Here is a 57,671-nt window from a genome sequence, read left to right on the forward strand (position 1 = left end):
ATTATTTAAAAAAATAAAATTAAAATAAAATAATCTAGTTTCTAGTGTAACTAGTGTATATAAAAACATATATATAAATATACACTACTTTCATAGGGGGAATAGATTTGAGAAGAAGATATGAAAGAATGCAAATTATATGCAAAGATTTATCAGAAGAAGCTTTTAAATCTTATACTGGTAAAAAAGACTATAAAAGAGCTATCCACTGCTATACCGTATTAGCTACGAGCATGGGTGTTCCAGCAGATATTGCTAGTTTTGCAAAGAACATGCTAGCTAGATTGAATAAAAAAATAGAAGAAAATATTTAAAAAAGAATTGCTTGATAAAATCAAGCAATCTTTTTTAGTTGTTTTTTTTAGTAAAAGTGTTGACCTAAATAAGATAAAGTGTTATATATATAAGTGAGAAAAGTTAAAAAGGTTACACTAAATAAACAAATAAAACATACTATAAATTAATATAAAAAAACTGGGAGGACTTTATTATGAAGGCAAGAGTTGCAATAAATGGATTTGGAAGAATTGGAAGAATGGTTTTAAGAATAGTTGAGGAAAACGGTTTGGATGGGTTTGAAATAGTAGCTATAAATGCAAGAAGTGATGCTAAAACGTTAGCACATTTATTTACTTATGACTCTTCTTACGGAATATTTAGAGGTAAAGTAGAAACAGATGAAAAGAAAATATAATTATAAATGGAAGAAAAATAAAAGTATTAAAAGAAAATGATCCTGAAAACTTACCATGGAAAGAATTAGGAGTAGATATAGTTATAGAGTCAACTGGGAAATTTACTAAAAAAGAGGATGCACAAAAGCATATAAATGCAGGAGCTAAAAAAGTAATAATTACTGCTCCAGGAAAAATGAAGACAAGACTATAGTAATAGGTGTAAATGAAAATGAGTATGACAATAGCATACATCATATAATATCTAATGCTTCTTGTACTACAAACTGTATAGCCCCAGTAGTAAAAGTTTTAGATGCTGAGTTTGGAATAAATAAAGGACTAATGACTACTATTCATGCATACACTAATGACCAACAAATATTAGATAAGACACATAAAGATCTTAGAAGAGCAAGAAGTGCTGGTGTTTCTATGATACCAACGACAACAGGAGCAGCTAAGGCTGTGGCAAAAGTATTACCAGATTTAGAAGGAAAATTAAATGGATTTGCAGTAAGAGTTCCAAGCCCTAGTGTTTCTATGGTAGATTTAGTTTGTGAATTTAGCAGAGATGTAACAGTTGAAGAAGTAAATAGAGCTTTAGAAAATGCAGCTAAGAAGGAGTTAAGTGGAGTATTAGGTTATTCAGATTTACCACTTGTATCTGTAGATTATAAACAAACTTCAGAGTCATCAATAGTAGATGGATTATCAACTATGGTGAATGATGGAAATCTAGTTAAAGTAGTAGCTTGGTACGATAATGAATGGGGATATTCATGCAGAACTGTAGATTTAGTAGCATATGTTTCAAAAGAACTTTTAGTAGCTAGCAAAGTTAGCGCGTAGTTAAAAAAAGCTTACAGAGGTTTTCTGTAAGCTTTTTTATATAATATATGAAGTTATTCAGTTAAAGTGAATTTTTATCCTTCAGAATTTTACTTAATCTAAATTTATGAATAAATGAAATTTATATCCTAAATAATAGCATAAAATATCTGTAAATAGTTTTAAAAATGTACATTATAGTATATAATTTTAATAAGAAATATCATATTAGAGGGCTACTTAATAAAGTAGTCTTTTAATTTAGTAAGGAAGTGGATTAATGAATTTTTGGAGGGAGAAAAAATAAATTTTATTTTTGTAGCGTATTTATTATAGCTATACTTATAGGCCAGTATTTTCTTTTCAAATATGGAATAGTAAGTCCACTAGTAAAAGGTGTAGAACTGCGGATAACTAAAGGTGAATATATTCAAAATATAGATGAATATGTAATAAAATTAGGCGATTCTATAAAGGTAAATAGTGGCGAATATATTGTTATACCACCGTATTCATCAAAGCCTAACATCGGGTATAAAGCGTCTGACTCCGATATTTTATCAATAAAAGGTGATACAATAACTGGTATAAAAGAAGGATACTCGGCAATTATGATTATGAAAGATAGTAGAGCTATAAGAAGAGCTACTATAAGGGTGGTAAACCCAAAAGTAGAAAATTTAGACGTATCTATAAATCAGTTAAAGTATGTAGGAGATACTTCTCCTATAGATGTAAATGTAGATGTTGACTTTAAATTTAATGATAAAGAAAAATATACATATGAAATATCTGATGAAAAAGTTTTGAAAGTTGAAAATAATCAAGTTAAAGCTATTGGAGTTGGAAGTTCTACATTGAAAATAAAAGCTGGAGATAAAACTAAAGAATATAAATTTAACATACAAGCTAAAGTTTCTAATTTATATAGTAACAATAATATAAATGTTCATATAAATGAAGAAAAAAGCTTAGGGGTAAAAGTAGAAACATACCCTAAAAATTTACAACATCCTAAGGTGAATTATGAAATTGTTGGATTTAAGTTACCAATATCAACTGCAATTGAGGTTTCAAGTGATGGAGTTGTAACAGGTCTTAGAGAAGGTAGTGAGAAGGTAAAAGTTACTTGTGGTGGTAAAAGTAAAATAATAACTGTAAATGTATTAAAAGAAAATACAGAATCTAAGAAAATTAAAAACTTAGAAGCTAGCTCTATAATAAATGGAGATAATTTGGAAATAAATCTTTCTTGGGATTACTTAGATGATATTCCAGAGTATGAAATATATCTTAAAAATAATTCTAAAGGAGAAAAAGATTTCAGTTTAATTAAATCAATAAGAGTAGAAAAAGATGAATTAGATAAAGATAAAAAGGTAAAAGCTTCTATTATTGTAGACTTAAAAGGCATAGATAAACCAGATATAGATTTATATGTTGTAGGTAAATCTGATGGAGTATATACTCAACGAAGTGATACAATAAATATTAAAAAAGAACATCAAAGTTCAGAAAATATTCAAGATTACAAAGTTGAAAATATAGAAGGAACTATTTCTGATGATGGGAATATAAATCTTTCATGGGATAAGTTAGAAAACTTTGATTGCACATATAGTATATATGTACGAAATAATATAACTTCACCAAATGGAGGGTTTGAGTTATACCAACATGGAGTAAGTGAGAATAAGATAACTATTCCAGTTAATTTATTAGAAGATATAAACATGGATGTATATGTTGTAGCAAATTCATCTCAAGGATCTAGTAAAAGCAGTGATATTTTAAATTTAGAAAAAAAGAAAACTGAAATTGAAGTTGAAAAGCCAATTTTACAAATAAAAAATCCTGAGAGTACATTTTAAAATGTACTCTCAGGATTTTTATTATTTTATTTTTCTAAGTATCCACTTGGATGGAAGTAGTAGATACTAGATGTGTTTTTATCTACAAAATATCCTAAATCAGTATCTGCATTAGGTAAAAATACATATCCAGAAAGACCTTTATCTTTTAAAACAGTGAATGTATTTTCATCACCTTGGTAAGCATAAACTAAATTTGGATTCATATCTAATAGTAAGTTTAAAGCGTCATCTTTGCTTAAAGCTTTTGATATATCAGTGTTTTCATCTTTGTTAGCTTCAGCAGATTTATTATTATCAACATCTTTATTAGAATTATCAGGTTTAACAGCATCTTGATCTTTATTAACATTTTCATCTTTAGAAACATTTTGCTTATTATTAGTTTCAGTATTACTAGAATCATTATTTTTTACAATATCATCTTTTTTGTTAGTTTCATTAGGTTTAGAAACTTCTTTCTTACTTGAATCAACTGCATTAGAAACTTCTTTTTTAGATTCTAAATCAGAGTTTTTGTTGTTAGTAGAAGTACTAACTTCTTTAGCTGTGATATCTTTATTAGAATCACTATTATCTATATCAGATACAGTATTAGTTTCTAATGTTTTATTACTTTTATTTTCTTCGACGACTGAGCGTTCAACCTTTGTGGCTTCGTTACTAGGTTTTGAATCATTATTTGCGAATGAAGATTTTAAAATTGGGTTAGTAACAAATAATACACTACAGAAAACAAATAAAACAATAACTAATTTTTTCATATCATTACCTCTTTTCAAATATATATGTTATCTTCTATACATAAATATTACCATAAATTAATTGTATTATAACAGTTACATACTTGTTACTTGAGGTTACTAAATTGTAATTAAAAAAATGTTTAAAAAGTATAATTATTTACTATAATGTAGAATTATATTTATGGTTTATAAAGTTAACTAAATAGATCTTAAAAACACCCATTAAAGGAGCTGAAAGAATCATACCTGGTATACCAAAAACCCCCCGCCAACTGTAACAGCCAAAATTGTGAAAAACGGACTAAGACCTAGTTGGCCACCTACTATTTTAGGTTCTATAAATGCAATCTCAACTTGTTGAACTAGAATTAAGTATACTAATGAAAATAATGCAACACTAGGATTGTAAAATAAATTGATTAAAACAACAGGGGTCATACCTATTACAGGACCAAAATATGGAATCATATTCATAAAACCTATTAAAGTTCCAAATAATAGAGCGTATGGAGACCCGATAAGATAAAGCCCAACTCCAGATATAACTCCCACTATAAATGAATCTAAAATTTTACCAGCGAAGTACTTTCCTATATTTTCGTTTAAGCTGTTTCCTACTTCTAAAATAAACGATGTTCTTTTTTCGCCTATTAGTACATACATCGTTTTTTTTGAAAATGAAATAAATCTCTCTTTTTCTAAAATTATATAGAAACAAATTATAAAAGCTAATATAAACTGAACTATAAACTTAGAAATAGAAAAAGTTGTTGTAAATATATCACCTAAATATCCAATAAGTAGGTTACTTATTTGAGGCATAGCTGAAAATATTTTATCCGCAACTTCTTTTAAAGTTTTAGGATCAATATTTTTTAACTGATCTCCAATTTCTATAAAGAAAGATTGTGTTTGTTTTGCATACACTGGAAATTGACTAATAATATCAGCTAAACTATTTATTATAATAGGCGCTGTAAAAAATACAAACGAAATTATAATAAAAATTAAAAGTCCATAGGTTATAAGTAAAGAATAAATTCTTTTTAGTTTTAAGTTACGCTCTAAAAAATTTACAATTGGTGAAAATATGTAAGCTAAAATAAACGCTATAATAAAAGGTGTTAGTAAAGACAATAATAGCTTTACTATATTGAAAAAGTACTTATAGTTGTCTATGAACTTGATAAATACATATGTTAGTATAAGTGTTAAAACTAAATTAACATTAATTTTGATACCTTTCAACTAAAATCATCCTTTCAATTAATTTTAAAAATGAAAAATAAAGTAATATATCTATTATACAATAAAAGTAATATGAATATATATAGTAATGGAAATAAATTCTAAGGTATAGAATGGAGGCCATCTTTTTATAGAGGAGGTGTTTTTTATAAATTATGAAGTAATTGTTAAGTATAACGGAGATATACTTGAAATAGAAAAAGATTTAGGAGTATCAGTTGAAATATTAGGTTACAATTATGCAATTATAAGTACTGAAAGTCCTGAAAAAATTGACTTACTTTTAAATTATCCACAAATTGAGTATTTAGAAAAACCATTTATATTGACAACTCAAGATATACAAAGTTTTCAAGAACTGGAATTACGAGATTTAAAAATACAAATAGATTAACTGGAAAAGGGACTATTATAGGAATTATAGATTCAGGGATAGATTACAATATAGATTTATTCAAGGATTCAAATGGTAATTCTAAAATACTTTATTATTGGGATCAATCAATACAAGGGAAACCACCAGAAGGATTTCAGTATGGAACTTTATACACAAATGAAGATATAAACAAGGCAATTAAAAGAGAATTAACTATACCTATATCTCCGACAAGTACACATGGTACACATGTAGCTGGAATAGCCTGTCAAATAGCTGATGAAGCTAATTTAATTGTTGTAAGAGTTGGAAGCGTATTAACAGATGTCTTTTCTAAAAGTACTGAATTCATGAGAGCAATTAAATTTATCTTAGATAAAGCATTAGAGTTAAAAATGCCAGTAGCTATAAACATAAGTTACGGGAGCAATGAAGGCTCACATAGAGGTTTATCTTTATTTGAACAATACATTGATGATATGTCTGCATTTTGGAAAAACAATATAGTTGTAGCAGCAGGAAATAATGGAGATAAAGATGGTCATAAAAGTATAAAGCTGGATAAAGAGACAACAGAAGTTGAATTTGTAGTTGGAGAAAATGAGAAGATTTTAAATATAAATATATGGCCTCAATTTATTGATGATTTTAGTGTTTATATAGTTAATCCATCAAATATAAAGAGTCAGGAAATATCTTTAACTTCAGGAGAAATAAAAAATGTATTAGGGGGAACTAGAGTAAAAGGATATTTTTACCCAATAGCTCCGTATTCTTTATCTCGAAGAATATCGGTACAGCTTACTTCATCTGCATCTATAAATCCAGGTATATGGAAGTTGGTTTTTACACCTATAAATGTAGTTATGGGAGATATAAGTATATACTTACCTACATCAGAAGGTATTAGTAAAGATACACGCTTTTTAGAAGCTAATAAAAATTTAACAGTAACAGTTCCAGGAACTGCTAATAAAGTTATAACAGTCGGGAGCTTCAACTCAACTACAGATACTGTATCTATTTTCTCAGGAGAAGGAGATATTGATCAGAATATTTACAAACCAGATTTATTAGCACCAGGAGAAAACATTTTGTCAGTACTTCCAGGTGGTAGTATAGGAGCTTTAACTGGAACTAGCATGGCAACTCCACACGTTACTGGGGTAGTATCGTTATTAATGCAGTGGGGAATCGTTGACAAAAATGATCTATTTCTGTACTCACAAAAAATAAAGGCATTTTTATTAAAAGAATCAAAAAGGAGTTCTATAGATACATATCCAAATAATTCTATGGGGTTTGGATTTTTAGATTTAACAGATGTTAGATTAGATAATATATCTAATTTAAATAAAGAATATGATTTACTTTATAGAAAAAAGAAAAAAAAAAGTTAAAGAGCTAAGTAGATTAGACCTTCCACTTGATTTAGCTTTTAGATATCATGTAGAACATGGACCTAATTTTGAAGAAGAACTTAAAGCAATTGGATTAGATTATACTTACTATGAAATAAGTGATACAGAGGGGGTATTAACACTACCGATTAAAGATCCTAAAAGATATAATAAATTATTAAAAATAGAAGGTTTTAAATTCATAGATTCAAGTCTTGTTATGAATCAGCTAGGTACAATAAGCAGAGATACTAGTAATGGAGTGGTTGCTAAAGAAGAGATAGGAGCTAATTTTTGCAAAATAACTTGAATATACCCATAACTGGAAGTGGGGTATTAGTTGCAGTTTTAGATTCAGGTATAGATTACTTGCATGAAGATTTTATATATCCTGATAAAACATCTAAAATAGCATATATATGGGACCAAACTGAAGATGGAAATCCTCCAAAAGGGTACAAAATAGGAACTGAGTATTCAAGGGAAGATATAAACAAGGCTATACAAGCTAACGATAACAATTTAACTAAAGATGAAACCGGTCATGGAACTATGATCAGTGGAATATGTTCAGGCCTTGGCAATTTAAATAAGCAATATTCAGGGGTTGCACCAGATTCAGAACTTATAATAGTAAAGTTAAAAAAAATTGAGGGAAATTATGATAGTACATTTTTAAAAGCTGGAGTTATGTATGCATATGAAAAATCCATAGAGTTGAATAAACCAATAGTTATTAATTTATCTTTAGGAAGTAATAACTTAATAGGAGCAAAAGAGAATACATTAAGAAAAGAACCTCACTTTGCAAGGGGTGTATGTATAGTATCTGCAGTAGGAAATGAAGGAAATACTCAAACTCATTCAATGGGTAAAGTAAACTTTGTGGGACAACAAAAAGATATAGAAATTGAGATTTTTGAAGATGAAAGTCTTTTAGAAATAAATATATGGGTAAATAAGCCGGATAAAATAAGTGCAGCAGTTATAGCTCCTAGTGGAGAACAAAGTAAATTTATAACAGTATCTAGTTATAACGAGGTTTCAGGGCTATTCGATCTTGAATCTACATGGTATGTAATAACGTATGTATATCCCACTGAATATTCTGGGCAAGAACAAATAACAGTACTTCTTAAAAATGCAACTAAAGGAATATGGAAGATACGATTAAGAGGTGAGTATATAACAAATGGGATTTACAATGCTTATTTACCAAATCGAGCAATAATAAATCCTGGAACCAAGTTTAGAGACTCTACATCAGCATATACTATTAACTATCCAGCTACATATAGGGATGTAATTTCAGCAGGTGCATATAATTTAGTTGAAAATAGTATATGGCCACCATCATCTAGAGGGCCTACAATAAACGGGTTGTTAAGACCTGATATAGTAGCTCCAGGAGTAAATATAATTTCAACATATCCTGGAAATAAATATGCAACATTAACAGGTACATCTGCATCAGGAGCTTATTTATCAGGAGCGATTGCTCTGTATTTACAATATACAGTAGTCGACAAATATTATCCATCTAAAGGATTTACAAATATTATAAGAACCTATATACGTGCTGGAGCTAAAAGAAACTCAGAAATAGTTTATCCAAATGATATTTATGGATATGGTATTTTGGATATTAGAGGGGCTTTTGACCAACTCAAATAAAAAGGAGGAAGTTTTATTTTGGAAAAATCCTACCTTATAATTTATACAGGTGATATAGCATCTGATTTAAAAAAAGCTGGAATAGAAAAATATATGATTTTAAATCCTAGCCTTACTGTGATATATGTTCCGCAAAATTTCAGAGAAGAAACTTTAAATAGAATTCCTAGTATTACTTGGTGGCAAAGTTCTATTCCAATGAGTTCTTTAATTGAAATAACTAATAATTTAGATGAAGGAGTAAGTGTATCAGATGCAGCTTCAACAGATTATATATATAAAAACCCATATATACAATCAACAGGAAGAAATGTTTTAATTGCAATAATAGATTCAGGGATAGATTATTTACATCCAGATTTTATGGAAAACAATAAAACAAAAATAATATCTATATGGGATCAAGAAAGTGAAAAAAAATCCTCCAGATGGATTAATATTTGGAAGTGAATTTACAAGCGAGGATATAAATAAAGCTATAGAAGAAAACGATAAAACATTAAGTGAAGATAGTATAGGAACAGGAACTACAGCAGCAGGCATAGCAGCAGGTAGGGGGAATCTAAATTCTCAATATAAAGGTGTTGCAATTGACAGTAAATTGGTTGTTGTTAAGCTTAGAGAATATAAAGACACATATAAAAAAGGAAAGATAAACTACCAAGGATCAGATTTTTTAGCATCTATAAGGTATGTATTAGATGTGGCAAAAAAAGAAAATAAAAATATGATAATAAATTTAACTGTAGGACTGATTTCTAAATCTATAGTTGAGTCGACTATGTTATCTACGTTTAATGAACTATCACAACCTGGAAATATAGTAGTAAGTGGAGCTGGAAATGAAGGAAATACAGATATTCATTATAGAGGTAATATAAAAAATAAAGAAACAGTAGATGATATAATCATACAAGTAGGAGAGCAAACAAACTTAGATATAAAATTAGTTGTAAATGGTCCTGATAAAATTGGTGCCATGATAATATCTCCAGCAGGTGAAATGAGCTATAAAATTATGTATTCACCTGATTATTATGTGTATAAAGGAAAATTTAATTTAGAAAGCACTCCTTATGAAATGAGACTTTCTTATCCTTGGTTAGAATCAGGTAATGAGGAGTTAACAATAAGTTTGTATGATATAAAGCCTGGTATATGGACCCTTAGATTGATTCCTGAATTTATAATAGAAGGAAACTATGATGTTTATTTACCAAATAAGAATATAATTTCTGAAGAAACAAGATTTTCAGATCCAGCATCAGAAGCTACTATAAGTATGTATGCAGCATCTGAAAATGTAATAACTATAGGAGCCTATAACGATAAAACAGATAGTATTTGGATAGGATCTTCAAAGGGACCTGTAAATTTAGACCTTATTAAACCAGATATAGTAGCTCCAGGAGTAGACATAATATCAACTTATATAAATAGTTCATACAATACATCTATTGGAACTGGAGTTAGTTCTTCAATAGTAAGTGGAGTATTAGCAATTATACTTGAGTATATAACTTCAGAGTATGAATTTGCTGAAGAATTACTGTCAGTTCAACCATTAAAAACATATTTAATGCTAGGTGCTACTAAAAAGATATATATATATATCCGAATATTACGCAAGGGTATGGAATATTAAATTTAAAAATACTATAGTAGAAATTGCAAAGAACTTTGAATAATATGAATTTTATAGACTATAATGTAAAAACTAATTACAAAATAAAAAAAGAGGTGATTAGTATGACAAATGAAAAAAGCAAGCCACTAAATGGAGAAGGAAACAAAAGATTAAAAGCTCATAGACCTGTGAACAATGAATATACAGCAGCATGGGCAGGAACTAAAGAGTTAAAAGACGATAGTAAGGTATCGATACCATCGTTAAATAATGTTGAAGAAGCTAAAGATTGGGTAGATAATGGAAGTAAATTATAAGCAAAAACGCTACTTAATTTAATTAAGTAGCGTTTTTATTAACTCCGTATTTTTATTCACTAGGGACTAGTATATATTCACCTGATTTTATATTATAATCACTAGAAATAATATCTATATTTTCTTTGTAAATAACCTTTCTAAAATCATCAATGTCTTCAATATTGGTATTGTAAGATTTTATTATATCGTCTATAGTTTCTCCTGAGTTAACTAAATGCTTTACCAAGTGACGCCCATCCATAACCTTCGTATAAGCTTTATTATAAGAAAGTTCAGTTAAATCATTAAAAGCAGGTACGTTTTCAGATAAATAATTTACAGAAGTATCTAAACAAGTTATATAATTATAGATAGCTTCTTTGAAAACCTGAGACAAAGAAGAGCAATCATCAACTACAGGGCCTATGAAGAGCAATACAACTATAATTAATAATACATATTTCATATAAAATACCCTCCTACATAGAAGTATTATAAAATTTGTGAAAATATACAAATTTTATGAAAAATAAAACATTGACTAGGAAAATATAAGTTGGTATAATCTTAGTAATAATTGAAATAATATAAAAATAAAGACAGTGAAGAGAAGAGTAGGTATAAAATGTAGTTATAGCGATTTGAGGACGGTGAAAGCTCAATACGAAGTTTATATTGAAGAACATCTCGGAGTCTCTAACCGAAATTTAATAGAGTAGGCTTAGACGGAAGGTCCCGTTATAGACCATAAGCAATGCTTAGCTAAGAGGCCATTTTTATGGCAATTAGGGTGGTACCGCGATAGTAATAGTCTTTCGTCCCTTTATTTGGGATGAAGGGCTTTTTTTAATATTTAAATTTAAATTTTAGGAGGACATAAAATGCAAAGAGATTTTATAGAAATTAAAGATCTTTACAGAAACAAAGAAGAATACATCGGGAAAAGGGTAAAAGTAGCTGGATGGATAAGAACATCTAGAGCATCTAAAAATTTCGGATTTATAGAATTAAATGACGGAAGTTTCTTTAAAAATATGCAAGTAGTAATATCAGATGAAAAATTAGGAAACTTTAAAGAAATAACTAAGCTTCCAATAAGTTCATCAATCCTAGTTGAAGGTGAACTAGTATCAACAGAAGGAGCAAAACAACCTGTAGAAATACATGCAACTAATATTGAACTAGAAGGAGAATCAGATAGTTCATACCCATTACAAAAGAAAAGACATACTTTAGAATATTTAAGAACTATAGCTCATTTAAGACCTAGAAGTAACACTTTTTCAGCAGTGTTTAGAGTAAGAAGTTTAGCAGCTTATGCTATACACAAGTTCTTCCAAGATAGAAACTTCGTATATGCACATTCACCAATTATAACAGGAAGTGACTGTGAAGGTGCTGGAGAAATGTTTAGAATAACAACTATGGATTTAAATAGTATACCTAAAACTGAAGAAGGTGCAATAGATTACTCTAACGACTTCTTTGGAAAAGAAGCTAACCTAACAGTTAGTGGACAATTAAATGCTGAAATAATGGCACTTGCATTTAGAAATGTTTATACATTTGGACCAACATTTAGAGCAGAAAATTCATTTACACAAAGACATGCATCAGAGTTTTGGATGATAGAGCCTGAAATAGCATTTGCTGACTTAGAAGATAACATGGAACTTGCAGAAGATATGATAAAATACGTTATAAGTTATGTTATGGAACATGCTCCAGAAGAAATGGAATTCTTTAATAGTTTCATAGATAAAGGATTAATAGAAAGATTAAACAATGTAGTAAACTCTGAATTTACTAGGATAACATATACTAAAGCTGTAGAAATGTTACAAGAATCAGGTCATGAGTTTGAATATCCAGTTCAATGGGGAGACGACCTTCAAACAGAGCATGAAAGATACTTAACAGAACAAGTATTTAAAGCTCCTGTATTTGTTACAGATTATCCAAAAGACATAAAAGCATTCTATATGAGAATGAATGAAGATGGAAAAACTGTTAGAGCTATGGACCTTTTAGTTCCTGGTGTAGGGGAAATAGTTGGAGGATCTCAAAGAGAAGAGAGACATGATGTATTATTAGATAGAATAAAAGAAATGAATTTAAATGAAGAAGATTACTGGTGGTATTTAGAATTAAGAAAATACGGAACAGCTACTCATTCAGGATTTGGATTAGGGTTTGAGAGAATAATAATGTATATGACTGGTATGGCAAATATAAGAGACGTAATACCATTCCCTAGAACTCCAAAAGCAGATCTAATTTTATGAATATAATAAATTTTATTATATAAACAAAAGCCTTTAGATATTATCTAAGGGCTTTTAACATTTAAATTAAAATACATTATAATATATTAATTTAGTGGAGAATATAAATTAAATATAAGCTAAATTTCAATATGTAGACATTAAAACTTTATTAGAATATAATAGTAATAAGGTTAAAAGATAAAGGTTAATCAGGAGGTAAAGCGATGTCAGACGATAGAATAATTGATTTCAATGAATTAAAAAATAAAGTAAAAGATTCTGATGTAGATAAGTTTGAACAATATATATATACTCTGTATAACTCAGTAATGAGTGGTAGTATGAGTATGGTCGAGTTTTCTAAAAAAATAATGGAATATATGAATGAAAATAACATATCTCAAGAAAAATTTATAAATATACAAAAGAAATTTATGGAGAGATATGGAATGGATTCTTCTGAAATTGATGAACAATTAAAGAATATTGGTATAGATCCTAAAAATATAGATTTAAGTAATATGGACAATGTCAATTTTGAAGAAATAAAAAAAAGTATAGGGTTTTACGAAAAATATAATTTTAAGATAAAACCAAAAGCTTCTGTAGAAACATATATAAAAAATGATCATAATGATATAAGAATTATACTAGATCAAGAACAAGTTACTTTAATAAGTAAAGGAAAGATAAATCTTGTTGATGCAGAGCTTAATGAACTTTTACTATCATACAAAAACTCACTAGATAAGACTATAAATATAACTATGTGTGAAAACATAACAGAATATGATTATTAAAAAAGAGATAGGAATTATCCTATCTCTTTTTTTAATGTTCAGAAAGACCACTCTCGCTGAATTTTTCATTAAATTTATGATAAATTTTGTTTATAGGTTTTTTTAGAGGTAATGCAATTATAAGAGAAATTACTATATAGAATGTTAGAATAGATAAATCTCTATATAATACAGGAGTATAAACCCCACCTACAGACTCTCTTAACATAGAAATTGCATAAGTAAATGGGAGATATGGATTTACCATTTGGAAAAACTCAGGTGTAACCTCTATTGGGAATGTACCACCTGAACCAGCTACTTGGATAACCAAAAGTATAATTCCCATAGCTTTACCCATATTACCGAATACAGAAAGTAAAGAGTATACAATAGCTGTAAACACTATACTTGTAAACACAGAACCTAATACTAGTAGAACTGGATCTACAGGTTTTACACCAAGAACATAAATATCTCCTAAACTTACTATTAGTGCTTGGATTATTGCAATTGCTACAAATGTAAGTCCTCTACCAAAATAAACTTCATAAGATTTATAATCTCCATGGACTTCAGCAGATAAAAGTGAAGATAGCAAAAGCAATCCAACCCATAGTGATAATACTGTATAGAATGGAGTCATAGCTGATCCATAATTTTCTATAGGATATAACTTATTTTCTTTAACCGTAACAGGTTCTTTTAAGAAATTCTTTTTAGATACTATATCATTTTTAAGCAATTTAACTAAATCATTAAGATTTTCTTCGTCATTTATCTTTTTAACTGCATCAGTAAGTTCATTTACCATACTTTCTACTTTAGGTAATTTTTCTTTAGCGTAGTTGATTCCTTCAAGACCTTTATCTGACAACTTAAGTGTAGTATTTAGTATATCTTCAGCCTGAGGAAGTTTATTTTCAGCTTCTTGAAGTGTTTTTATAACATCATCACTAACTGAATATCCCTTTTCAAATATATCATTTATAGGTCCTGAAACTTTACCATCAAAATTATTATATAATGAAGATGTAATTGACTGTATGTCAGAGCCTATCTTTAAGACATTACCTAAAACATCATCTGCAGGTGTTTGTCCACTTTGAATTTGACTCTTTATCGAGCTTAAAGAATTCATACCTTGAGTTAATTTTGAATCTAAATCCTTTAATCTATTTATAGTATCACTTAAAGGATGGTTTTGAGTAAGGTTATTTAATTTAGTTAAAAACTCTAAAACAGAATTATTTATAGTTGCTAAATTATGTAACTTACTTGATAGATTATCTATTAGCATTATAGCATCATCAGAACCATTCTTAATTGCATTGTTAAGTGCATTTGCAGTATCCATAATTGAGTTAGATATATCATTCATTAAACCTATATCATTTTTTATTATAGGAGCAACTTTATTTATACTATCTTGAGAGCTCTTTAAAAACTTTTGAACATCAGCTGACAATCCTTGAGCTTGGTTTATAGTATTTTTTATTAAAGGTAAATCTTTTTGAATATCTTTAACTAAATCAGTAGCTTTAACAACACCATTAGATGCAAGATTTATTGTTTCGTTTAAATCTCCAAATTTACCTTGCACTTCAACTAAAGAATTTTCAACATCGTTTAGTTTTGGAATTTGACCTTCAAGTTCTATTCCTAATTCATTAGATACTTCAAATAAAACTTGACTTACTGTTTCAACTACAGTTTGATTTATTTGTAATTGTATAGTAGATGCTCCTTTATCCGTAATTTTTGGAGCAATAGCATTTATCTTCTCATTTACAGAGTAAATTAATTCACCTTTTTTACATCAGATGATATCAGAGAAGTTAAATCTTTTGAGAAATTTGCAGGTATTTCAATAGATGCATAATATTTACCATCTTTAACACCCTTTAAAGCGTTGTCTTTATTAACAAATTTCCAACCTAAATCAGAGTTATCTCTTAGGTTTTTTACAAGTTCATCACCGATATTTATTTCTTTGTCCCTTACAGTAGTCCCTTTATCGTTGTTTACGATAGCTACAGATATGTTACTAGTACTACCATATGGATCCCAAGATGCCTTTATATTAAACCATGCATATAAAGAAGGTAAAATACAAAGTGCGATTACAACTATAAGCATAGCATAATTTGTAAATATGTCTTTTAAATCTTTTTTAAATATATTAAGGATGTTTCTCAATATAATATTCACCTCCGAAAGTAAGAATTCTAACAAATTTAAATTATAATGTTTTTAGTTCAAATAGTCAATATTAAAATTAAAATATATTAAAAATTATACTTATATAGTAATTATAACCAAAGTAATCAAGTATATGACAAATAAAAAAAATACTTTGCTTATGTCGACATAATATTGATTAAAATTGAAATTAAAAAAGATGGTCTATTTGACCATCTAAGATTTACTATTACTTTAATATTAACTTAGCTAATATCGTTATAATTGGTAAAGCTATTAAAGTTCTTGTCAAAAATATAATAAATAAATCTTTTAAATTTAATGGAATATCTGATTTTAATATAACTGCACCTGTTTCTGTTAAGTATAGAAGTTGCGTTATAGATAGCGCTCCTATTATAAATTTCGTTAATATATCAAAGTGATCACCTGATACCATTATAGAAGGTAAAAACATATCAGCAAATCCAACTAATACAGCTGGTGCAGCTTCTACGGCATTAGGTATTTGAAGTAACTTAAGTAAAAATACTACAGGGAATGATATCCAAGTAAATATAGGTGTAAACTCAGCTACTATAAGCGCAATGGTCCCCCATGCCATTACAAGAGGAAGTAAAGCTAAGTACATATCTACAACAGTTTTAAATCCATTTTTAATGATTAGATTTAAAGACGGTGCATTTTCAGCTCTATTTAAAGCCTTAGATAAAGCAAATGAAAATACATTCTCATTTGCTGGAATAAGGTCCTCTTTTAAATGGTCTACATTGTTATAAGTTTTATCTTTAATATGAGCTAAAGGGTATATACGAGGCATTATAATAGCACATGCTAAAGAAGCAACACAAACACAACCGTAAAAAGGAACAAACAAGCTCATTAATCCTAACTGATCAGCTATAACTGTTGAGAAAGGTAAAGATACTAATGAAAAACAAACAGATATTATACAAGCTTCTTTTGCAGTATAAAACCCTTGTTTATATTGGGTATTTGTTATCATAATACCAAGAGTACCATCACCCAACCAAGACGATATAGCATCTACAGCAGAACGGCCAGGAACTTTAAATATATTATACATAAATTTAGAAATTAAAGTTCCCACAAAATCCATAAGACCAAAGTCTACAACTAAAGGTAATAAAAACCCAGAAACTAAGAAAATTGCTAAAAGGCTAGGCAAAATTCCTAAAATTGTTTGTCCAGTAACTTCAGACTTAACAAATTCAGGTCCAAACCCTAAAACTGTCATAGATACAAATATAGCACCTAATACTCTAAAAGATAACCAAAATAAAGGAACATCTAGTATACTTTTCAGAAAATCATTTTTAATGTTCACAAATTTACTTAATATAGATAAAAGTGCTGAGAAAACAATTACTATAAGTGCTATATAATCTAAATAATTAGAAAATGATATTTTTATTAATTCAGCTAAAAATCCAATTCCTATGTTTATTGAAGAAATTCCTTCAATTTGTACCATACTCCCATATGGAAGAGGTACTACAAATAATATTAATCCTAATAATGATGGGATTAAAAACTTAATAAAACTATTCGATGTAGGTTTGTTATAAAAGCTAATTTTCTTCTCCATAAAATAATATCTCCTTTTGAATTTTATATTAAAACGTTTTTATAAATGCATTTATTTTAAATTAAAAAAGTCCCTTGGCAAAAGCCAAGAGACGAAAATTTCCGCGGTACCACTCTGGTTGATAGAAATAAAAAATCATTCTATCCACTTAATCTCTTAAGGCGAGAAAACCTATAGTCATACTTAGTTTCAAACTATATTCTCAAAAGCTCTCTTCACAATAAACTTCATTACTAGGCTCACACCAACCCTAGTTCGCTGAAAATCCATTTAGAGTTACTCTCTTTTTCACAGAATTTTTTAATATTTATTTTATATTATCGTAATAAAAAAAATGAATATTGTCAATAAAAAAAATGAATTATTTAAAAATTTCCAAAATAGCAATAAAATAATGATAGAATTTTAACAAGAATAGAAGCATAAAATATATTAAAATATTAATAAGAAATAAAATTTAGTTTGGGGGGATGTTCTTGTCTAATAATTATGAAAAAGCAATAGATTTCTTAGAGAATGGGGAATACACAGAGGCTAAAGAATATTTTTTAAAATCATATGAAGAAGGATTTAAAAAGTCTTTGTATTACTTGCGAAAAATTAGAAAAGAAGAGCGAGAATGCGAAAAAGTAGTAAAAAATTTAACATATGATAAAATAAAAAGTAAACTTGGATATGGAGTAGAAATACCAACACATTTTGAAAAGTTAAACACTATAGATGATAAATGCTTTGATACTATAACTATAGAAAAAGATGAGGATTTTGGTTTTTATAATATAAAAACACATGGATTTTTAATAGAAATACCAGATGGTTGTATTGATTTAGTTTCTATTGATTCTGTTATAAAAAATATGTCAAATATAGATGAGATTAGAAATTATAAAAATGGAAAAATAATAGTAAGTAAGTCTATTCAAGGAACTATAAACTACACATTAATTACTTCTGGATATAAGGGTATATATGAATTTAAAATAGATGTGGATGAATTTTTAGTTGATGAATATAGAGGTATTATAGATTATATTTTTGACAGTTTCTATATATCTGAAGATTAAAAGATAACTATAAATTAAAAATGACCTTTTAAAAGGTCATTTTTTTAATTTGTATTTTTATTATTTTCAATTTCTTCAGCTAGATTATTTAAATATTCCCATCTTTCATATTTAAACTCAAGTTCTTTTTCTAATTTTGACTTTTCATAAAGCATTTCTTGTAACTTAGTAAAATCAGTTGAATATTTATCTAAATTATCATCAATAGATTGAATTTTATTTTCAAGAGAAGATATATCATCATCTATATTATCAAATTCTCTTTGTTCATTAAATGTGAATTTTTAATTTTATTATTTTTAGGTTTTTCTTTTTTACTTCGTTTTAGGTTTTTCTTCAACAATTTCAATTTCGTCAGGTTGACTTTCTTTAAATATCAGATAGTCACTATAGTTACCAGTAAAAATATCTATTGCACCATTTCCGCTATATGCAAATATTTTATTACATATTCTATCTAGGAAATATCTATCATGAGAAACACATATGACTACGCCTGGAAACTCATCTAAATAATCTTCAAGTCTATTTAAAGTTTCTATGTCTAAGTCGTTTGTAGGCTCATCTAAAAGAAGTACATTAGGTGCAGACATTAAGGTTCTTAAAAGGTGAAGTCTACGTCTTTCTCCACCTGAAAGTTTTTTGATAAGTGTATATTGCATAGTTCCGTCAAATAAAAATCTTTCACATAGTTGAGATGCAGTTATCTTTTGACCATCAGAAGTTTCTATGTAATCACTGACTTCTTTAACATAGTCTATAGCACGCATTTCTAAATTCATATGAGCATCATCTTGAGAGAAACATCCGATTTTTACTGTTTCACCAATTTCTATATGACCAGAGTCTGGATTTAACTTACCATTTAATATGTTTATTAAAGTTGATTTACCTATACCGTTTTTACCTATTATTCCAATTCTATCAGTTCTAGCAATTGCATACTCTAAATTGGTGATTAATTTTCTTTCTCCAAATGATTTAGATATATTATGAATTTCTATAATTTTTTTACCAAGTCTACTTGATGCAGTAGTTATTTCAAGATTTTCATTTTTTGATAAAACTTCAGTATTAACAAGGTCATCAAATCGTTGGAGTCTAGCTTTTTGTTTAGTTGTACGAGCACGAGCACCTCGTCTAACCCAAGCAAGTTCAGTTCTTATTAAGCTTTGTCTTTTTTGTTCCATACTAGATTCTAGAGCTAATCTTTCTATTTTTTTCTCAAGAAATGCAGAATAATTTCCATCATAACTAAAAAGTCTACCCTTATCAAGTTCAACTATTCTATTTGTGACTCTATCTAAAAAATACCTATCATGAGTTATCATAAGTAATGATAAGTTTTTGTTATTTAAATATTCTTCTAGCCAATCTATAGTATCATTATCTAAATGGTTTGTAGGCTCGTCTAAAATTAATAGCTCACAAGGTGTTATAAGTGCTGACGCAAGTGATATTCTTTTTCTTTGACCTCCAGATAATTCAGCAATTTTTTGATTAAAATTACTAATACCAAGCTTTGTTAAAACTGATTTTGCTTCGCTCTCAAGGTCCCAAAGATTAAGAGCATCGATTTTTTCTTGTAATTTTATTAAATCATTATTTAAATCCTCATTAAAGCTCTCATTTAAGTTGTCTAATATACTTTGATAATCTCGAAGTAGTTTCATTTCATTAGATGTTCCCTTAAAAACTTGCTCAAGAACGGTAGCATTTTCATCATAATATGGATTTTGAGGAAGGTATTCTATCCTAACTTTATTAGGTTTAGTTAAAGTACCACTATCAGGTTCTTCTGCACCTGATATTATTTTAAGTAAAGTAGATTTACCAGTACCATTGACACCTATAAGGCCTATTTTTTCTCCATCATTTATTCCTAATGATATATTGTTAACTAGTACTTTTTCAGAGTAACTCTTTGTTATATTTTCTAATGTAATTAAGTTCATTTTATCACCCTTATAGTTATTTTAATTACTAAACTATTATAACAGTTTTTGTATTATATAGGAATTTAAAAATATAATAACAGTATGTGTACATACTATAAAATAAAATGAAATAAAAAATTTAATATAAATATATTTTTATAATATAATTGCTTATAAGTAAACATAATATTAAAATAGATATAGAACTTATTATATACATAATTGAAAAGTGGTGATGTAGATGAAAAAAATTAAGTTTATATACAATCCAAACTCTGGTGATAAAAAAATAGTGTACAAGTTAGACAATATAATATCTAAATTTCAGGATAATGGATATACAGTTGTGCCATATAGAGTATCTAAAAATAATACTATGGAAAGAGGATTAGAAGATATTAATGATAATTATGAGTATATTTTAGTTGCTGGAGGCGATGGAAGTATAGACAGACTTGTAAACTTCATGAAAAAATAATATAGATTTGCCAATTGCAATACTTCCTACAGGAACTGCGAATGATTTTGCAAATGTACTTAAGATACCATTAGACATAAATTTAGCAATAGATAAGATAATTAATTCAAAACCTACAAATATAGATCTAGGAATTATTAATGAAGATTACTTTGTAAATATTGCAAGTTCAGGTATGTTTACAGATGTTTCACAAAGAGTAGATGAAAATTTAAAAAATTCTATAGGTAGAGTATCATATATAATAAAAGGTATAGAAGATGCACTTCGTCTAAGAAAGTTTAGTGTACATGTTAAGTCAAAAGAGTTAGAATACGAAGGTGACATGTACTTGATTTTAATTTTAAACGGAAGGACTGCAGGAAATATAAACTTAGCACATTATGCTATGTTAGATGATGGATATTTAGATGTAATAATTTTTAAGGCAATGCCAATACCTAAGACTATACCACTTCTTTTAGATATTATAAAAGGAGCACCTATAGATAAATATAATGAAATTATATATTTTAAAACAGATGATTTGTATATAGATTGCAAAGAAAATATAGTTACAGATATAGATGGAGAAAGAGGTCCAGATTTTCCACTTCATATAAAATGTGATAAGGAAGGTATTAAGATATTAGGAATTGAATAAGTTAAATTGTAAAAATCCACATTGATATAAATGTGGATTTTAGTTTATACTTGTATATATCAAATGAAAAAGGAGTATAAAATGGAAAAATTATATTACACAGATCAGTATATAAAAGAATTTACAGCAGAAATTATTGATATAAAAGAAAAAGATTCTAATTTTCATATTCAATTAGATAAAACTGCATTTTTCCCTGGAGGAGGAGGTCAGTTTTGTGATACTGGAAAAATTGATAATCACAAAGTAATAGATGTATATGAAGAGGATGGATTGGTATTTCATGTAACAAAAACCAAGCCTATAAAAGTACATAAGGTAAAATGCAGTATAGATTGGGAAAAAAGAGAAGATGGTATGAATCAACATTTTGGGCAGCATGTTCTATCTGGATGTTTTTTCAAGTTATTTAATGCAAATACAGTAGGTTTTCATTTAGGACAAGATTTTAGCACTGTAGATATACAAGGTTTTTTAACTGAAGAACAAATTAGAGAGGCTGAAAACTTTGCAAATGAAATTATAAATAGAGATATATGTGCAGAATTTTTAACTCCAGATAAAAAAGAATTAAAGAAAATGGGATTAAGAAGAGATTTGCCTAAAACTAATGAACAAATAAGAGTTGTAAAAATAGGGGACTTAGATATAAATGCATGTTGTGGTGTACATCCAAGATCAACATTATCTCTTAGAATGATAAAAATAAAAAGATTTGAAAAATGTAGAAATGCTACTAGAATAGAGTATTTAGCAGGTAAAAGAGCCATTGAGTATAGTATGGATAGGGATAATTGCTTAAGTGATATATGTAGATATTTAAAGTGTGGAGATAAAGATGCTATTAATGGAATTAAGAACTTACATAAAAATTTAGAAGATACATTACAATACAATAAAAAGATAGAAAGTGAAATAGCAAGATATCAAGTTAAAGAAATGATAGATTTAGGCGAAAAAATAGGAGATATATCTTTAATTAAAAAACATACGAAAACGAAAATATAAAATATGTATCAAAAATTGTTTCAAAATTAGTTGAAAATGAAAAGACAATAGCTTTAATGGCAGTTAAAAATGAAGATAAAGTTAATTTTATATTTTCTACATCAAAAGGAATAGATAAGCTTAATATGAATGAGTTATTAAAAGATTCTATAAAGTTAGTAGATGGTAAGGGTGGCGGAAGTAAAGTTTTAGCCCAAGGTGCAGGAAAAAATAATGGAAATATAGACTCAATGTTTGATTATGTATCTATGAAAATATCAAATTTATTAAAATAACAGAGTAGGATTTCCTACTCTGTTATTATATTTCTCAGTTTTTCTATATCAAGCAATTTTACATAATCATTAGTATAGTCAATTAGATTATCATTTTCATATTTATGAACTCTCTAGACAAGGAAGGTCTAGGAACACCTAAAGTTTCTGCTAATTTAGTTTTAGTTTTAGGCATTTTTATAAAATTGGTATTTTGTAAGTTATATTCATCTAATAAGAAACTTACAATTTTTTGTCTGATGCTTACAAAAGAAATAGTTTTAACTGTTTTATTAAGTTCTACAATTTTATTTGTAATGTCATTTAAAAATGATATTAATATGTTTTTGTGGTTAGAACAAAAGTCTATAAAGTCATATTTATCAATAAACATTACTTCAGTTTTTGAATTAGATACAACTGTAGCTGGATATATATTTATATCTGAAAAAGTTATGACCTCACCAAATAAATTTCCTTTTGAAAAGATGACATTAAAATAATTTTATCACCAGGTAAAAATCTTTTAATATCAACGCCGCCGTCTAAAATCAAACCTATAGAATTACAAGAATGACCTTCAAGGGCTATTATATCTTCTTTATTATAATTTTTTATTGTATATTTAGAATCTTTAAACAAATCGAGTATTTCTTTTTTAGTTAAATTTTTAAACATGATTCCACCTTATAAAATAGAGTATTGTTAGCCTAATTTAGTTGAATTTAAATTATTTTAAATAGGCTTTAATAAATTATAACATAGAGTAGTATTCAACTGCAAAATCTCGGAATTCTTTTGCATATTTACTAATATAATTATCAGGATGCCAAGAAATATTTATGTATCTTTTACAAATTGGGTCTATAACTCTAAGTAGTTTTAAGGAATCATCTTCATGAATATCCCATGATATTTCAGGTATAAAACTTATACCAAGACCAGCGCTAATTAATTGTTTAACTATTGAAGGTACATCACTTTCAAATACTATAGTAGGATTAAAACCTGCATACTTACAAAGAGAATAAGATATAGTTCTAAAAGGTTTATTGGACTGAAAGCTTATAAAATTTTCATCTGAAATTTCTTCTAAAAATATAGCGTTTTTAGTAGCAAGAGGATGGTTGCTAGGCATACCTATAAATAATTCTTCTTCTAATAAGGTTATAGAAAATGGATCATGAACCTCATCTAATGTAGATGATATACAAAAATCAAAGTTTTTATAATCAATTTCACCATCAGCATGCTGAAGTAGTTTAAACGTAGTGTCTGGATGGATTTTTTTGAAGTTTAAAATTAAATTAGGTAAGGTATTAGAACCAGCTAGAACTAAAAGTTTTATCTCAGGCTTCGATTGGTTATTAGTATCTAGAAGTTCCTTAACTCCATTTTCTAAAACTGAAAGTGATTCATTAACAGTTTTTAAAAACATTTCTCCGTTTGAATTTAAACTTATATTTTTACCATTCCTATCAAATAAATCAACTCCAATTTCCTTTTCTAATGAATTAATAATTCTACTTAAAGCAGGTTGGACAATGTGTAGCTTTTTAGCTGCATTAGTCATATGTTGAGTTTTTGCAACTGTTTGAAAATATTTAAGATGAAGGAGTTCCATTTAATAAAATCACCATCCTAGATTATATAATAAATTTGTTATTAATATATAACAAACTATGTATTATACATTTATTAAATAGTTATATAAAATATTCTTAAAGACAATACATTTTCTATTTGATAAGAAATTTTTAATTAAATCAAATCAGATTATATTACATCATATCATATCTACTTAACTTTCAGGGGTTTTAAAAAAATTAATAGGGGGAATGCACATGAGTTTTAGTTTTGCAGATGTATTTTTAAGCCAATTTATGCTGATGTTTTTAGTTATTGTAACAGGCCTTATATTTGGAAAACTTAAATTTGGAAAATTTAGGTTTGGTATATCAGGAGCATTATTTACAGGACTTATAATCGGATGGGGGGCTTTTAAATACGCAGCAAATGTACCTGAAGGTTCTCAAGCATTTAAGTCTGCACAAGAATTATTATCAGTAGGGGTAGTATCTAGTGATTTTTTTGATATATTCTTAATTTTATTTGTTTGTGCAGTAGGATTATTAGCAGCAAAAGATATGGGGATAGTATTAAAAAAATATGGACTGAAGTTTGTGATACTTGGCATGATAGTAACATTTACGAGTGCTGCAGCAACATATGGAGCAACATTATTCAGCGATGATTCTAATCCATATGAAATATCAGGTGTATATACTGGAGCACTTACAAGTTCACCAGGACTTGCAGCGGCAATAGAAACAGCTAGAGGTCATGCAACTCAAAGAGTAGAAGAATTTAATAGTATGAACCTAGTAGAAAAAGAAAAATTCCTGAAAATGGCAGGAGTAAAAGACATACCAAAAGACTTAGCTACTTTTCATTTAACTGATAATATAAAACAACAGTATATAGTAAATGCAGAAGCTAGTATTGGAGCAGGTCATGCAATAGGGTATCCTTTTGGAGTTCTAATAGTTATATTGGCTGTAAATTTCTTCCCAACAATATTTAAAATAGACGTAGAAAAAGAAAAATTACAATATAAAAAAGAATTAGAAGATGCAAAAAAATCAAGTAACTCAGCAAAAGAAATAAAAGAAAGTAAATTTGATATTTTAGGATTTGTAATGGCGTGTACATTCGGATATATAATTGGAAATATAAATATATACTTACCATTATAGGTTATTTTAGTTTAGGGTCAACAGGCGGAGTTTTAATAGGAGCATTAGTTTTAGGATATATAGGTAAGATTGGAAATATAAGTTTTAGAATGGATTCAAAGGTATTAGGTGTGATAAGAGATGTTGCGTTAGTGTTCTTCTTAGCTATAGTAGGCCTAAGATATGGATATAAAGCTGTAGATGCATTAGTAGGAGCTGGAGCATACTTAGGAGTTATATCAGTGATAGTAGGAACTGTAGGGATGTTAGTTGGATTCTTCTTAGGTAAATATATACTAAAAATCAACTGGCCAATGTTATCTGGAGCTATATGTGGAGGTATGACATCAACACCTGGACTAGGAGCTGCTGTAGAGGCTTTAGGTAGCGATGAACCGGCTGCAGGCTATGGAGCAACATATCCATTTGCACTTTTAGGAATGGTTATTTTCACTATAATACTTCATAAATTACCGATGTAGTTATTTAGATTAAAAATAAATATGCTAGGAGGGAAACTTATGGATAAAAGATTAAGATGTGATGAATTAAAAAATAGAGTAATGAGTGCGCAAGAAGCTGCTAAGTTATTCGAAGATGATATGGTTGTAGGAACTAGCGGATTTACGCCTGCAGGATATCCCAAAGCAGTACCGCTAGCTTTAGCTGATAGGGTGAAAAATGGAGAAGATATAGGTATCACACTTATAACGGGAGCATCTGTAGGCCCTGAACTAGATGGAGCTTTAAGTGAATCTGGAGTTATAAAAAGAAGATATCCTTATCAGACAAATTCAAGTTGTAGAAACTCTATAAACAATTCAGAAATAAATTATTCAGATATGCATTTAAGTCACACTCCACAATGGGTAAAATATGGATTCTTTGGGAAAATTGATATAGCTTTAGTAGAAGCAGTTGCCATAACAGAAGAAGGATATATAATTCCTTCGACATCAATAGGAAATTCAAATGTATTTATAGAGTGTGCAGACAAGGTAATAATAGAAATAAACACATCTCAGCCAATAGAGTTAGAGGGAATACATGATGTGTATAATGTAGAAGTTCCTCCAAATAGGAAACCAATTCCATTAGTAAAAGCTAATGATAAAATAGGAACTCCATATATTATGTGTAATAAAGATAAAATAGCAGCAATAGTATATACAGATATAAAAGATAAAACAAGACCTGTTGCACCTATTGATTCAGTATCAGAAAAAATGGCTAAAAACCTTATAGGTTTTCTAGAAAAAGAAGTAGAAGCTAATAGACTTCCTAAAAATTTACTACCTCTTCAGTCTGGAGTTGGAAGTGTAGCAAATGCAATTCTTGGAGGATTAGTAGAATCTGAATTTGAGGACCTAGTAGTATATTCAGAAGTAATACAAGATAGTGTAATAGATTTAATTGAACGTGGAAAAGTAAAATTTGCATCAGGAACATCATTAACTATATCTCCAGAAAGGTTAGATAATTTTTATATGAATTTTAGTAAATATAAAGATAAGTTGATTCTTAGACCTCAAGAGATAAGCAATAGCCCTGAAGTTGCGAGAAGATTAGGGGTAATAGCCATAAATACTGCAATAGAAGTAGATATATATGGAAATGTTAATTCAACTAATATAATGGGTAGTAGAATGATGAATGGAATTGGTGGATCAGGAGATTTTGCTAGAAATGGATACTTAACTATTTTTACAACAGAGTCAATAGCAAAAAATGGTAATATATCGAGTATAGTTCCTATGGTATCACACCATGATCATACAGAACATGATGTAATGGTAATTGTAACGGAACAAGGAGTAGCAGACTTAAGAGGTTTATCTCCAAAAGAAAGAGCAGAAGAAATAATAAAAAACTGTGCACATCCTAACTATAAAGATGCTTTATATGATTATTTTAATAGAGCTTGCGATGGTAAATATAAACATACACCACATATTTTAGAAGAATCTTTATCTTGGCATGAAAAATTTCTAAATGATGGAAGTATGATTAAATAAATATTAAAAATTTTTTCTTATAATAATGAAGAAAAATAAGTAACAGTTGCATTGCAAATAGATAAATTCAATTAAAATATATATAAATTGATTGAATTTATCTATATTTTAATAACTAAAATTTAACAGTATGAAAGATTGAATTTTGAAAATTTCAAATTTTAAAGCTCCATTCAATAATGAAATAAAACCTGCATAAAAACGATTGCAATCTTAGGTGAAGGTATGTAATAATTTTAGTGAAGGGGTATTTATTAAAAATTTATATTAAAATTTAATGTATATAATCTCTAAAAAATCATAAGTGATTAGAGATAAAGAATAGGGGGAGTTCATATGACGAAAAACAAGGAACAAATTCAAGAGAGCTTTAATAAATGGGAAGAAGACAAAGTTAATAAGTCTATAGCTAGATTCCCAGAAAGAAAAGAAAAATTTGAGTTTGACACAGGGCAAGAGATGAAAAGACTATATACACCATTGGATGCAGAAGTTGATTATGAAAATGATCTAGGATATCCAGGACAGTATCCATATACAAGGGGAGTTCAACCTACAATGTATAGAGGAAAATTCTGGACTATGAGAATGTATGCTGGATTTGCAACAGCAGAAGAATCAAATCAAAGATATAAATATCTAATAGATCAAGGATCTATGGGGCTTTCAGTGGCATTTGACCTTCCGACTCAAATGGGATATGACTCAGATGATGCAATATCAGAGGGAGAAGTTGGAAAGGTTGGAGTTTGTATAGATTCATTAGCGGATATGGAAATATTATTTGATGGAATACCTTTAGATAAGGTATCAACATCAATGACTATAAATGCACCAGCATCAGTGCTTTTAGCAATGTACATAGCAGTTGCTGAAAAGCAAGGAGTTTCAGCTGACAAATTAAGAGGTACGATACAAAATGATATATTAAAAGAATATGTAGCAAGAGGAACATATATATTCCCGGTAAAACCATCCATGAGATTAATCACTGATATATTTGAATATTGTTCAAAAGAAGTGCCTAAATGGAACACAATAAGTATATCAGGTTATCATATAAGAGAAGCAGGATCAAATGCGGTTCAAGAAGTAGCCTTTACATTAGCTGATGGTATAGCATATGTAAATTCGGCAATACAAGCAGGGTTAAATGTAGACGACTTTGCCCCTAGACTATCATTCTTCTTTAATGCACACAACAACTTATTAGAAGAGGTTGCAAAATTTAGAGCAGCAAGAAGAATATGGGCAAAAGTTATGAAAGAAAGATTCAAAGCGACTAATCCAAAATCATGGGCACTTAAGTTCCATACTCAAACAGCAGGTTGTACACTTACAGCACAACAACCTGAAAACAACATAGTCAGAGTGGCAATTCAAACATTAGCAGCAGTACTTGGAGGTACTCAATCATTACACACAAATTCAAAAGACGAAGCACTAGCACTTCCAACAGAAGATTCAGTAAGAGTAGCACTTAGAACACAACAAATCGTAGCACACGAAAGTGGAGTAGCAGATAGTATAGATCCACTAGCAGGTTCTTATTATATAGAAAGTTTAACTAATCAAATAGAAGAAGAAGCATTAAGATTAATAGAAAAAATAGATGAATTAGGTGGAGCACCACAAGCTATAGAAAAAGGATTCATACAACAAGAAATAATGGATAGTGCATATAGATATCAAAAAGAGATCGAAAATAACGATAGAATTATAGTTGGAGTTAACAAATTCCAAATAGAAGAACAAGCTCCAAAAGGTCTATTAAAAGTTGACCCAATGGTTGGAGAAAGACAAAAAGAAAAGATAAAAGAACTTAAAGAAAGAAGAGATAGTGAAAAAGTTAAACAAGCTTTAGAAGCACTTAGAAAAGCTTGTAACTCTGATGAAAATGTAATGCCATATATACTAGAAGCAGTTAGAGAGTATGCTACATTAGGAGAAGTTTGTGGCGTTATGAGAGAAGAGTTTGGCGAATATAAACAAACGGTTATGATATAGGGGGGTATATTGATATGAGACCAATAAGAGTATTAGTTGCAAAGCCAGGATTAGATGGACATGATAGAGGGGCTAAAGTAATAGCAAGAGCATTAAGAGATGCTGGTATGGAGGTTATATATACAGGGCTTAGACAAACTCCAGAACAAATTGTAGCAGCAGCTATACAAGAAGACGTTGATGTTGTTGCAATGAGTATATTATCAGGAGCTCATAACCACTTACTACCAAAGGTTGTAGAATTATTACATGAAGAAGAAGCTGAAGATATATTAGTAATAGGCGGAGGCGTAATTCCTGAAGATGATATTCCGTATTTAAAAGAAAAAGGAATTGCAGAGATATTTACTCCAGGAACGCCAACTTCAATGACTATAGATTTTATTAGAGAAAATCTTAAAAGAGCATTAGCTTAAAAAAGGAGATAAATATGAAAGATATAGTGAATAGGGTGCTAGAAGGTAAAAAAAGGGATTGTGCTAGACTTATCACTATTGTAGAAAATGAGCAGCCTGGATATGAAGATGCTTTAAAAGACATATATAAATACACTGGAAGGGCCTATGTTATAGGAATAACAGGTCCTCCTGGTGCTGGGAAATCTACTTTAACTGATAAGTTAGTTAAACTTATAAGAAAAGAGGGTAAAAAAGTAGGAATTATAGCAATAGACCCAACAAGTCCTTTTACAAAAGGAGCTATACTTGGGGATAGAATCAGAATGAATGACTTAAATACAGATAAAGATGTATTTATAAGATCCATGGGAACTAGAGGGAGTCTAGGTGGATTGTCGAATGCAACTCAAGCAGCTATAAAAGTTTTAGATGCTTATGGCTGCGATTATATATTTATAGAAACTGTAGGGGTTGGGCAATCAGAAATAGATATAGTTAAAACTGCAGATACAACTCTTATTGTCATGGTACCGGGGTTAGGAGACGATATACAGGCAATAAAGGCTGGAGTTATGGAAATTGCAGATGTATTTGCAATAAATAAGGCAGATAAAGATGGAGCAAAGAAAACATCTTTAGAGATAGAAATGATGCTAGACTTTAAAAAAGATTGGGAATTTAGACCACCTGTAAGTTTGGCTATTGCTGAAACTGGTGATGGTGTAGATAAAGTTTATGAAAATATATTGAAACATAGAAAGTTTTTAGAAGAAAGCAATAAATTAAACGAAAAAAGACTAGAAAGAAATAGAATTGAAGTTAAGGAATTAGTTCAGAAAAAAGTATCTAGTTTAGTTAAAGATTTAGAGTATACAAAAGAGGTCGATGAATTGTTATTAAAAACTATAAGCAAAGAAATTGACCCATACTCTATAAGCAATATGTTATTTGAAAAAGTTACTAAATAGCAAGGGGGAGTAGTTATGGATATATTAAGAGTTGATCATGTTGGAATAGCAGTTAATAATTTGGAGGAAACTTTGAAGTTTTATGAAGATGTATTGGGATTAAAATGTGAAGGAACAGAAATTGTTGAAGATCAAAAGGTTAAAGTAGCTTTTTTACCAGTTGGAGATACAGAACTTGAACTATTAGAATCTACAACAGAAGATGGACCAATAGCTAAATTTATAGCAAAAAATGGAGGACGTGGAGGAATACAACACGTTGCAGTTAGAGTTGATAATATAGAAAAAGCCATAGAAGAAGTTAAGGCTAAGGGATATAAAATGATAGATGAAAAACCAAGATATGGAGCTGGAAATGCTAAAATAGCATTTTGCCACCCAAAAGGCACAGATGGGGTTTTATTAGAACTAAGTGAAAGAATATAAATATAACAAAAATTTGGGGGTGATTTTGTGTCACAAGAAAAGTTAAATTTACTTTATGAAAAAGACATAAAATAGAACAAGGCGGGGGACAAAAAAGAATAGATAAACAACATTCATCAGGCAAATTAACTGCAAGAGAAAGATTAAATCAATTATTCGATGAAAATACATTTGTTGAATTAGATGCATTTGTAAAGCATAGATGTACAAACTTTGGAATGGAAAATAAAGAGATACCAGGAGAAGGTGTAGTTACTGGATATGGTAAAGTTGAAGGAAGATTAGTTTGTGCATTCGCACAAGACTTTACTGTGCTTGGCGGGTCATTAGGAGAAATGCATGCAAAAAAAATTGGAAAAGTTATGGATACTGCTTTAAAGTTAGGGGCACCAGTTGTTGGACTTAATGATTCAGGAGGAGCTAGAATTCAGGAAGCTGTTGATGCACTTGCAGGCTATGGAGAAATATTTTATAAAAACACAATTGCATCAGGTGTAGTTCCACAAATTTCTGCAATAATGGGGCCTTGTGCAGGAGGAGCTGTTTATTCTCCAGCATTAACAGACTTTGTATATATGGTAGATAGAACTAGTCAAATGTTTATAACGGGACCTCAAGTTATCAAAACTGTTACAGGAGAAGAAGTAACAGCTGAAGAATTAGGAGGAGCATCAACTCATAACACAACTTCTGGAGTTGCTCACTTTATAGCTTCAAATGATGAAGATTGTATAGTTCAAATAAGAAAATTATTATCATTTTTACCTTCTAATAACTCTGAAAAAGCACCTATATTAGAATGCCAAGACGATCCGAATAGAAAAAATGATGTTTTAAATAGTATAATACCAGATGGTTCAAACAAACCATATGATATGAAAGAAATTATATATGAAATAATAGACGATGGTGATTTTTATGAAGTTCAACCATTCTTTGCTCAAAATATAATAACAGGTTTTGCAAGAATAAATGGTGAAAGTATAGGAATAATTGCAAATCAACCAAAAATTATGGCTGGATCACTTGATATAAATGCATCTGATAAATCATCAAGATTTATAAGAACTTGTGATGCATTTAATATACCTATACTTAGTTTAGTTGACGTACCAGGCTTTTTACCAGGAACATCTCAAGAATATGGAGGGATAATACGACATGGGGCTAAAATGCTTTACGCATATAGTGAAGCTACAGTTCCTAAAATTACATTAATAACTAGAAAAGCTTATGGTGGATCATATCTTGCAATGTGTTCTAAAGATTTAGGAGCTGATATGGTATTTGCTTGGCCAACAGCAGAAGTTGCAGTAATGGGACCTAGTGGAGCTGCCAATATAATATTTAAAAATGATATTAAAAATGCTAAAGATCCAAAAGAAATGAGAGACATAAAAATAAAAGAATATACAGATGAATTTGCAACTCCATATAAGGCGGCTGAAAGAGGATATATAGATGATGTGATAGAGCCTTCACTTTCTAGAATAAGAATCGCAGATGCTATTGATACATTAGCATCTAAGCGAGAAGAGAGACCTCCTAAAAAACATGGAAATATACCTTTATAGGAAGGTGGTAAATTATGAATATTAGCCAATTATTAGAAGCTTTGAAGGACCCTTCAGCTTCAATTTCAATAGGAGAAAAACTTTTAGCAGGTGTTTGTGTAGCTATTCTTTCAATGGCAGTAGTTTTTATAGTTTTAGTTATAATATCTATTATAATAAAAATATTGCAAGTAGATAGAACTGAAAAACAAAAAACCGTAGCTAACGTAGAATCAATTCAAGAAGCTTCAATTGAAAATAAAAGTAGTAATGAAAATATAGAAGAGTTAGTTTCAGTTATAACTGCATCAATTGCAGCAGCTACAGGAAATAGTACAAATAATATAATAGTTAGAAAAATACAAAGAACTAATAATAATAAATCAAGTTGGGAAAGAATGCCTAAAAATATTACAAAGTAAAACAGGGGGAGTTTACGATGATAAAAAATATAATATAACTGTAAATGGAAATACATACGAAGTAGAGGTTGAAGAGCTAGGCAGTCAGGCATCTGTGCAAAGACCACAAGTAGCAACTCAACAAGTGCAGCCACAAGCAGCACCAAAAGCGCAACCTAAGCAAACTCAAAATGCGCCATCTGCTGGAGGAGGAACTATATCAGCACCTATGCCAGGAACAATAAATGATGTACGTGTAAAAGTTGGAGATAGTGTTAAAAAAGGGCAAGTATTATTAATACTTGAAGCTATGAAAATGGAAAATGAAATAATGGCAAGTTCTGATGGTACAGTTAAGTCAGTTGATGTATCAAAAGGAGCATCTGTAAGCGCAGGGGATGCTTTAATAACTATAGGTTAAATAATTACAAATTTTTAAAAGGGGGACTTACCCGTGGGAGAAGTTATTAATAATTTTATTCAATCAATGGGTATTGTTAATATGGATTGGCGACAAATTGTAATGATATTAATCGCCTGTGTATTATTATATTTAGCAATAGCAAAAGGATTTGAACCGTTATTATTAGTGCCTATAGCTTTTGGTATGTTACTTACAAATCTTCCATTAGCAGGTGCTATGAATACACCAATTTCATCTATAAATGATGTTTCACTTACACAAGAATCAATAAATGGATCAATTGCAACTAAGACTCCGGGAGGGTTGCTTTACTACCTATACCAAGGATGTAAACTGGGTATATTCCCACCTTTAATATTCTTAGGAGTTGGAGCAATGACGGACTTTGGACCAATGATATCTAATCCAAAGAGTATACTATTAGGTGCTGCAGCACAGTTTGGAATATTTTTTACATTTATAGGTGCACTAGCTTTAGGTTTCACAGGACCAGAAGCAGCTTCTACAGGAATTATAGGTGGAGCAGATGGTCCAACTGCAATTTATTTAACAACAAAATTAGCACCTCATCTATTAGCTCCTATAGCTGTTGCAGCTTATTCGTATATGGCTTTAGTTCCAATAATACAGCCACCTATAATGAGAGCTTTAACAACTAAGGAAGAAAGAAATATAATAATGAAACAATCAAAGCCAGTATCTAAAAAAGTTAAAATTATATTTCCTATAGTAGTTACTATAGTAGTATCATTATTATTACCATCAGCAGCTACATTAATAGGACTACTAATGTTTGGTAATTTACTTAAAGAGTGTACAGTTACTGATAGACTTTCAGATACGGCAACTAATGCTTTAATGAATATAGTTACAATATTTTTAGGATTATCGGTTGGAGCATCAGCGGAAGCACAAGTTTTCTTAAGCGCACAAACTATAAAGATATTTGCACTTGGAATAATTGCATTTAGTATAGGTACAGGATCGGGATTACTTTGCGCTAAGCTTATGAATAAATTTACAAAAGATAAAGTTAACCCTCTTATAGGAGCAGCTGGAGTATCTGCAGTACCTATGGCAGCAAGGGTTGCTCATAAGGTAGGTCAAGAAGAAAATCCAAGTAATTTCTTACTTATGTATGCTATGGGTCCTAATGTTGCAGGTGTAATAGGTTCTGCTGTAGCGGCAGGAATATTACTAAGCTTATTTGGATAAAGCAAAAAGGATGTCTTAATTATTTTAAGACATCCTTTTTGCGCTTAATTAAATTACATTTACTAAAAAATGTGGGTAAACTATGAAACTTAGTTATATCAAGTTAAAAAATAGTATGAAAATATATTAATTACTATACAAATAGGAACTCCTATAGTGAATTTAGTATGCTTTGTTTTATGTCTAAATGTATACATTCCTAGATATGTACCTACTGCTCCTCCAATTAAAGATAGAGTCATAAGAGTAGATTCAGGAATTCTCCATTCACGCTTAATTGCTTTTTGTTTGTCTATGTACATAAGTAAAAATGATATGCATGATATGATTAGAAAATATATGCTAAAAATTTTCATTGTACCCTCCTCGTAAATTTATTTAAACATTTAAATCATATCATAAAAATAAAAAAATCAAAATAAAAACTAGATTATAAAATATAATCTAGTTTTTATTTTGTGAATTAAACAATAGGTTCTTTAACTTTGTTATTATAAATTTCACTTTCTATATCTGAATCTAAAAAAATTGAATTTAAAATTTCTGGGTTTTGACAATCTAAAATTAAATCAACTTTTTTATCAATTCACATCCAACTGTATAAATATCATTGTTTCTTTCCACTTTGTTTGAAGTTAATAAATAAAACATAATTATCCTCCTAATAACTTGTACTAGGATGATTGACAATTGAATTAATAATTATTCAATAAATATAGAAATTGATAAAAACGTATAAAAGTACAAAACGTAAGTACGAAATTGCAAATACTTATTAAACTTAAATCAATACAATATTAATATAAAGAATAATAAGGAGGGGTACAATTGGAAGCTGTATCTAAAAAAATATTGGGGATAGACATAGAAACACTAGAATCTTGTAAGGGATTAAACACTGCAAAAGAAATATCACAGCAATCTAGAGTATGGATAGAGGCTGCAAGTAATTTATATGACAATAGAGATGATATAAAAAAATTTATTGAAAATATTACGAGTAAAAAAAATTGCAGAATTATATTAACAGGTGCTGGAACATCTGCATTCGCAGGAGAAACTTGCGAACCTTACTTAACAAAATTATTAAACAAAAAAGTTGAAGCAATAGCTACAACAGACTTAGTTGCAAGTCCTAGTAATTACTTTATAAAAGAGATACCAACTATTTTAGTTTCATTTGCAAGATCAGGTAATTCACCAGAGAGTGTACACGCAGTAAAATTAGCAAATGAAATTATAGATAATTTATATCAAATCATAATAACTTGTAATGAAAATGGTAAATTGGCATTAAATACGAAAGGTGATGAAAAAAGTTTATTACTTCTTATGCCACCAGAGACAAATGATTTAGGATTTGCAATGACAAGTAGTTTTACAACTATGGTTTTAAGTTGTTTAGGAGTATTTAATATTGAAGAAATTGAAATGTTTATAGAAGATACAAAAAATCTTTCAAAATCTGTAGAAAAATTTATAGAAACAAATTTAGAATCAATAGATAAACTAGCAAAAGAAAAATTTGAAAGAATAATATATTTAGGTTCTGGAACAAGTAAAGGCATAGCTAGGGAGAGTGCACTGAAAGTTTTAGAGCTAACAGCTGGTAAAGTAAATGCAACTTATGATACGCCTTTAGGTTTTAGACATGGGCCTAAATCGGTTATAAACGATGAAAGTATAACTGTAATTTATATATCAAATGAAAATTACACTAGACTTTATGATTTAGATTTGGCTAAAGAAATGTTAGCGCATAGAAAAAAAGATAAAGTTGCATTAATCGGTTCAAACATAAATCAAAATTTAAAAGATAAAGCTGATTATGTATTTAATATAGAAAATATTGATTACAACATAGAAAATGAAGCACTACTTCCATTACAACAAATAATATTTGGGCAAATATTATCATTTTTAAAATCTAAAGAGTTAGGAATTACACCAGATAATCCATGTCCAACAGGAGAGGTAAACAGAGTAGTACAAGGGGTTATACTACATGATTTAAATAAATAAAAATAGGGGGAAAGGAATATGAGTTTGTTATCGACTAAAGAAATTTTGATTAAAGCTCAAAAAGAGGGATACGCAGTTCCGGCTTTTAATATACACAATTTAGAGACAATACAAGTTGTTTTAGATGCAGCTAGAAACTTAAAATCACCAGTTATTTTAGCTGCGACTCCATCAACTGTAAAGTATGCAGATGAGAACTATCTTTTAGCTATAATTGAAAAAGCAAGTGAGTTAAATAATATACCATTAACATTTCATCTAGATCATCATGAAAATGTAGAAGACATAAAAAGAATAATAAAGCTTGGTTGCAAATCAGTTATGATAGATGCATCGAAGCACGAGTTTAGAAATAATATAGAAATTGTAAAAGATGTAGTTGAATTCGCTCATTTATATGGATCTACGGTAGAAGCTGAACTAGGAAAGCTAGGTGGGATAGAGGATGATTTAAATGTAGATGAAAAGGATGCATTTTTAACAGATCCAAAAGAAGCGTATGAATTTGTAAAAAGAACAGGAGTTGATTCACTAGCAGTTGCAATTGGAACAGCTCATGGACTTTATAAAAGTGAACCTAAATTAGACTTTGACAGATTAGAAAAAATTAAAAATATGGTTGATGTACCATTAGTACTTCATGGTGCATCTGGAGTACCTTATGAATCAGTTCAAAAATCAATTGAAAAAGGTATATGTAAAGTAAATATAGCAACAGAACTTAAAATACCTTTTTCAAATGCTATAAAACAATATTTTAATGAAAATCCTAATGCATCTGATCCAAGACAATACCTAGTGCCTGCAAAGAATGCTATGTATGCTGTTGTAGTTGAAAAAATAAAGATGTGTAAGAGCGAGAATAAAGCACATGATATCAGTTATAACATTTAATCCATCTATAGATAGATTATATAAATTAGATAAATTTGAAATTGGTTCTGTTCAAAGGGCTGATTTAGTTAATCCAACTGCAGGCGGAAAAGGGTTAAATGTAGCAAAAGTTCTAAGGAAGCTTGGGGAAGATGTTAATTGTATAGGATTTTTAGGTGGATTTAATGGTGAATATATAAAATCTAAATTAAAAGATATAGGAATAGAAAATAAATTTACAACTATACAAGAAGAGACTAGAATTTGTTTAAATATAATGGATTCAAACAATGTAAGTACAGAGGTGTTAGAAAAAGGTCCAAATATAAGTAAAGAAGAAATTAATAGATTTGAAAAAGACTTAGAAGAAGTTTTAAAAGATACACATGTTTTAGTTGCATCAGGTAGCTTAGCAAAGGGCTTGCCAATAGATTATTATTTTAAAATTGGAGAAATATGCAATCAAAGAAATATAAAGTTTATTTTAGATAGTAGTGGGGAAAGTCTTAGATTAGGGATGAATTCAAGTCCATATCTTATAAAACCTAATATTGATGAACTAGAAAGTTTAAGTGGATTAAAAATAAAAAGTATAGAGGATATTATAAGTGTAGCAGAAAGGATGCTTTCAAGTGGAGTAAAAAATATATGTGTATCAATGGGAAAAGATGGAATGATATTTGTAAATAAAGATTATATATATAAAGTTGAAATACCTAAAATAGAGGTTATAAACCCTGTTGGAAGTGGAGATTCTAGTATAGCTGGTTTTGCTTTAGGAATATCTAAAGGTTATGATTTAGAAAATACTTTGAAATTAGCAAATGCATGTGGAATGTCAAATGCAATGAACATATATACAGGATCTATAAATTTAGATGATATTAATAAATTTATAGATGAAATTAAAGTAAATGAATATGTTAAAAAAACTTAATCTACCAATATAGGAGGGCGTATATGTATTATATAGGGGTAGACGGTGGAGGTACAAAAACTACATTTACCATTATAAATAATATGGGGGAAAAGATTACACAATATACAACGAAAACAACTCATTATGAGCAAGTAGGATTTGATGGATTAGAAGATATATTGAACGAAGGATTAAGTAAGATTATAGAAAAATCAAACGTAGATACTGAAAAAATAGATAGTGTTTTTCTTGGTATTCCTGGATATGGAGAAGTTAAAAGTGTTGTAAAAAAAAATAAATTGCATATGTGAACGAGTATTTAATAAAATTGACTTTAGAATTGGAAATGATGTAGAAGCTGGGTTTGAAGGTTCTCTAGCAGGTAAACCTGGAATAAATATAGTTAGTGGAACGGGCTCGATTGCACTTGGAAAAGATTTATATGGAAACACAATAAGATGTGGTGGATGGGGAGATTATGTAGGCGATGAAGGATCTGCACATTGGATAGGAAAAAAAACTATTGAAGTATTTTCAAAAGAAGCTGATAAGAGATTAAACCGAGGTTTGATTTATAAAAAAGTTAGGGAATACTTAGATATAGATGATAATTTTGAAATAATTGACTATGTTTTAAATAAAATAAATAAAGATAGAACTCAAATTGCACAGTTTTCTAAAATATGTTTTGAAAGTGCTAAATTAAATGATGAAAATGCACTAGAGATATTTAATTTAGCTGGATATGAGCTTAGTTTATTAGTAAAGATGATAATAAATGAATTGGAATTTGAAGATGAAATAACTATATCTTATTCAGGTGGAGTATTTAAAAGTGGAGACTTAATTATTAACCCGATAAAAAATAATTTAAGCGGATATAATGTAAAGCTTATAAAACCTATATTAGAACCAGATATGGGAGCGTGTTTACTAGCTTATAAAATAAAAAATAATCATGTAAGTAATGAAGTTTTAAATAATATGATTAATAAAACTGAATATAGTTTTTCATAAAATAAGGAAGGTAATATTACCTTCCTTTACTTATATATAGATTTGGAATATTCAGTGGGGGAAATTCCAAAATGAGATTTAAACTTACGGGAAAAATAATGAATGGAAGAAAAACCTAATAACTCAGAAATTTGACTAAATGTATAACTAGAACTTTTTATAAGTTCTTTACTTTTCTTTAGTTTTATATCGTTTATATAATTGTTAACTGTTTTATTTGTATTTTTCTTAAAGAGAGAATGTAAAGTTGTACTACTTATACAAATTCATTACATAATGTACTTATGTTTATTTTTTTATTAATGTTTTTATCAATATATTTTAAAATATTATTTAACTGATCGTCTTCATAAGATTGTTGCATATGTGTAGTTGGTTTATGTTGACCTTGGAAATTTTTAAATCTTAGAGTGTTTATAATAAGTTGCTTTAAGTAACAAAGTGATAGGTCATCAGAATATATATCTTGATTTGATAACTCATTAATAAGGTTTTGAATAATATGATGTGAATCGCGGTTTAACGTAAATACTTTATTACATAGAAACTCGTAATCATCAAAATCCATATTAAAATTTATAGTTAGATATGAACAAGTATTGTCCTCTATTGTATATTGATTATGAAATTGAAGTGGGGCATAAAATATTAAATCACCTTGGTTTAAGGTATAAGAATTACTATCTATATCTGTATTTAACATACCTTTATCTACATAAGTAAGCTCCCAATACGGATGTGATTCTCCTTTGAAGATGTAACTACATCCTTTTTCTTGATAAAATTTAGTATAAATTTCATTTATATGTAATGAAGGCGATATAGAAGAGTATACGTAATCGTGTGTTAAAGGTATTGAATTAAATTTATATGAAGATTTTGATATATATATTGAAGACTTATCTGATATCGATATAAAGTTGAAATGAAGTCCTTTTTTTAATCTTATAGGTCTATTTACTATAAACGAGTTTAAGCTAGAGGAATCAAATGACACTAAAATCATAACAACGCCAGATAAAACTTTTATAAAAACCTCATCGTTTGTTAAAACTTTTAAATCACTAATACTCTTATTTGTAAAATTATGAAGATAAGAGTTATCAATTTCATTATAAGTATTTATTACTTCTCCAAAAAATTTAAACTTAGGAGATGTGATTTTATCAAACATAACAACCTCCAATTATAGGATATAATATATATTATATGAAAGTTAAATACTAAATACTATAAATATAGGATTAAAATATTTTGTATATCTAAATTAGATATGAATGAAATAAGTTAAAAAAGTAGAAAGCAATACTAATTTAAATATGGTAATATTAGGGTATAAATATATTAAGGAAAAAGGTGATAAAATGAGAGCTGAAATTATAACTGTAGGAACAGAAATTTTATTAGGTGATATTGTAAATACAAATTCTCAGTTTTTAGCAAAGGAATTAGCAAATATTGGGATAGATGTATATTACCAAGGTACAGTTGGAGATAATGAAACAAGACTTATGGAATCTTTAAATGAAGGTTTAAAAAGAAGTGATATAATAATTACCACTGGAGGTCTGGGACCAACGAAAGATGATATGACTAAAGAAGTAGCATCTAAGTGTTTTAATCAAGAATTGGTTTTATATATGGATATTTGGAAAGACATTAAATCTTATTTTTCTAAGTTAGGATTAGAGTTAACTGAGAATAATAAAAAGCAAGCATATTTTCCAAAAGATTGCATTATATTAAATAATCCTAATGGAACGGCTCCAGGAGCAATATTAAAAAAAGATAATAAAATGATAATACTATTACCAGGACCTCCAAAAGAAATGATACCTATGTTTAATGATGAGTTAAAGAAACACTTATTATGTTTAACTGATTATAAACTTGTATCAAAAACATTAAGATTCTTTGGAATAGGCGAATCTTCATTAGAAGATAAGTTAATAGATATGATAAATAATCAAAAAAATCCTACGATTGCACCTTATGCTAAAGAGGGTGAAGTAACTATTAGAATAACTGCAAAAGCTGAAAATACTGAAAAAGCAAATGAACTAATAAAAAATGTAGAAGATGAAATCAATAATAGGGTAGGAAATTACATATATGGTTATGATGATACTACTTTAGAGGAAGAAGTAGCAAAATTATTGGTTGAAAAGAATATGACTATAGCTGTAAGTGAATCATGTACAGGAGGAATGGTTTCATCAAAACTAATAAACTATCCTGGAATTTCTCAAAGTTTCTTAGAGGGATGTGTTACTTATTCCAATGAAGCTAAAATGAAAAGGCTAGGGGTTAAAAAAGATACTTTAGATAAATTTGGAGCAGTAAGTGAAGAAACAGCTATTGAGATGGCTATGGGAGTTGCTAAGTCTTTAGGTGCTAATGTTGGTGTATCTACAACTGGAATAGCAGGTCCTGGAGGCGGAACTGATGAAAAACCGGTTGGGTTAGTTTACATAGGACTTTATATAAATGGAGAAATTAAAGTTAAAAAATGTAATCTAGCTGGAAGTAGAGAAAAAATAAGATCTAGAGCGACAAGCGAAGCACTAAACTTAGTTAGAACAGAACTTATAAAGTAAAAGGAGTAAGCTAATGATAAAATATATATTTTGTGATTTAGATGGAACATTATATCACAATGGAATATCTAAAGAAGATGCAAATGCTATAAATAATATAGAAAAACAAGGTGTTACATTTAATATAGCTACTGGAAGAATTTTTTCTCAAGCTATAAAGATGACTCAAGATGATATTGATATGAATGGATATTATATATGTGAAAATGGATCATATATATATGATTGCAATAAAAATTTAGTTTTTAAAGGAACAATAGATGATAATATAGTAAAAAAAGTGATTGCTTTATATGAATCAGATAACGCAACATTATACTTTAAGTATAATGGAAAGGTAGTATTACTAGAAGAAAATGATTGTTTTAAGATTTATTCAGATGAATATTTAGTAGACAAAGAATTTGCAAATAAAAATACCTACAATGACCTTGTAGGTAATATAGGTATAGTATCTAAAGATGTAGACGAACTATATAGATTAGAATCTTTTTTAATTGAAGAATTCAATGATGTTTTAGACATATATTTTTCATCTGAATATACTTTAAACTTAGTTCCTAAAGGTGTTTCAAAACATGCAGCTATAAAAAATGTATGCAAAGTTTTAGGAGTTAGTTTAGATGAAGTAGCAACTATAGGAGATTCTCCAAATGATATAAGTATGCTTAAAACTACTAAATATAGTTTTGCAATGAAAAATTCAAGAAAAGAAGTACAAGAAAGTGCAAATTATACTGCTAGTTCTGTAGAAGATGCAATTAGAAAAATAAAAGAAATTAATGAAGATTTAAATTCATAGGAGGAAGTTATGAAGAAGGTATTAGTTTTATTAGCAAATGGATTTGAAGAAATAGAGGCATTAAGTGTAGTTAATGTATTAAGAAGAGCTCAAGTAATTTGTCATATGGGAAGTCTTGATACTGAATATGTAAAAGGTACTCATAATATAGAAGTTAAATCAGATGTAAATATAAACGATATAGACATAAATGAGTATGATGGAGTTGTATTACCAGGAGGACTTCCAGGAGCATATAATCTAAGAGATAGTAAAAAAGTTAGAGAAATAGTACAAAAGTTTAATAATGATGGGAAGATTATAGCTGCTATATGTGCAGCTCCAGAAGCATTAGAAAGTTTTAATATATTAAATGGGAAAAATGCACATCATATCCAGGATTTATAAAAGATAAGAGCAATCTAAACTATATAGAAAATCAAATTGTTATAGAGGATGGAAATATAATAACTAGTAGAGGGCCAGCAACAGCTATAGAATTTTCATTAGCAATACTGAAGAAACTTGGATACAAGAAAGAATATGAAGAAATAAAAGAAGGTATGTTAGTAAACTTTTATAACGAATTTAAATAAAAATTATTAATTAAAAACTATTAAGTGATAAATATATAAGCTTAGCTTATATATTTATCACTTTTATATTTATAAATATTTTCGTATAAGTCTACTTGCTTTAGATTGAGATATGTTTAATGCTTTAGCTAACTTATATGAACTTGGATTGTTTTTATAATATTTGCAAATTAAAAGCTTCTCATAGTTTTCCATTAAATTATCTAATGAATTATTTTCTTCATCTTTTACAAAATCTACGTGGTGAAGAACTGATTTTGGTAAGTGGTGTAATTCAATGTAGTCTGAGCTTGAAGTAACTAAAATGTTTTGAATTATATTTTCAAGTTCTCTCATATTTCCAGGGTAATTGTAGTTTAAAAGTACGTTTATAACTTCTGTAGACATACTTTTATCTAGATTAAAAATATTTGAGTATTTTTTGAAAAAGTGAAAAATAAGCTCCAATAAATCTTCCTTACGATCTCGAAGTGGTGGGATTTTTAGTTCTACAACGTTTATTCTATAATACAAATCTTCTCTAAATTTTTTTTGATTTATAGAATTTATTAAATCAACATTAGTTGCAGAAATAAATCGTATATCTACCTTTTAGTTTTTACTCCTCCAACTGAAGTAAATGTTTTATCTTGAATAAGTTGTAAGAACTTAGATTGAAGTTCTTTGGGTATATCACCAATTTCATCAAGAAATAAAGTACCTTCATTTGCTAATTCAACTAGCCCTATTTTACCCTTTGAATTAGCACCAGTGAATGCGCCACCTTCGTAACCAAATAATTCAGATTCAAGAAGGTTTGGAGAAATGGTTGAACAATTTATAGTTATAAATGGTTTTCTAGCTCTCTTACTATTTAAATGTATGTGCTTAGCAAGTGTAGTTTTACCACATCCAGATTCACCAAGTAATAAAACATTTACATTTGTTTTAGCAACATTTTTTGCTATTTCTAAAATCGATTTCATACTGGATCCTTTTATAGTAGTATCATTATAAATTAACGACTGAGATTTATTAAATGAACTTATTGTATTTTCATACAATTTTATTTTTCTTTTATACTATTTAATTCGCTTATATCTCTAGAATTTTCTACTATAAAGTCTATATCACCATTTTCATCAAAAACAGGTGTTGCGGTTATTATAAGTGTTTTTCCAGTTATAGTTTTCTGCTCCATCGAAACTTTTTTCTTGTGTTTAACAACAGCAGGAATAGGTGTTTGATTAGAGTACCCAGCTTCATTTAAGAACATTGCTGTTTTTCCTATCATATCCTCTCTATCTATACCGTAGTTAGATTCAAATGCTTTATTACAATAAATCATATACCCATCTTTATCACATACAAAAATTTCATCATGAGAAGATTCTACTATTCTTTCAAAAAAATTTTTAGTGTATTGCATTAATATATCCCCCAGAATAATAAATTATAAACTATGTATTTAAAACTCCTTAATTATAGTATATATACAAGTCAAAATCAACTTGTTATAAATGAATACTTAATGGATTTTAATGTCATAAGTCTATTTTAACTTATATAAAAAGTGAAAATGAGTTTGATTTGACTTATATATGATAAGAAAATGTTTCCGAAGTGAGTGATTTCAATTAGAATAAGCTTGGAATGATTTGGCATAGAAATTGCTAAAATAAATAATCGTAATAGTAGTATAGATAGGAGGATTTTTTTATGGAACAAAGAAGTAAAGGATACATATTTGTTGTAACAGCAGGAGTTTTATGGGCTACTATTGGATTATTTGCAAATTCATTATTAAACTTAGGGCTAACTCCAGAACAAGTTGCATTTTTAAGATTATTTTTAGGGTTTTTGATATTATTTATTTATAGTTGTGTAAAAATGCCAAATGCACTTAAGATAAACAGAAAAGGATTAATGTATTGTATTCTTGTAGGTATAATAAGCCAGGCTGGGTTTAATATATGCTATTTTAATGCTATAGATTCTATTGGAGTTTCCGCGTCTGCAGTACTTTTATACACATCTCCATTATTTTTAGCAATGCTATCAATGGCAATTTTTAAAGAAAGACTTAATAAGTCTAAAGTTATGTCACTATGTATTTGTTTTTGTGGATCTATACTAGCAGTAACAGGAGGAAGTTTAGATTTAGGTCAACTTAGTACACAAGGTATTTTACTAGGTATAATGTCAGCTATAACATATGCATGTATGTCAATAATAAGTAAAGGTGCATTAAAAGAATGTGAAGGGATAACTTTGTTGATATATGGATTTCTAATAGGATCTATATTAATGATACCTTTAGCAAATCCTATACAAATTATTTCATATGCAAATAATATAGGTACAGTGATTACTATATTAGGATTAGGGATAATACCTGCAGCTGGTGCATATATATTTTATTTGAATGGAATTTCAACAGGGATCGATTTATCAATAGCTGGAATATTAGCATCTGCAGAACTTATAGTATCTGTAATAATAGGTTGGACATTGCTTGGAGAAAACTTTTCTATAGTGAAAGCTATAGGGGTTTTATTTATGGTTGTTTCTGCGATTATATCAATAAAAAAACCTAATAATAAATTTGAAGAAGATAATGATAATATTAATTCAGGAAATAAAATAAAACTTCATACAGCAAATTAACTGTAATAAAAAATAAGCTATCTAATTAGATAGCTTATTTTTTATTACAGTATTTAATTCCTTGACATGAATTTCTTTCTCTCATAGTATCATCTATAGAATTTAGAACTTCCCACTTTTTAAGACTCCACATAGGCCCTACTATTTCATCTCTTTTACCGTCTCCAGTAAGTCTATGAACTACCATTCAGGAGGAATAATTTCTAACTGGTCACACACTAAGTTTATATAATCATCTTTCTCCATTAAATTAAACATACCTTTTTTAGCATGTTTTCCATAGGTGTTTCTTTTAAAACATGAAGTAAGTGTATCTTTATTCCATGAACACCAAGATCAGCAACTGCTTTAGCTGTTTCCATCATCATATTATAGTCTTCTCCAGGTAATCCATTTATAATATGAACAACTGTTTTTATATTATGTTTTTTTAATTTTTCAACACCTTCTAAAACGTATTATAATCATGACCTCTGTTTATAATTTTAGATGTTTCATCATGAATCGTTTGAAGTCCTAGTTCAACCCATAAGTTTGTTTTTTTATTAAGTTCAGATAAATATTCTAAAACATCGTCTGGTAAACAATCGGGTCTAGTAGAAATTGAAAGTCCTATTACATCATCTAAATTTAATATAGTTTCATATTTTTCTTTTAATACACTTACTGGAGCATGAGTGTTAGTAAAAGCTTGGAAATATCCAATGTATTTTGCGTTATGCCATTTTTTATGCATCATTTCTTTTATATCTTCAAACTGCTTTATTAAATTATCGTTAGGATTTCCTGCAAAATCTCCAGAACCTTGTTTACTACAGTAAGTACATCCACCATAAGCAACAGTTCCATCTATATTTGGGCAAGAAAAACCTGCATTTATAGATACCTTAAAAACTTTTTCTCCAAAATTGCTTCTAAGGTAATAATTCCATGTATGATACCTTTTATTATCAAAGGCATATTTAAAATTTGTCAAATTAATCACCTTTTCTTTATTTGTATTAAATTTACTTATACAATATTAACATAAAAAACACTCTTATACAAACCAAGGATTAATTTTAACTATAAAAATAGTACCTTAATATTAAGGCACTATTTTTATAGTTTTTTTAACCTATTTCCAGTTGATAAAAGTTGGAAACCGATTAAAACGAAAATTAAAGATAAAAATGTAGCTATAAATCCTGATAAGAATAAAGGCGAAAGGATTAGTATTAATCCGCATATTAATAAAAAACCATTAAAACCATTAAACTTTACATAAGGATTTTTTCTGCTATTAAAAAAAGCAATAATTTGGATTACTAAAAGATATGCACCAAGTATAGATGAAAAGAATCCTTGTATTTGTTGAGGAAAAATAAAAAATAATAGAGCAACAATTATAAGAATAATTTCTCTGTTCTTATAAGGCTTTATATTTTCTTTAGACTCATATCTTTTAAGTTCATTTAAAGTTTTTAGATTTAAGTATGCTAAAAACAAACAAACTGTTCCTAATCCAAATGATAATACTTTAATGCCTAAATTTCTAAATAATAGGGAAAGAGTTCCAATAAGTAAAAGTAAAATTCCCATCATTATAAAATTATTTGCAATTTTCTTTTCGATTAAAATTATTAAAGTTAAAATTTATATTCATTTGTATCACCTCTTTAAATCATTAAAAAAAATTATAACAAAAAAAAAGTAACTATAAAATACTTTCTTTTAAATTTCTATTTAAAGTAATTTTAAAAATGCTTGTATCATAAAATTTTATTATGTAAAGGAGTGAGTTAATTGATAAAATTAGTATCTATAATATTTGCAATACTAGCTGGAGGATCTACAGCTCTAGAGGCTTTTATAAACGGAGAGTTAGGGAAAAGTACATCACCAGTTACAGCCACTTTTATAAGTTTGGTAGTAGGTTCAGTATTTTTTTAATAAACATGCTTTTAACTGGTGAAATTAAAACTTTTTTAGCAACAGAGTCTATAAGTCCTAAATTACTACTTGGGGGCATATTTGGAGGAGGTATAATTTATTTTACAGTTAAGGCAATGGATGGAATAGGGCTTTCAAGCACATTAACAATAATAGTAGTTTCGCAAATTCTTATAGGTTTTTTTATAGATGTAGTTGTGCTTAAAGAGCAAACTATGTATTTATATAAATATGTAGGAGCAATTTTACTTTTTATAGGAACATTTTTTATAGTAAGTTGATTATATTTTTAAATTAAAAGTATTTAGATATATAAACACAACTATTATAAAATACTATTGAAATATGAGAAATTAAAATAAAAATTACAATTATAACTTTATCAATTCTTGTGTTTTTATAAGGTTATAAGAGTTTTTGTGTTAGTATAATATTATAGGCACATCTTAGATCACCTCAGATATATATAATTAAATACTAATAAGTGTATAAAAAATAAAAAGGAGGTTAGCAGAATATGAATATAAAAGAAATAATATACTTCTTAGAGGTAGTAAAAGAAAAAACTTCACTAAAGCTGCGAATAATTTATATATATCACAACCTGCTCTTAGTAAAGCAATAAAAAACTTAGAAAAAGTAGTACAAACACAACTGATAGAAAGATATACAAAAAATTTTAAATTAACCTATGAAGGTGAAATATTTTATGAAAATTCAAAGAAATCAATTGATATTATAAATACAGAGTTATTCAAACTCCAAGATAGTATAACAAATTTTGGTAAAACTTTAACTCTAGGTATACCACCAGTTATAGGTAGCGTGTACTTCACATCTGTCGTAGCTAAATTTAAACAAGAATACCCCGACATAGATATACATATAGTAGAAGAAGGCGCAAATAATATAAAATATAAAGTAGTGGATGAAAGTATAGAGCTTGGAGCAGTAATATTTCCAGTAGAAGAAGACAGTATAATAGCCTCAGAGATAGTAAGTGGCGATGTAGTGCTAGTTATAAGTAAAGATCATCCGTTATCTAATAGAAAAAGCATTGATGTTAAAGAACTAAAAGATGAAAGGTTCATTGTATTTAATGAAAACTTTATGATGTACAATAAAACAATAAATGCATGCAAAGCTTCAGGATTTGAGCCTAATATAGTAATGAAAATATCACAATGGGACTTTATTTTAGAGATGGTAGCTTTGAATGAGGGGATATCAATAATGCCAAAACTAATAGTTCAACGATATAAAATGAATGGAGTAAATATGATACCCATCTCTAAACCTGAAATAAAGTGGAATATTGGTTTTATAGTTAAAAAGAATAAATACATGTCTAAAACACTAAAATTATTTGCAGAATATGCAACAGATCATATAAGAAAAGAGTACGGAAATCACAAAGAAGATAATTAATTTAAAATAAATAAACTTTTGAATGCTTTTAATTAAATGGTTAAAAGTATTTTTTTATAAATGCAATAAATAGAGGTTATAACTAAAAGTTATGAATACATAGTTTTTTGGAATTTTACAATAAAGCTTTACCTATATATACTTATCTTAAAGAGAAAACTTCAAAAAAAGATATGAAATTGGGATAAATACAAGTTTTAAAGATTTAAGAAATAGGGGGAAAACTAATGTCTAAAGTATATATAGTAGATGCAAAAAGAAGTCCAATTGGTAAGTTTTTAGGGGAATTATCTACAGTACCACCATCTCAACTTGCTGGGCAAGTAATTAAATCAATAATAGAAACCAATAACCTAAATGCAAGAAATGTAGATGAAGTAATACTAGGGAATGTGTTACCAGCAGGTCAAGGACAAGGTATAGCGAGGCAAGCCTCAATACATGCTAATATACCATTTGAAGTTCCGGCTTATTCAGTAAATATAATATGTGGAAGTGGTATGAAAACAGTTATGACTGCATATTCACAAATAAAATCAGGGATTGGAGATTTAATTTTAGCAGGTGGAGTAGAAGTTATGTCTCAAGCTCCATATGTAACGGAAACGATAATAAGAACGGGGAGCAAAATGGGTAGTATGAGCCTTAAAGATAGTTTAGTAGCAGATGGTCTAACTGATGCATTTAACAATTATCACATGGGAATAACTGCTGAGAATATAGCCCAAAAGTATAGTATAACAAGACATATGCAAGATGAATTTGCTTTTAAATCTCAGCAAAAAGCAATAAATGCAATAGATAATGGAAGATTTGAGGATGAAATAGTTCCAATAGAAGTAAAAACAAGAAAAGGTTCAGTAATAGTAGATACGGATGAATATCCAAATAGAAATACAAGTTTAGAAGCAATTTCAAAATTAAGACCAGCATTTAAAAAAGATGGAACTGTGACAGCGGGAAATGCATCTGGTATAAATGATGGAGCTAGTATAGTTCTTGTAGCATCTGAAAAGGCAGTTAAGGAATATGGATTAAAACCAATAGCTGAATTAATATCAGTAGGTCAAGGTGGAGTAGATCCATCGGTTATGGGACTTGGACCTGTACCAGCAGTTAAAGATGCGTTAGAAAGAGCTAATATGAAATTAGAAGAAATAGATTTAATTGAATTAAATGAAGCTTTTGCAGCTCAATCTCTGGGAGTAATCGAAGCATTAAAAGAAAACCATAGTGTGGATGATGATTGGTTTGAAGAAAGAACAAATGTGAATGGTGGAGCAATAGCAATAGGTCATCCATTAGGAGCATCCGGAGCTAGAATAATAACGACACTTTTACATGAAATGAAAAAGAGAGAGTTAAAACATGGGTTAGCATCACTTTGCATAGGAGGAGGAATGGGAACTTGTGTAATAGTTAAATTAATAATGTAGGAAATATATACATTTTGGCTAGATTGTTAAAAAATTATTTAAAATGTATACTAAGGAACTAGTTTAATTATAAAAAGCTAATCACTTTTAGAAAAGAGGGGAAATTTTTAATGGAAAAATATGAATTATTAAAACAAATGTATAGAGATTTTACAGAAAATGAGGTCGCTCCTATAGCTCATGAAATAGATGAGGAAGAAAAGTTTCCATATGAAACTGTTGAAAAATGGGTAAATACGGATTCATGGGAATACCTTTTCCTAAAGTGTATGGTGGAGAAGGTGGAGATTATTTAGGGTATGCAATAGCTGTTGAAGAATTGTCTAAAGCATGCGCAACTACAGGTGTAATAGTTTCAGCTCATACCTCATTATGTGCAAGTCCAATATTTGAATTTGGTACAGAAGAGCAAAAAGAAAAATTCCTAGTTCCTCTAGCAAAAGGCGAAAAATTAGGCGCATTTGGGTTGACTGAGCCTAATGCAGGCACAGATGCAGCAGGGCAACAAACTACAGCTGTATTAGATGATGGTGAATATGTATTAAATGGTACAAAGGTATTTATAACTAATGCAGGCCCAGCTGATATATATGTAGTAATGGCTATGACTGATAAATCTAAAGGAACTCGTGGAATATCAGCCTTCATAGTTGAAAAAGGAACTGAAGGTTTCTCTATAGGGAAAAAGAAAAATTGGGAATAAGAGGTTCTGCAACTTGTGAGCTAATATTTGAAAATTGTAGAATACCTAAAGAAAATATATTAGGAAAAGAAGGTCAAGGATTTAAAATAGCTATGAAAACACTAGATGGTGGTCGTATAGGAATAGCAGCACAAGCTCTGGGTATAGCTCAAGGAGCATTAGATGTTACTGTTAGCTACGTTAAAGAAAGAAAACAATTTGGTAAAAGTATAGCTGCATTCCAAAACACTCAATTTGAGTTAGCTGATATGAAAACTAAGATTGAAGCAGCAAGACATTTAGTATACAATGCTGCAACTAAAAAAGATTTAGGAAAATCATACAGTGTAGAAGCTGCAATGGCAAAACTTTACGCTGCAGAAGTTGCAATGGAGGTTACTACTAAAGCAGTTCAACTTCATGGTGGATATGGATATACACGTGAATATGAAGTTGAAAGAATGATGAGAGATGCAAAAATAACTGAGATATATGAAGGAACAAGTGAAGTTCAAAAAATGGTAATAAGTGCCGATTTACTTAAATAGTGTTAAGAGAAATTTGGGAGGAAAAACATGAATATATTAGTTTGTATAAAACAAGTTCCAGATACAACAGAAGTAAAGTTAGACCCTAAAACTGGGACATTAATAAGAGATGGGATTCCAAGTATAATAAATCCTGATGATAAAGCTGGGATAGAAGAAGCAATAAAGATAAAAGAGCAAATAGGAGCTACTATAACTGTGTTAACAATGGGACCTCCTCAAGCTAAAAATGCACTAAAAGAAGCTTTAGCAATGGGTGTTGATAGAGCTATACTTCTTACAGATAGGGCATTTGCTGGAGCTGACACACTTGCAACTTCAAAAACAATAGCAGGTGCTATAAAGAATATACAGCATGATTTAATAATCGCAGGAAGACAAGCTATAGATGGAGACACTGCACAAGTTGGTCCTCAAATTGCAAATCATCTTGGTATACCATCAATAACATATGTTGAAAAGATGAAAGTTGAAGGGGACAGCATAACAGTAAACAGGGCATTTGAAGATGGATACCAAGTTATAAAGGCTAAGATGCCAGTACTTATAACTACTTTAAAAGAAATGAATAGTCCGAGATACATGAAAGTATCTAGAATATACGACTGTATGTCAGAAGATAATATAGAAACTTGGGGATTAAAGGATATAGAAGTTAATATAGAAGAAATCGGATTAAAAGGTTCACCGACTAAAGTTAAAAAGTCTTTTACTAAAGGGGTTAAAGCTAAAGGAACACTACATGATGTAGATGAAAAAGAAGCAGCACTATTAATCGTAAACTCTTTAAAAGAAAAGTTTATATTAACTGAAGCAAAAGCTTAAAAAATAATTTGACAAAAATTAATAAGTCAGTAGTAATTAATGGGAGGAAAAACAATGAGTGTAATGGTTTTTGTTGAACAAAGAAGCGGGGAAATACAAAATGTTTCTTTGGAATTATTAGGAAAAGGTAGAGAGTTAGCTGATAAGATAAACAATAAATTAAGTGCTGTATTATTAGGTCATAATATAGAAAAATTAAGTGAAGAACTTATACAATATGGAGCAGATGAAGTAGTTTACGTTGAAGATAAAAATTTAGATGTATACTTGACTGGTACATACACTAAAGCCCTTACGGAAGTAATAAATAAAAAAAATCCGGAGATAGTTTTAGTAGGAGCAACCACAATAGGAAGAGATTTAGCTCCAAGAGTAAGTGCTACTATAGGAACAGGACTTACTGCAGATTGTACATCACTTGAAATAGATGAGGAAAATCAAGGGTTATTAATGACGAGGCCAGCATTTGGTGGGAATATAATGGCTACAATAATATGTCCAAATCATAGACCACAAATGAGTACTGTAAGACCTGGTGTTATGAAAAAATTAGAAAAAAATATGGCTAGAAAAGGAAATGTAGAAAAGATAGAGGTTAAGTTTTTAGAGGACTACGAGAATGTACAAGTATTAAAATATGTTAAGGAAAACATAAAAAAGGTTAACATAGAAGATGCGAAGGTTCTAATATCAGCAGGTAGAGGAATTGGATGTAAAGAAAATATGGATGCTTTATATGAATTAGCAGATTTATTAGGAGCTGAAGTGAGTGCTTCTCGTGCTGTAGTTGATGCAGGATGGATTGATAAATCTAGGCAAGTGGGACAAACTGGAAAGACTGTAAGACCAGATGTATATATTGCTTGTGGTATATCAGGAGCAATACAACATTTAGCTGGTATGGAAGAGTCTGAATATATAATTGCTATAAATAATAATAGTGATGCAGCAATATTTGAAGTAGCAGATCTTTCTTTAGTAGGAGATGTTAATAGAGTAATTAAAAACTTAATACAAGAATTAGCATAATAAAAAGATTTTAACTAATTGGTATAGGTAAAAATCTATACCAATTAGCTAACATATATTTATAGGGGGATTTCATATGAAAGCAATGATAAGAGTTAGAATGGGAAGCCATGATGCACATTACGGTGGAAACTTAGTAGATGGAGCTAAAATGCTTCAATTGTTTGGAGATGTAGCTACTGAGTTACTTATTCAAAATGATGGAGATGAAGGATTATTCAAAGCATATGATAGTGTTGAATTCTTAGCGCCAGTATATGCCGGAGATTATATCGAAGCTATTGGAGAAATAGTGAATATAGGAAATAGTTCAAGAAAAATGATATTTGAAGCTAGAAAAGTTATAGTACCAAGATTTGACATAAGTGATTCAGCAGCAGATGTTTTAGAAGATCCAATAATAGTTTGTAAGGCAAGTGGAACTTGTGTAGTGCCTAAAGACAAGCAAAGATATTAGTTTAAAAGGGGGAGGTGGCTAATTTGGAAAAAGTAATAATTACAGCAGCTATATGTGGTGCAGAGGTAACAAAAGAACATAATGAAAATGTACCCTATACTGTAGAAGAAATAGCAAGAGAAGCAAAATCTGCTTATGATGCTGGAGCTAGTATAATACATCTTCATGTAAGAAATGATGATGGTACTCCAACTCAAGATATAAATAGATTTAAAGAATGTATAGATGCAATAAAAAAGGAATGTATAGATGCAATTGTCCAACCTTCAACTGGAGGGGCGGTTGGAATGAGCAATGAAGAGAGAATACAACCTGTAAACTTAAATCCAGAGATGGCAACACTAGATTGTGGTACTTGTAACTTTGGTGGAGATGAAATCTTTGTTAATACTGAAGATACTATAAAAGAATTTGGTAAAAAATGATAGATCTAAGTGTTAAGCCAGAAATAGAAGTGTTTGATAAAGGTATGATAGACATGGCTTTAAGGCTTAATAAAAGAGGGTTCATAAATGATAATATGCACTTTAACTTTGTAATGGGAGTTAATGGTGGTATAAGTGGAACATGTAGAGATTTAATATTTATGAGAGAAAGCATACCAAGTAATGCTACTTTCACTGTAAGTGGCGTAGGAAGATGTCAGTTTGATATGATAGCACTAAGTGTGTTAATGGGAGGACATGTCCGAGTAGGTTTTGAGGATAATGTTTATATGGAAAAAGGTATAAAAGCTAAATCTAATGGAGAATTAGTTCAAAAAGCTTCAAATATTGTTAGAGCATTAGGCAGACAGGTAGCTACACCAAAAGAAACTCGTGAGATATTAGGTTTAGAAGTTAATGTTTTAACAGAACAAGAAGCTTAAAATATGCTAGGGGGAAAAAATATGAGTAAGGTTATATCTTTAGAAAAATTAAAAGACATTTTTAAAGATGATATGACTATTATGATAAGTGGATTTTTAGGGTGTGGTACTGGAGAGAAGCTTATAGATACACTTATAGAATCAGATGTTAAAAACTTAACTATAATAGGGAACGATACTTCCTTTATTGATAGAGGTATAGGGAGATTAATAGCAAATAATCAAGTAAAAAAAGTTATAGCATCACACATTGGGACTAATGCACAAACTGGTAAGTTAATGAATGAAGGTAAGCTTGAAGTAGAATTATCACCACAAGGTACTCTTATAGAAAGGATAAGAGCAGGAGGTTTTGGCTTAGGAGGAATATTAACTCCAACTGGAGTAGGAACATTAGTAGAGGAAAATAAAGAAAAATAATTATAAATAATAAAGAGTACTTGTTAGAATATCCATTAAGAGCAGATATAGCACTTGTTAAGGGGAGTATAGTAGATGAATTTGGGAACACAATGTACAAAGGAACTACTAAAAATTTTAATCCAATTATGGCAATGGCAAGTGATGTTGTAATTGTTGAAGCGGAAAAATTTGTAAATACTGGAGAAATTAACAAGGAAATGATTATGACTCCAGGTGTAGTAATAGACTACATTATAAAGGAGGCAAATTAAATGAATCCAAAAGAAATAATAGCAAGAAGAGTTGCCAAAGAGTTTAAAAATGATCAATTAATAAATCTTGGAATAGGGCTTCCAACTTTAACCGCAAATTATATTGAGGATGGAATAAATGTAACTTTCCAATCAGAAAATGGGATGATTGGAATGGGAAAAGTTGCAGATAAAGATGAAATAGATTTAGATATAACAAATGCAGGTGGACAATATGTAACTATAAATGATAATGGGGCCTTTTTTGATACATCAATGTCTTTTGGATTAATTAGGGGAGGACACGTTGATATAACAGTACTAGGAGCTTTAGAAGTAGACCAAAATGGAAATTTAGCTAACTGGATAGTTCCCGGGAAGATGGTTCCTGGTATGGGAGGAGCTATGGATTTAGTAGTTGGAGCTAAGAAGGTAATAGTTGCAATGTTGCATACTGCAAAAGGTAAGTCTAAAATACTTAAAAACTGTACTCTTCCATTAACTGCAAAGAATGTAGTTGATATGATAGTAACTGAACTTGCAGTTATGAAAGTAACTGAAAATGGATTGCTTGTAACAGAAATTAGCGAAGGGGTAACTGTTGAAGAGTTAATAGAAATGACGGAGGCAGACCTAATCATATCAGATGATTTAGCATATATAGAATCACAAACAATATAACAAGGGGTGATATAAAGATGAGAGGATGTAAATATGGTACACATAGAGTAATAGGGGAAAATGTTCTGCCTCAACCGGCTAAAAAAATAAACAATGAGATGAACATATATGATAATGAAGTATTAATAGATGTTCAAGCTTTAAATATAGATTCAGCAAGTTTTACTCAAATAGAAGAAGAGTGTAATAATGATATAGAAAAAATAAAAGCAAAAATATTAGAAATAGTAGAAGAAAAAGGAAAATGCAAAATCCAGTAACTGGTTCTGGAGGAATGTTAATAGGGACTATAGAAAAGATAGGTTCTGATTTAGAAGGAACTATAGATTTAAAAATAGGGGATAAGATCGCTACACTCGTTTCTTTATCATTAACACCATTAAATATAGAAGAAATATTAGATATAAAGCCAGATATAGATAGAGTTGAAATAAAAGGGAAAGCGATATTATTTGAAAGTGGTATATACGCAAAATTACCAACAGATATGGAAGAAACATTAGCATTAGCTGCTTTAGATGTAGCAGGAGCACCTGCTCAAACTCAAAAGTT

65 protein-coding genes, 7 pseudogenes and 2 other annotated features (1 of these 74 running past the window's edge) are annotated in these 57,671 nt (G+C 29.0%); of the genes and pseudogenes, 52 read left to right on the top strand and 20 right to left on the bottom strand.

What is annotated here, in order from left to right:
• Positions 1–107: 107 nt before the first annotated feature.
• The 3 genes and pseudogenes from LEQ07_RS08915 to LEQ07_RS08925 all read left to right on the top strand — a co-directional run bounded on the left by LEQ07_RS08915 (position 108) and on the right by LEQ07_RS08925 (position 3,376).
• On the top strand, positions 108–314 hold the full coding sequence (locus LEQ07_RS08915) for a hypothetical protein (protein ID WP_263330290.1): 207 nt from the start codon (positions 108–110) through the stop codon (positions 312–314).
• Positions 315–490: 176 nt separating this feature from the next.
• Positions 491–1,526 (top strand): annotated as a pseudogene (gene gap, locus LEQ07_RS22505) (type I glyceraldehyde-3-phosphate dehydrogenase).
• A gap of 590 nt (positions 1,527–2,116) precedes the next feature.
• Positions 2,117–3,376, top strand: coding sequence for a hypothetical protein (locus tag LEQ07_RS08925; protein WP_263330291.1), 1,260 nt, complete (start codon positions 2,117–2,119; stop codon positions 3,374–3,376).
• A 26-nt stretch (positions 3,377–3,402) separates the two neighbouring features.
• Here LEQ07_RS08925 and LEQ07_RS08930 read toward each other — a convergent pair whose 3' ends face one another.
• Together LEQ07_RS08930 and LEQ07_RS08935 are read right to left on the bottom strand one after the other, a co-directional pair.
• Entirely contained in the window at positions 3,403–4,140 is a 738-nt protein-coding gene (locus LEQ07_RS08930) for a hypothetical protein (RefSeq protein WP_263330292.1), read from the bottom strand.
• A 222-nt stretch (positions 4,141–4,362) separates the two neighbouring features.
• Positions 4,363–5,370, bottom strand: coding sequence for an AI-2E family transporter (locus LEQ07_RS08935; protein ID WP_263330293.1), 1,008 nt, complete (start codon positions 5,368–5,370; stop codon positions 4,363–4,365).
• A gap of 139 nt (positions 5,371–5,509) precedes the next feature.
• Between LEQ07_RS08935 and LEQ07_RS08940 the strand changes: the two genes are divergently transcribed.
• The 7 genes from LEQ07_RS08940 to LEQ07_RS08970 all read left to right on the top strand — a co-directional run bounded on the left by LEQ07_RS08940 (position 5,510) and on the right by LEQ07_RS08970 (position 10,764).
• A complete protein-coding gene (locus tag LEQ07_RS08940) occupies positions 5,510–5,764 on the top strand; it encodes a hypothetical protein (protein ID WP_263330294.1) in 255 nt (84 codons plus the stop codon).
• A gap of 50 nt (positions 5,765–5,814) precedes the next feature.
• Complete coding sequence (locus tag LEQ07_RS08945; protein WP_263330353.1) at positions 5,815–7,146, top strand: S8 family serine peptidase; 1,332 nt, start codon at positions 5,815–5,817, stop codon at positions 7,144–7,146.
• Positions 7,109–7,456, top strand: a complete 348-nt coding sequence (locus LEQ07_RS08950) for a hypothetical protein (protein WP_263330295.1) — start codon at positions 7,109–7,111, stop codon at positions 7,454–7,456. The genes LEQ07_RS08945 and LEQ07_RS08950 overlap by 38 nt, the downstream gene beginning before the upstream one ends.
• On the top strand, positions 7,441–8,820 hold the full coding sequence (locus LEQ07_RS08955) for a S8 family peptidase (protein ID WP_263330296.1): 1,380 nt from the start codon (positions 7,441–7,443) through the stop codon (positions 8,818–8,820). The genes LEQ07_RS08950 and LEQ07_RS08955 overlap by 16 nt, the downstream gene beginning before the upstream one ends.
• 18 nt (positions 8,821–8,838) lie before the next feature.
• The gene (locus tag LEQ07_RS08960; protein WP_263330297.1) at positions 8,839–9,270 is read left to right on the top strand and encodes a hypothetical protein; all 432 of its coding nucleotides are present in this window, start codon (positions 8,839–8,841) and stop codon (positions 9,268–9,270) included.
• A complete protein-coding gene (locus tag LEQ07_RS08965; RefSeq protein ID WP_263330299.1) occupies positions 9,230–10,465 on the top strand; it encodes a S8 family peptidase in 1,236 nt (411 codons plus the stop codon). Before LEQ07_RS08960 ends, LEQ07_RS08965 begins: the two co-directional genes overlap by 41 nt.
• Before the next feature lie 104 nt (positions 10,466–10,569).
• Entirely contained in the window at positions 10,570–10,764 is a 195-nt protein-coding gene (locus tag LEQ07_RS08970; protein ID WP_021428933.1) for a CDIF630_02480 family spore surface protein, read from the top strand.
• Between the two features lie 52 nt (positions 10,765–10,816).
• On the opposite strand, the gene LEQ07_RS08975 is transcribed toward LEQ07_RS08970, so the two are convergent.
• Complete coding sequence (locus LEQ07_RS08975) at positions 10,817–11,212, bottom strand: hypothetical protein (RefSeq protein ID WP_021429209.1); 396 nt, start codon at positions 11,210–11,212, stop codon at positions 10,817–10,819.
• Between the two features lie 127 nt (positions 11,213–11,339).
• Positions 11,340–11,572, top strand: a binding site (T-box leader).
• A 55-nt stretch (positions 11,573–11,627) separates the two neighbouring features.
• Between LEQ07_RS08975 and asnS the strand changes: the two genes are divergently transcribed.
• Both asnS and LEQ07_RS08985 read left to right on the top strand, forming a co-directional pair.
• Complete coding sequence (asnS, locus tag LEQ07_RS08980; RefSeq protein ID WP_263330300.1) at positions 11,628–13,031, top strand: asparagine--tRNA ligase; 1,404 nt, start codon at positions 11,628–11,630, stop codon at positions 13,029–13,031.
• A gap of 206 nt (positions 13,032–13,237) precedes the next feature.
• The gene (locus tag LEQ07_RS08985; protein ID WP_263330301.1) at positions 13,238–13,813 is read left to right on the top strand and encodes a DUF3867 domain-containing protein; all 576 of its coding nucleotides are present in this window, start codon (positions 13,238–13,240) and stop codon (positions 13,811–13,813) included.
• 31 nt (positions 13,814–13,844) lie between these two features.
• On the opposite strand, the gene LEQ07_RS08990 is transcribed toward LEQ07_RS08985, so the two are convergent.
• From LEQ07_RS08990 to LEQ07_RS09000, 3 genes are all read right to left on the bottom strand, one after another.
• Positions 13,845–15,395 carry a YhgE/Pip domain-containing protein gene (locus LEQ07_RS08990; protein WP_263330302.1) on the bottom strand — a complete coding sequence of 517 codons (1,551 nt, stop codon included), beginning with the start codon at positions 15,393–15,395 and terminating at the stop codon, positions 13,845–13,847.
• A gap of 197 nt (positions 15,396–15,592) precedes the next feature.
• Positions 15,593–15,991 (bottom strand): YhgE/Pip domain-containing protein, encoded by a 399-nt coding sequence (locus LEQ07_RS08995; protein ID WP_263330303.1) that lies wholly within the window; start codon positions 15,989–15,991, stop codon positions 15,593–15,595.
• A gap of 232 nt (positions 15,992–16,223) precedes the next feature.
• Positions 16,224–17,603 (bottom strand): YjiH family protein, encoded by a 1,380-nt coding sequence (locus tag LEQ07_RS09000; protein ID WP_226896718.1) that lies wholly within the window; start codon positions 17,601–17,603, stop codon positions 16,224–16,226.
• An 84-nt stretch (positions 17,604–17,687) separates the two neighbouring features.
• Positions 17,688–17,904, bottom strand: a binding site (T-box leader).
• 175 nt (positions 17,905–18,079) lie between these two features.
• Here LEQ07_RS09000 and LEQ07_RS09005 point away from each other — a divergent pair.
• Positions 18,080–18,667 (top strand): hypothetical protein, encoded by a 588-nt coding sequence (locus LEQ07_RS09005; RefSeq protein ID WP_263330304.1) that lies wholly within the window; start codon positions 18,080–18,082, stop codon positions 18,665–18,667.
• 44 nt (positions 18,668–18,711) lie between these two features.
• On the opposite strand, the pseudogene LEQ07_RS21205 reads toward LEQ07_RS09005, so the two are convergent.
• Together LEQ07_RS21205 and LEQ07_RS09010 are read right to left on the bottom strand one after the other, a co-directional pair.
• Positions 18,712–18,939: pseudogene (locus LEQ07_RS21205) on the bottom strand (ABC transporter C-terminal domain-containing protein); the annotation flags it as partial.
• Positions 18,940–18,981: 42 nt separating this feature from the next.
• The gene (locus tag LEQ07_RS09010) at positions 18,982–20,622 is read right to left on the bottom strand and encodes an ABC-F family ATP-binding cassette domain-containing protein (RefSeq protein WP_332843056.1); all 1,641 of its coding nucleotides are present in this window, start codon (positions 20,620–20,622) and stop codon (positions 18,982–18,984) included.
• A gap of 223 nt (positions 20,623–20,845) precedes the next feature.
• Between LEQ07_RS09010 and LEQ07_RS21210 the strand changes: the two genes are divergently transcribed.
• From LEQ07_RS21210 to LEQ07_RS21215, 4 genes are all read left to right on the top strand, one after another.
• Entirely contained in the window at positions 20,846–21,082 is a 237-nt protein-coding gene (locus LEQ07_RS21210) for a diacylglycerol kinase family protein (RefSeq protein WP_332843057.1), read from the top strand.
• A 7-nt stretch (positions 21,083–21,089) separates the two neighbouring features.
• On the top strand, positions 21,090–21,725 hold the full coding sequence (locus LEQ07_RS09015) for a YegS/Rv2252/BmrU family lipid kinase (RefSeq protein WP_332843058.1): 636 nt from the start codon (positions 21,090–21,092) through the stop codon (positions 21,723–21,725).
• Between the two features lie 81 nt (positions 21,726–21,806).
• Complete coding sequence (locus tag LEQ07_RS09020) at positions 21,807–22,733, top strand: alanyl-tRNA editing protein (RefSeq protein ID WP_332843059.1); 927 nt, start codon at positions 21,807–21,809, stop codon at positions 22,731–22,733.
• 56 nt (positions 22,734–22,789) lie between these two features.
• On the top strand, positions 22,790–23,008 hold the full coding sequence (locus tag LEQ07_RS21215; protein ID WP_442952414.1) for a DHHA1 domain-containing protein: 219 nt from the start codon (positions 22,790–22,792) through the stop codon (positions 23,006–23,008).
• A gap of 82 nt (positions 23,009–23,090) precedes the next feature.
• On the opposite strand, the gene LEQ07_RS09025 is transcribed toward LEQ07_RS21215, so the two are convergent.
• The 3 genes from LEQ07_RS09025 to LEQ07_RS09035 form a co-directional block, all read right to left on the bottom strand.
• Complete coding sequence (locus LEQ07_RS09025; RefSeq protein ID WP_263330305.1) at positions 23,091–23,381, bottom strand: hypothetical protein; 291 nt, start codon at positions 23,379–23,381, stop codon at positions 23,091–23,093.
• A 59-nt stretch (positions 23,382–23,440) separates the two neighbouring features.
• A complete protein-coding gene (locus LEQ07_RS09030; RefSeq protein ID WP_263330306.1) occupies positions 23,441–23,665 on the bottom strand; it encodes a hypothetical protein in 225 nt (74 codons plus the stop codon).
• Between the two features lie 76 nt (positions 23,666–23,741).
• Positions 23,742–24,611, bottom strand: a complete 870-nt coding sequence (locus LEQ07_RS09035) for a LysR family transcriptional regulator (RefSeq protein WP_046824028.1) — start codon at positions 24,609–24,611, stop codon at positions 23,742–23,744.
• 220 nt (positions 24,612–24,831) lie between these two features.
• On the opposite strand from LEQ07_RS09035, the gene LEQ07_RS09040 reads away from it, so the two are divergent.
• The 11 genes from LEQ07_RS09040 (at position 24,832) to LEQ07_RS09090 (ending at position 35,129) form a co-directional block, all read left to right on the top strand.
• Positions 24,832–25,743: a hypothetical protein gene (locus LEQ07_RS09040; protein ID WP_263330307.1), complete on the top strand. Its 912-nt coding sequence runs from the start codon at positions 24,832–24,834 to the stop codon at positions 25,741–25,743.
• Positions 25,692–26,204 (top strand): hypothetical protein, encoded by a 513-nt coding sequence (locus tag LEQ07_RS09045; RefSeq protein WP_263330308.1) that lies wholly within the window; start codon positions 25,692–25,694, stop codon positions 26,202–26,204. The genes LEQ07_RS09040 and LEQ07_RS09045 overlap by 52 nt, the downstream gene beginning before the upstream one ends.
• Positions 26,205–26,243: 39 nt before the next feature.
• Positions 26,244–27,737 (top strand): acetyl-CoA hydrolase/transferase family protein, encoded by a 1,494-nt coding sequence (locus LEQ07_RS09050; RefSeq protein WP_046824026.1) that lies wholly within the window; start codon positions 26,244–26,246, stop codon positions 27,735–27,737.
• A 336-nt stretch (positions 27,738–28,073) separates the two neighbouring features.
• Positions 28,074–29,744, top strand: a complete 1,671-nt coding sequence (locus tag LEQ07_RS09055) for an acyl-CoA mutase large subunit family protein (protein ID WP_046822805.1) — start codon at positions 28,074–28,076, stop codon at positions 29,742–29,744.
• A 14-nt stretch (positions 29,745–29,758) separates the two neighbouring features.
• The gene (locus tag LEQ07_RS09060; RefSeq protein ID WP_046822804.1) at positions 29,759–30,160 is read left to right on the top strand and encodes a cobalamin B12-binding domain-containing protein; all 402 of its coding nucleotides are present in this window, start codon (positions 29,759–29,761) and stop codon (positions 30,158–30,160) included.
• Positions 30,161–30,174: 14 nt separating this feature from the next.
• Complete coding sequence (meaB, locus tag LEQ07_RS09065) at positions 30,175–31,110, top strand: methylmalonyl Co-A mutase-associated GTPase MeaB (protein ID WP_046822803.1); 936 nt, start codon at positions 30,175–30,177, stop codon at positions 31,108–31,110.
• 15 nt (positions 31,111–31,125) lie between these two features.
• Positions 31,126–31,536, top strand: a complete 411-nt coding sequence (gene mce / locus LEQ07_RS09070) for a methylmalonyl-CoA epimerase (protein WP_046822802.1) — start codon at positions 31,126–31,128, stop codon at positions 31,534–31,536.
• Positions 31,537–31,607: 71 nt separating this feature from the next.
• Positions 31,608–33,110 carry a methylmalonyl-CoA decarboxylase subunit alpha gene (mmdA, locus tag LEQ07_RS09075; protein ID WP_263330355.1) on the top strand — a complete coding sequence of 501 codons (1,503 nt, stop codon included), beginning with the start codon at positions 31,608–31,610 and terminating at the stop codon, positions 33,108–33,110.
• Positions 33,111–33,124: 14 nt separating this feature from the next.
• Positions 33,125–33,511, top strand: a complete 387-nt coding sequence (locus LEQ07_RS09080; protein WP_046822800.1) for an OadG family transporter subunit — start codon at positions 33,125–33,127, stop codon at positions 33,509–33,511.
• Positions 33,512–33,605: 94 nt separating this feature from the next.
• Complete coding sequence (locus LEQ07_RS09085) at positions 33,606–33,911, top strand: biotin/lipoyl-containing protein (RefSeq protein WP_332843060.1); 306 nt, start codon at positions 33,606–33,608, stop codon at positions 33,909–33,911.
• A 66-nt stretch (positions 33,912–33,977) separates the two neighbouring features.
• Positions 33,978–35,129 carry a sodium ion-translocating decarboxylase subunit beta gene (locus tag LEQ07_RS09090; protein WP_046822806.1) on the top strand — a complete coding sequence of 384 codons (1,152 nt, stop codon included), beginning with the start codon at positions 33,978–33,980 and terminating at the stop codon, positions 35,127–35,129.
• Positions 35,130–35,227: 98 nt separating this feature from the next.
• Here LEQ07_RS09090 and LEQ07_RS09095 read toward each other — a convergent pair whose 3' ends face one another.
• Positions 35,228–35,485, bottom strand: coding sequence for a DUF1294 domain-containing protein (locus LEQ07_RS09095; RefSeq protein WP_046822799.1), 258 nt, complete (start codon positions 35,483–35,485; stop codon positions 35,228–35,230).
• 472 nt (positions 35,486–35,957) lie between these two features.
• Here LEQ07_RS09095 and LEQ07_RS09100 point away from each other — a divergent pair, with 472 nt between their 5' ends.
• The 5 genes from LEQ07_RS09100 (at position 35,958) to LEQ07_RS09120 (ending at position 39,960) form a co-directional block, all read left to right on the top strand.
• Complete coding sequence (locus LEQ07_RS09100) at positions 35,958–37,151, top strand: SIS domain-containing protein (protein WP_046822797.1); 1,194 nt, start codon at positions 35,958–35,960, stop codon at positions 37,149–37,151.
• Positions 37,152–37,169: 18 nt separating this feature from the next.
• Positions 37,170–38,045, top strand: a complete 876-nt coding sequence (locus LEQ07_RS09105; protein ID WP_263330315.1) for a tagatose bisphosphate family class II aldolase — start codon at positions 37,170–37,172, stop codon at positions 38,043–38,045.
• Entirely contained in the window at positions 38,023–38,961 is a 939-nt protein-coding gene (gene pfkB, locus LEQ07_RS09110) for a 1-phosphofructokinase (RefSeq protein WP_263330316.1), read from the top strand. The genes LEQ07_RS09105 and pfkB overlap by 23 nt, the downstream gene beginning before the upstream one ends.
• 23 nt (positions 38,962–38,984) lie before the next feature.
• Positions 38,985–39,254: a BadF/BadG/BcrA/BcrD ATPase family protein gene (locus tag LEQ07_RS09115; RefSeq protein WP_263330318.1), complete on the top strand. Its 270-nt coding sequence runs from the start codon at positions 38,985–38,987 to the stop codon at positions 39,252–39,254.
• Positions 39,255–39,336: 82 nt separating this feature from the next.
• Positions 39,337–39,960: an N-acetylglucosamine kinase gene (locus LEQ07_RS09120; RefSeq protein ID WP_332843075.1), complete on the top strand. Its 624-nt coding sequence runs from the start codon at positions 39,337–39,339 to the stop codon at positions 39,958–39,960.
• A gap of 26 nt (positions 39,961–39,986) precedes the next feature.
• Here LEQ07_RS09120 and LEQ07_RS22990 read toward each other — a convergent pair whose 3' ends face one another.
• Both LEQ07_RS22990 and LEQ07_RS09125 read right to left on the bottom strand, forming a co-directional pair.
• Positions 39,987–40,226, bottom strand: coding sequence for a helix-turn-helix domain-containing protein (locus tag LEQ07_RS22990; RefSeq protein ID WP_442952415.1), 240 nt, complete (start codon positions 40,224–40,226; stop codon positions 39,987–39,989).
• Positions 40,217–41,134 carry a cupin domain-containing protein gene (locus LEQ07_RS09125; protein WP_263330319.1) on the bottom strand — a complete coding sequence of 306 codons (918 nt, stop codon included), beginning with the start codon at positions 41,132–41,134 and terminating at the stop codon, positions 40,217–40,219. The genes LEQ07_RS22990 and LEQ07_RS09125 overlap by 10 nt, the downstream gene beginning before the upstream one ends.
• 190 nt (positions 41,135–41,324) lie before the next feature.
• On the opposite strand from LEQ07_RS09125, the gene LEQ07_RS09130 reads away from it, so the two are divergent.
• The 3 genes and pseudogenes from LEQ07_RS09130 (at position 41,325) to LEQ07_RS09140 (ending at position 43,934) form a co-directional block, all read left to right on the top strand.
• Positions 41,325–42,557 (top strand): competence/damage-inducible protein A, encoded by a 1,233-nt coding sequence (locus tag LEQ07_RS09130; protein ID WP_046821851.1) that lies wholly within the window; start codon positions 41,325–41,327, stop codon positions 42,555–42,557.
• Positions 42,558–42,570: 13 nt separating this feature from the next.
• Complete coding sequence (locus LEQ07_RS09135; protein ID WP_263330321.1) at positions 42,571–43,359, top strand: HAD family hydrolase; 789 nt, start codon at positions 42,571–42,573, stop codon at positions 43,357–43,359.
• A 9-nt stretch (positions 43,360–43,368) separates the two neighbouring features.
• Positions 43,369–43,934, top strand: a pseudogene (locus LEQ07_RS09140) (DJ-1 family glyoxalase III).
• 69 nt (positions 43,935–44,003) lie between these two features.
• Here the strand turns inward: LEQ07_RS09140 and LEQ07_RS22995 are convergent.
• The 3 genes from LEQ07_RS22995 to LEQ07_RS09155 form a co-directional block, all read right to left on the bottom strand.
• Positions 44,004–44,516: a sigma 54-interacting transcriptional regulator gene (locus LEQ07_RS22995; protein ID WP_442952416.1), complete on the bottom strand. Its 513-nt coding sequence runs from the start codon at positions 44,514–44,516 to the stop codon at positions 44,004–44,006.
• Positions 44,517–44,518: 2 nt separating this feature from the next.
• On the bottom strand, positions 44,519–44,899 hold the full coding sequence (locus LEQ07_RS09150) for a sigma-54 factor interaction domain-containing protein (protein WP_263330326.1): 381 nt from the start codon (positions 44,897–44,899) through the stop codon (positions 44,519–44,521).
• A gap of 80 nt (positions 44,900–44,979) precedes the next feature.
• Positions 44,980–45,342: a PAS domain-containing protein gene (locus LEQ07_RS09155; RefSeq protein ID WP_263330328.1), complete on the bottom strand. Its 363-nt coding sequence runs from the start codon at positions 45,340–45,342 to the stop codon at positions 44,980–44,982.
• Positions 45,343–45,632: 290 nt separating this feature from the next.
• Between LEQ07_RS09155 and LEQ07_RS09160 the strand changes: the two genes are divergently transcribed.
• On the top strand, positions 45,633–46,580 hold the full coding sequence (locus LEQ07_RS09160) for a DMT family transporter (RefSeq protein ID WP_052951955.1): 948 nt from the start codon (positions 45,633–45,635) through the stop codon (positions 46,578–46,580).
• Positions 46,581–46,614: 34 nt separating this feature from the next.
• Here the strand turns inward: LEQ07_RS09160 and LEQ07_RS22515 are convergent.
• Both LEQ07_RS22515 and LEQ07_RS09170 read right to left on the bottom strand, forming a co-directional pair.
• Positions 46,615–47,556: pseudogene (locus LEQ07_RS22515) on the bottom strand (TIGR01212 family radical SAM protein).
• Positions 47,557–47,681: 125 nt separating this feature from the next.
• The gene (locus LEQ07_RS09170; RefSeq protein ID WP_263330330.1) at positions 47,682–48,164 is read right to left on the bottom strand and encodes a DUF308 domain-containing protein; all 483 of its coding nucleotides are present in this window, start codon (positions 48,162–48,164) and stop codon (positions 47,682–47,684) included.
• A 201-nt stretch (positions 48,165–48,365) separates the two neighbouring features.
• Between LEQ07_RS09170 and LEQ07_RS09175 the strand changes: the two are divergent.
• Positions 48,366–48,793, top strand: a pseudogene (locus LEQ07_RS09175) (DMT family transporter).
• Between the two features lie 256 nt (positions 48,794–49,049).
• Positions 49,050–49,202, top strand: a pseudogene (locus tag LEQ07_RS23000) (helix-turn-helix domain-containing protein); the annotation flags it as partial.
• 17 nt (positions 49,203–49,219) lie between these two features.
• On the opposite strand, the gene LEQ07_RS09180 reads toward LEQ07_RS23000, so the two are convergent.
• Complete coding sequence (locus tag LEQ07_RS09180) at positions 49,220–49,348, bottom strand: hypothetical protein (RefSeq protein WP_263330331.1); 129 nt, start codon at positions 49,346–49,348, stop codon at positions 49,220–49,222.
• Between LEQ07_RS09180 and LEQ07_RS09185 the strand changes: the two genes are divergently transcribed.
• The 13 genes and pseudogenes from LEQ07_RS09185 to LEQ07_RS09230 form a co-directional block, all read left to right on the top strand.
• A complete protein-coding gene (locus LEQ07_RS09185; RefSeq protein WP_263330332.1) occupies positions 49,338–49,940 on the top strand; it encodes a LysR substrate-binding domain-containing protein in 603 nt (200 codons plus the stop codon). The genes LEQ07_RS09180 and LEQ07_RS09185 overlap by 11 nt on opposite strands.
• A 227-nt stretch (positions 49,941–50,167) precedes the next feature.
• Positions 50,168–51,376, top strand: a complete 1,209-nt coding sequence (locus LEQ07_RS09190) for an acetyl-CoA C-acetyltransferase (RefSeq protein ID WP_046821844.1) — start codon at positions 50,168–50,170, stop codon at positions 51,374–51,376.
• A gap of 110 nt (positions 51,377–51,486) precedes the next feature.
• Positions 51,487–52,606, top strand: a pseudogene (locus tag LEQ07_RS22520) (acyl-CoA dehydrogenase).
• A gap of 27 nt (positions 52,607–52,633) precedes the next feature.
• On the top strand, positions 52,634–53,431 hold the full coding sequence (locus LEQ07_RS09200; RefSeq protein WP_263330333.1) for an electron transfer flavoprotein subunit beta/FixA family protein: 798 nt from the start codon (positions 52,634–52,636) through the stop codon (positions 53,429–53,431).
• A gap of 54 nt (positions 53,432–53,485) precedes the next feature.
• Entirely contained in the window at positions 53,486–54,460 is a 975-nt protein-coding gene (locus LEQ07_RS09205; protein ID WP_332840836.1) for an electron transfer flavoprotein subunit alpha/FixB family protein, read from the top strand.
• A 76-nt stretch (positions 54,461–54,536) separates the two neighbouring features.
• Entirely contained in the window at positions 54,537–54,917 is a 381-nt protein-coding gene (locus tag LEQ07_RS09210; RefSeq protein ID WP_046821840.1) for a hotdog fold domain-containing protein, read from the top strand.
• 23 nt (positions 54,918–54,940) lie between these two features.
• Complete coding sequence (locus LEQ07_RS21250; protein ID WP_332843066.1) at positions 54,941–55,342, top strand: 3-keto-5-aminohexanoate cleavage protein; 402 nt, start codon at positions 54,941–54,943, stop codon at positions 55,340–55,342.
• Positions 55,339–55,785, top strand: a complete 447-nt coding sequence (locus tag LEQ07_RS21255) for a 3-keto-5-aminohexanoate cleavage protein (protein WP_332843067.1) — start codon at positions 55,339–55,341, stop codon at positions 55,783–55,785. The genes LEQ07_RS21250 and LEQ07_RS21255 overlap by 4 nt, the downstream gene beginning before the upstream one ends.
• Before the next feature lie 21 nt (positions 55,786–55,806).
• Positions 55,807–56,205, top strand: coding sequence for a CoA-transferase (locus LEQ07_RS21260; RefSeq protein WP_332843068.1), 399 nt, complete (start codon positions 55,807–55,809; stop codon positions 56,203–56,205).
• Positions 56,206–56,225: 20 nt separating this feature from the next.
• Positions 56,226–56,459, top strand: a complete 234-nt coding sequence (locus LEQ07_RS21265) for a CoA-transferase (protein ID WP_334307507.1) — start codon at positions 56,226–56,228, stop codon at positions 56,457–56,459.
• A complete protein-coding gene (locus tag LEQ07_RS09225) occupies positions 56,460–57,119 on the top strand; it encodes a 3-oxoacid CoA-transferase subunit B (RefSeq protein WP_046821837.1) in 660 nt (219 codons plus the stop codon). It begins immediately after the preceding gene.
• A gap of 17 nt (positions 57,120–57,136) precedes the next feature.
• Entirely contained in the window at positions 57,137–57,379 is a 243-nt protein-coding gene (locus LEQ07_RS21270) for a hypothetical protein (RefSeq protein ID WP_332843069.1), read from the top strand.
• Positions 57,364–57,671, top strand: the 5' portion of a protein-coding gene (locus LEQ07_RS09230) for an L-erythro-3,5-diaminohexanoate dehydrogenase (RefSeq protein WP_332843070.1). It continues 496 nt past the right edge of the window; only the first 308 of its 804 coding nucleotides appear in the window; it begins with the start codon at positions 57,364–57,366; its stop codon lies off the right edge, out of view. Before LEQ07_RS21270 ends, LEQ07_RS09230 begins: the two co-directional genes overlap by 16 nt.

Source organism: Paraclostridium sp. AKS73 (assembly GCF_025671395.1).
GTDB classification, from domain to species: domain Bacteria; phylum Bacillota; class Clostridia; order Peptostreptococcales; family Peptostreptococcaceae; genus Paraclostridium; species Paraclostridium benzoelyticum.

Excerpts from the sequence above, each read along its gene's own strand:
- LEQ07_RS09115 (WP_263330318.1), top strand. The coding sequence starts at position 38,985 with ATGTATTATATAGGGGTAGACGGTGGAGGTACAAAAACTACATTTACC.
- LEQ07_RS09105 (WP_263330315.1), top strand. The coding sequence starts at position 37,170 with ATGAGTTTGTTATCGACTAAAGAAATTTTGATTAAAGCTCAAAAAGAG.
- LEQ07_RS09130 (WP_046821851.1), top strand. The coding sequence starts at position 41,325 with ATGAGAGCTGAAATTATAACTGTAGGAACAGAAATTTTATTAGGTGAT.
- LEQ07_RS08930 (WP_263330292.1), bottom strand. The coding sequence starts at position 4,140 with ATGAAAAAATTAGTTATTGTTTTATTTGTTTTCTGTAGTGTATTATTT.
- LEQ07_RS09095 (WP_046822799.1), bottom strand. The coding sequence starts at position 35,485 with ATGAAAATTTTTAGCATATATTTTCTAATCATATCATGCATATCATTT.
- LEQ07_RS09210 (WP_046821840.1), top strand. The coding sequence starts at position 54,537 with ATGAAAGCAATGATAAGAGTTAGAATGGGAAGCCATGATGCACATTAC.
- LEQ07_RS09080 (WP_046822800.1), top strand. The coding sequence starts at position 33,125 with ATGAATATTAGCCAATTATTAGAAGCTTTGAAGGACCCTTCAGCTTCA.
- LEQ07_RS09020 (WP_332843059.1), top strand. The coding sequence starts at position 21,807 with ATGGAAAAATTATATTACACAGATCAGTATATAAAAGAATTTACAGCA.
- LEQ07_RS09125 (WP_263330319.1), bottom strand. The coding sequence starts at position 41,134 with ATGTTTGATAAAATCACATCTCCTAAGTTTAAATTTTTTGGAGAAGTA.
- LEQ07_RS08985 (WP_263330301.1), top strand. The coding sequence starts at position 13,238 with ATGTCAGACGATAGAATAATTGATTTCAATGAATTAAAAAATAAAGTA.
- LEQ07_RS09225 (WP_046821837.1), top strand. The coding sequence starts at position 56,460 with ATGAATCCAAAAGAAATAATAGCAAGAAGAGTTGCCAAAGAGTTTAAA.
- LEQ07_RS21260 (WP_332843068.1), top strand. The coding sequence starts at position 55,807 with ATGAGTAAGGTTATATCTTTAGAAAAATTAAAAGACATTTTTAAAGAT.
- LEQ07_RS09010 (WP_332843056.1), bottom strand. The coding sequence starts at position 20,622 with ATGAACTTAATTACATTAGAAAATATAACAAAGAGTTACTCTGAAAAA.
- LEQ07_RS09090 (WP_046822806.1), top strand. The coding sequence starts at position 33,978 with ATGGGTATTGTTAATATGGATTGGCGACAAATTGTAATGATATTAATC.
- LEQ07_RS09170 (WP_263330330.1), bottom strand. The coding sequence starts at position 48,164 with ATGATGGGAATTTTACTTTTACTTATTGGAACTCTTTCCCTATTATTT.
- pfkB (WP_263330316.1), top strand. The coding sequence starts at position 38,023 with ATGATATCAGTTATAACATTTAATCCATCTATAGATAGATTATATAAA.
- LEQ07_RS09060 (WP_046822804.1), top strand. The coding sequence starts at position 29,759 with ATGAGACCAATAAGAGTATTAGTTGCAAAGCCAGGATTAGATGGACAT.
- LEQ07_RS09150 (WP_263330326.1), bottom strand. The coding sequence starts at position 44,899 with ATGAAATCGATTTTAGAAATAGCAAAAAATGTTGCTAAAACAAATGTA.
- LEQ07_RS09025 (WP_263330305.1), bottom strand. The coding sequence starts at position 23,381 with ATGTTTATTGATAAATATGACTTTATAGACTTTTGTTCTAACCACAAA.
- LEQ07_RS09205 (WP_332840836.1), top strand. The coding sequence starts at position 53,486 with ATGAGTGTAATGGTTTTTGTTGAACAAAGAAGCGGGGAAATACAAAAT.
- LEQ07_RS09030 (WP_263330306.1), bottom strand. The coding sequence starts at position 23,665 with ATGTTTAAAAATTTAACTAAAAAAGAAATACTCGATTTGTTTAAAGAT.
- LEQ07_RS09055 (WP_046822805.1), top strand. The coding sequence starts at position 28,074 with ATGACGAAAAACAAGGAACAAATTCAAGAGAGCTTTAATAAATGGGAA.
- LEQ07_RS09040 (WP_263330307.1), top strand. The coding sequence starts at position 24,832 with ATGAGTTTTAGTTTTGCAGATGTATTTTTAAGCCAATTTATGCTGATG.
- LEQ07_RS09190 (WP_046821844.1), top strand. The coding sequence starts at position 50,168 with ATGTCTAAAGTATATATAGTAGATGCAAAAAGAAGTCCAATTGGTAAG.
- LEQ07_RS09035 (WP_046824028.1), bottom strand. The coding sequence starts at position 24,611 with ATGGAACTCCTTCATCTTAAATATTTTCAAACAGTTGCAAAAACTCAA.
- LEQ07_RS21215 (WP_442952414.1), top strand. The coding sequence starts at position 22,790 with ATGGCAGTTAAAAATGAAGATAAAGTTAATTTTATATTTTCTACATCA.
- LEQ07_RS09155 (WP_263330328.1), bottom strand. The coding sequence starts at position 45,342 with ATGCAATACACTAAAAATTTTTTTGAAAGAATAGTAGAATCTTCTCAT.
- LEQ07_RS09050 (WP_046824026.1), top strand. The coding sequence starts at position 26,244 with ATGGATAAAAGATTAAGATGTGATGAATTAAAAAATAGAGTAATGAGT.
- meaB (WP_046822803.1), top strand. The coding sequence starts at position 30,175 with ATGAAAGATATAGTGAATAGGGTGCTAGAAGGTAAAAAAAGGGATTGT.
- LEQ07_RS21255 (WP_332843067.1), top strand. The coding sequence starts at position 55,339 with ATGATAGATCTAAGTGTTAAGCCAGAAATAGAAGTGTTTGATAAAGGT.
- LEQ07_RS08970 (WP_021428933.1), top strand. The coding sequence starts at position 10,570 with ATGACAAATGAAAAAAGCAAGCCACTAAATGGAGAAGGAAACAAAAGA.
- LEQ07_RS08950 (WP_263330295.1), top strand. The coding sequence starts at position 7,109 with ATGATTTACTTTATAGAAAAAAGAAAAAAAAAAGTTAAAGAGCTAAGT.
- LEQ07_RS08925 (WP_263330291.1), top strand. The coding sequence starts at position 2,117 with ATGATTATGAAAGATAGTAGAGCTATAAGAAGAGCTACTATAAGGGTG.
- LEQ07_RS21270 (WP_332843069.1), top strand. The coding sequence starts at position 57,137 with ATGAGAGGATGTAAATATGGTACACATAGAGTAATAGGGGAAAATGTT.
- LEQ07_RS08975 (WP_021429209.1), bottom strand. The coding sequence starts at position 11,212 with ATGAAATATGTATTATTAATTATAGTTGTATTGCTCTTCATAGGCCCT.
- LEQ07_RS21210 (WP_332843057.1), top strand. The coding sequence starts at position 20,846 with ATGAAAAAAATTAAGTTTATATACAATCCAAACTCTGGTGATAAAAAA.
- LEQ07_RS09200 (WP_263330333.1), top strand. The coding sequence starts at position 52,634 with ATGAATATATTAGTTTGTATAAAACAAGTTCCAGATACAACAGAAGTA.
- LEQ07_RS09135 (WP_263330321.1), top strand. The coding sequence starts at position 42,571 with ATGATAAAATATATATTTTGTGATTTAGATGGAACATTATATCACAAT.
- asnS (WP_263330300.1), top strand. The coding sequence starts at position 11,628 with ATGCAAAGAGATTTTATAGAAATTAAAGATCTTTACAGAAACAAAGAA.
- LEQ07_RS09160 (WP_052951955.1), top strand. The coding sequence starts at position 45,633 with ATGGAACAAAGAAGTAAAGGATACATATTTGTTGTAACAGCAGGAGTT.
- mce (WP_046822802.1), top strand. The coding sequence starts at position 31,126 with ATGGATATATTAAGAGTTGATCATGTTGGAATAGCAGTTAATAATTTG.
- LEQ07_RS09000 (WP_226896718.1), bottom strand. The coding sequence starts at position 17,603 with ATGGAGAAGAAAATTAGCTTTTATAACAAACCTACATCGAATAGTTTT.